Below are 56174 nucleotides of genomic sequence, written 5' to 3' on the forward strand. Positions count from 1 at the left end.
TGCCGGAAGTTGACCACCAGGACGGTCAGCGCAACGGCGGCGAGCGGCGTGGCGGTCGCCATCATGCCCACCAGCAGCAGCTCCAGAGAGCCGGCGAACGCGGCCAGGGACAGGGCGGGAGCGAGCCACCAGGGAAGGCCTCGCAGAAGCCGCGCCATGTAGTTGCGAATATTGCTGACACAGCGGCTCGTGCTGCAATATTCTCTCTGTGGATGCGATAGACAGAGCAATCATCGCCGAGTTGGAGCGGGACGGGCGGCTGACGAACGTCGAGCTCGCCCATCGGGTCGGGCTCACCACCGGGCCGTGCCTGCGGCGCGTCCAGCGACTGGAGGCCGAGGGTGTCATCCGCGGCTACCGGGCCGTCGTCGACCCCGCCGCCGTGGGCCGGTCCTTCGAGGTCCTGGTCGATCTCACTCTCGATGCCCAGGACGCGGAGACGGTCGAGCGCTTCGAGCAGGCCCTGGTCCAGGCCGAGGAGGTCATCGAGCTACGCCGGCTGTTCGGCAGTCCCGATTACTTCGTGCGGGTGGCGGTCGCCGATCTGGCCGCCTACGAGACCTTCCTCAGCCGGCGCGTGATGACCATCCCACGGGTCAGGGGCATCGCCTCGCACTTCACGATGAAGAACGTCAAGCCGGGCCCGTAGGCCTCGAAGCTGGCCGGCGACCCGGCATCGGTGACCTCAGGGCGAGAAGCCGCGGGCGGCGGTCCGCAGCGCCTGGCCGACCGTCGCCTCCAGCAGGCCCGGCTTCTCCACAGCCACCGGGTCGGTGCGTGAGGCGTAGTGCTCCACGGCCGTCCGCAGTGCGACGTTGATCATGGCCGCCTGCACGGTGATGTCCAGGTCAGGACTGGACAGCCCGGCGCGCTCGGCCAGCGCGGCCGCGAACACCGGCTCGGCCTCGCGGTGCGCCTCCAGCCACACCGCGCGTAGTCCCGGCTCGCTGCCGGTCAGGCGTACGAGGTCCAGCAGCGCCACTCGGTCGGGGGCGAGCTCGCCGGCGCTGCGGAGCATGGTGTCGAGCAGCTCCGCCACACCCTGGTCGGGGCGCCATGAGCGCAAGCACTGGGTGGCGACCTCGATCCCCCCGGTCAGCAGGGGCAGGACGCAGCTTTCCTTGCTCGGGAAGTAGCGCCACAACGTGCGGGAGGAGATGCCGGCCGCCGCCGCGATGTCCTCGGCGGAGGTGCCGGCGACGCCGTTGGCGGTGAACAGGCGGACGGCCTCGCGGGCGATCTCCAGACGGGTCGCGGCCTTGCGCCGTTCGGTCAGGGGCGGACGTCCGGTCCGCCCGGTCGGGCGAGCCTGGACCAGCGCCGGTGATTCGCGGGACACGTTTCACAACGCTACCACTTATTGTCAGTCTCTGACTATCTGGCGCAAAGCGCCAAAAAGTCGTACGGTCCTGACCAAGCCTTGGCGGCCGGCGCCGTAGCGCTGGTGAGACCGTCATGGCACACGACCGCGGAGGAGCAGAGCATGAGCAGCAGTGGGCTGCAGGACAGCAGCGTCATCGTCACCGGTGCCGGATCGGGAATCGGGCGGGCCGCCGCCGTCCGCTTCGCCCACGAGGGCGCCAAGGTGGTGGTGGCCGATCTCAACGGCGAGGCCGCCAAGGCGGTCGTGGCGGAGATCCAGGCGGCCGGCGGCACCGCGGTGGCGGTGGCGGGCGACCTGAGCGACCCCGCGGTGGTCGAGGAGGTCGTCACCACCGCGCTGGACACCTTCGGCGGCCTGGACGTGCTGGTCAACAACGCCGGCATCATGGACCGGATGTCGGCCGCCGCCGACGTCTCCGACGCCGAGTGGGAGCGCGTCATCCGGGTCAACCTGACCGCGCCGTTCCTGCTCACCCGCGCCGCGCTGCCGCACATGCTCGCCAAGGGCAAGGGCGCGATCGTCAACACCGCATCCGAGGCGGCCCTGCGCGGCAGCGCGGCCGGCACCGCGTACACCGTCTCCAAGCACGGCGTGGCCGGGCTCACCCGGTCGATCGCGGTCATGTACCGCGACTCCGGCATCCGCGCCAACGCGATCGCTCCCGGGGGCACCAAGACCGGCATCGCCCTCGACGTCGACCCGGCCGCGCACGGCCCGAAAACGCTCGGCGCGTACATGCAGAACGTCGGCCGCATCGCCGAGGCCGACGAACAGGCCGCCGCCATCGTGTTCCTCGCCTCCGACGCCGCCAGCAACATCAACGGCGTCATCCTCGCCGTCGACAACGGCTGGGCCGCGGTCTGATGGGCGCGCCATGGGACCGCGAGGTCGACGTGCTGGTGGTCGGCACCGGCGCGGCCGGCCTGGCCACCGCGGCCGCCGCGGCCGACGCCGGGCAGCGGGTGCTGGTGGTGGAGAGCACGTCGAAGTGGGGCGGGACCACGGCGCTGAGCGGAGGCGGGCTGTGGATGCCGACGAACCCGCTGATGGCCACGTTCGGGCGGGAGGACTCGGTCGACAAGGCGCTGACCTACATGGCCGCGGCCATCGGGGACGCCGGCCCGGCCAGCTCCCCTGAGCGGCGGCGTGCCTTCGTCGAGACCGTTCCGGAGGTGTTCCGGTTCCTGGAGCGACTGGGGGTGCGGTGGGCCGCGGACAAGGATTACCCGGACTACTACCCCGACCGGCCGGGCGGGATGGTGGGCCGGGGCATCGAGGCCGAGCCCTTCGACCTGCGCACGCTGGGTGAGTGGCGCGACACCTCGCGCGCCGGCGAGGCGCTGCCGCCCATACCGTTGAAAACCGATGACGTGTGGCTGCTCGCCCGGGCCTGGTCCACCCCGGATGGATTCGTACGAGGCGCGCGGTTCGTGTTCCGGACGCTGTGGGGCCTGGCGAGAGGCAAGCGGCTGTCGGGCCTGGGGTCGGGGCTCGTGGCGAGCCTCATGTCGATCGTCGTGCGGCAGGGCACCGAGGTTCTGCTCAACGCGCCGCTGACCGAGCTGATCGTGGACGACGGCGAGGTCACCGGTGCGATGGTCGCCGGGCCGGACGGCAGGCCACTGCGGATCCGGGCCCGCGGCGGCGTCACGCTGGCGGCCGGTGGGTTCGCGCACCACGGCGACTGGCGGCAGAAGTATCACGGCGTGCCCGGTTACAGCTCCGCCGCCGACGGCGACCTCGGAGACGCGATCAGGATCGCCGAGTCCATCGGCGCTCAGCTGGCCCTCATGGACGACGCGTGGTGGGGCTCGGCCGTGCCGATGCCGGACGGGACGGCCCAGTTCATGCTCGCCGAGCGGTCGATGCCGTTCGGCATCATCGTGGACGGGCTCGGGGAGCGCTACACCAACGAGTCGGCCAGCTACATCGACTTCGGCCACGCGATGCTGGAGCGGAACAAGACCGTTTCGGCGATCCCGAGCTGGCTGATCGTCGATGCCCGCCATCGGCGCCGCTATCTGTTCACGGCGTTGATGCAGGGCGGCAAGAAGCTGCGTGAGGCCGGCATCGTCCGCTCCGCCGCGACGATCGAGGAGCTGGCCGGCGTGCTCGGCATGGAAGCGGCCCGGCTGCGGGGCACCGTGGACCGGTTCAACGGCTTCGCGCGCCGTGGGGTCGACGAGGACTTCGGCCGCGGCCGCACCGTGTACGACACCTACTACGGTGACCCCAGGGTCAAACCGAATCCCAATCTCGGGCCGCTCGAGAAGGGCCCGTTCACCGCCGTCCAGCTGGTGCCGGGCGACCTCGGCACGAAGGGCGGCCTGCTCACCGACGCCGACGCCCGCGTGCTCGACACCGATGGGCAGCCCATCGCCGGGCTCTACGCCGCCGGCAACACCACCGCATCGGTGATGGGACGCACGTACCCCGGGCCCGGCTCCACCATCGCGCCCGCGGTCATCTTCGGCTATCGCGCCGGCCGCCACGCCGCGGCACGATCTTCGAGCCCAGCGACATGAGCTGCACGCCCGCCCGGTCCATCGCGTAGTAGAGCCGCGGCGGCAGATGGGCGAGCAGCGGAGAGTGCCGCTGGCCGAGCAGGTCGAACACCTGCTCCGGTGGAAGGCCGATGTAGCGCGGAAGGCTCTCGTACCACCGGGCGCTGTAGCGGGCCGCTCTCTGGGTGGGGCGGATCGCGGATCTGCGCTGCCGCTCGAAGCGGGCAAGGGCGCGGTCGAGTTGCGTGTCCTTGTGCAGTGCGTCGACCAGGAAGGCGGCGTCCCCGAGTGCGAGGGCGGTGCCCGCCCCGATGGAGTAGTGCGTGGTGTGCGCGGCGTCTCCGAGCAGGACGAGGTTGCCGCGGTACCACCTCCGGTTGGTCAGGGTGCGGAAGTTCAGCCAGTGCGCGCTGCCGTCCGGCTGGGCCCGGCCGATCAGCGCGTGCCCGTCGAGGATGTCGGCGAAGAGCTTTTCCAGCATGGCCAGGCTGTCGGCCTCGTTTGCCTGGTCGAGCCCGAGCCCCCGCCAGACCTCGGGGAAGCACTCGACGACGCAGGTGCTGTGGTCCTGGCCGAATCCGTAGCCGTAACACCAGATCCAGCCGTGCGCGGTCTCGACGAAGGCGAAGGTGAAGGTGTCGAAGATCTTGGTGGTGCCGAGCCAGGTGTAGAAGTTCTGGCCGACCGCCACCTCGGGGCCGAAGTGGTCGGCGTGGCGCTCGCGCAGCCCGCTGTTGATACCGTCGCCGGCGACAACGAGGTCGGCATCGGCCACCTCCTCCTCACCGGCGATCTCGCGCTCGTACTCGATGCGCACGCCGAGGGAGCGGGCCCGCTCGGCGAGGATGCCGAGCAGGTCGTGCCGGCCGATGCCGAAGCTCACGTCCCCGTGATCGAGTGTCACGGTCACCCGGTCCTGGATGTGCACGCTCCAGCTGTCCCAGCGGACCGAGCCGTCTCTGATGGCGCGCGCGGACTCGGGGTCCGCGCCGTGCAGATCTTCGAGCAGCTCCTCCCAGTAGGTCACGCCCCATCCGTACGTCGACCCGGCCGGGTTGCGCTCATAGACGGTGACGTCGTGGGATGGGTCCACACGCTTCATCAGGACCGAGAAGTACAGATTGGCGGGTCCGCCGCCGACGCAGGCCACTTTCACACGAGCCCCCAGTCTGCGTGACAGAAAGTAGTCAATATGTGACACATAGTAATCCTTCCTGGCTCGGAAGGAAGGCGGGGGATGTCCTCCTGGCAGGTCTTTGTTTCCGGAATGCACAACTTGACCTCGGGGTGACGCGCCGTTCGGCCGGCGCGGAGCGATCACAGGACGCGGGTACGGGCCACGAGGAGCGCGACGTCGTCCTCGGAGCCGGTGTCGCCCACCATGGACCGGATGACCCTGGCGCACACCTTCTCCAGCGGCAGCGCGGCGGCGCGGGCCAGGGCGGCGCCGAGGCGATCGATGCCGGCGTCGATGTCGGCCTCGCGGGTTTCGATCAGGCCGTCCGTGTACAGGGCGATCACGCTGCCCTCGGCGAGTTCGACCTCGAGGGACCGGTAGGAGCCGAGCCCCAGGCCGATCGGGGTGCCGCCGGGCAGGCGGGGGAAGGCGACCTCGCCGGACGGGGCGACGATCGCGGGCGGCGGGTGCCCGGCTCCGGCCATGGCGCAGCGCCCGGTGGCCGGGTCGTAGACCGCGTACAGGCAGGTGGCTCCCGTGGTGTCCAGCGGCAGCCTGCCGGGCCCGGCGTCCTCCTCCTCCAAGCGCACGACCAGGTCGTCGAGATGGGCGAGCAGCTCGTCGGGCGGCAGGCCCATGTACGCGAGGGTGCGTACGGCCGTGCGCAGGCGTCCCATGGTCGCCGCGGCGTTGATGCCGTGCCCCGTCACGTCCCCGACGACCAGCGCGACCCGGCCGTCCCGCAGCGGGATCGCGTCGAACCAGTCGCCGCCGACACCCTCGTGCACGTCGGAGGGCAGGTAGCGCGAGGCCACCTCGACGGCGCCACCGCCGTTCAGGTAGCCCGGAAGCAGGTTGCGCTGCAGGGCGAGGGCGGCGGTGCGCTCGCGGGTGTACTGGCGGGCGTTGTCGAGGCTCAGCGCGGCACGGGCGCCGAGCTCCTCCGCGAGGAGCAGGTCGTCCCTGGTGAACGGCTCCAGATTGTCGTTGCGGACGAACACGGCGATGCCCAGGATGTCGCCGCGGGCCTTCAACGGGACGATGATCAGCGTGTGCATGCCGGTGCGGCGAATGATCCTCGCCCGGTCCGGGTCCTGGTCGAGCCAGGTGCCGGGCGCGGTGTCCAGCACGGGCTCGAAGTGGGCGCGGCCCGAGGACAGGACCTCCGTGAAGGGCGACGACGGGGGCACGAACACGGCCTGCCCGCGCGACCAGAGCGATTCGGGCATCCCCTCGTGGATGGAGGCCACGCCCGCACGGCGGAACACGGGGATGCTCACCTCCGTGGCGGCCAGCCGCTGCAGGGGTTCGGCGTCCGGCAGGACCGATGCGGCGAGGTCGACGGTGACGTAGTCGGCGAGAGCCGGCACCGCCAGGTCCGCCAGCTCCTGGGCGGTCTTGCCGACGTCGAGCGTGCTGCCGATGCGGACGCTGGCCTCGCGGAGCAGAGCCAGCCGATCGCGCGAGCGGCTGTGGCTGATGTCGATGGCCACTGTGCACACGCCGAGCGGCCGGCCGTCCACGCCTTCCAGCCGGAAGAGGGAGGTCGACAACGTGCGATCCTCGAGCTGGTCCGGCGAGCTCCAGCGGGCTTCGCGGTCGAGCTGCGGAACGCCGCTGGAGAGCACCTTGCGCATCGCCTCCTGCGCCGCCTCGGTGTGGAAGCCCGGCAGCGGCTCCGCCAGCGAGCGGCCGAGCTGGTAATGGGGGAACACCGGCCGCAGGCGCTCCGCCGCCGCGTTCAGCCACACGCAGCGCAGGTCGCGGTCCCAGATCGCCACGGCCACCGGGGTACGCGTGAGCAGCGGCTCCAGCCAGGAGGACGCTCGTCCCGAGGCTCCCGCGGTCGTCGGCGTCACCGCGACGAGCCAGGCGGCCTTCTCCTCCGGCGTGATCAGCCGGGAGCCCTCGACGTACACGAGGATCCTGGTGCCGTCGCGGTGGCGGGCCACACCGAATCCGGACCAGTCCTCCTGGCCGTCGTGCGCCGCGTCCCAGTCGCGCTCCGGCGTGAGCAGCAGCGCGCCGGGACGGTTGAGGATGTCGGCCGCGCGGTAGCCGAGAAGCGCCTCCGCGGCCGGCGTCCAGCCGATCACCGTGCCCTCGGTGTCGATCATGATGACCGACGTGCTCTCAGGTGTGGCCATGGCGACATCCATCCTGCTCCGACCAAGCCGTTCCGGCCAGGATAAACACCGCTGACCTGCGGCGATTCTTGACCGGGACTTATCACGGCATAGGCGGGATCACTGTGCCGGCCTTCACGGGCCGCTGAAGCGGCCCAGCAGCTCGTCGGCGGCGGCGAAGCCGGCGACCACGTCGGCGGCCGTGCGTGGCCGGCGTACCAGGCCCACGGCCTGGCCGGCGTAGACGTAGGCGGTGTCGAAGTCGCCGGCGCGGCGGGCGGCCTCCAGCTCGGCCTGTGCCGCGTCGTCGGCGGCCAGCTCCGGCTCCCGGCCGTGCCAGCGGTCGAAGAAGGCGTTACGCAGGGCGCGCCCGCCGAACTCCGGTGGCCAGGCGAGCCGCTGGGCGACGTCGAAGACCCGGCCGTACGCGGTCCCTGTCTCGCCGCTGTCGAGCACCCGCTGCCGGGCCGGCTCCGACAGGGTCGTCTCGGCGCAGCCCAGGAACGCCGTGCCGGCCCAGCCTCCCTCCGCGCCTGCCGCGAGCACGGCGGCCAGCCCGCGGGCCGTGGCGATGCCGCCCGCGGCGAGCACTGGGACGCCGACCGCGTCCAGCACGCTCTGCAGCAGCGGCAGTGTGGCCACGTCGTCGCGGCCGTGACCGCCGCCCTCGCCGCCGCGGGCCACGATCACGTCCACGCCGGCCTGCTCGGCCGCGCGTGCCTCGTCCGTGGTGCCCGCCTGGACCGCGACGGTGATCCCTTCCCGCCGCAACGGCTCGACGTAGCGGGCGAAGTCGCCGTAGCTGACGGAGACCAGGCTGGGACGGGCGGCGAGCACCGCGTCCAGCTGGCCGGGATTGTCCGGCAGCGCCCAGGCCATCAGCCCGATCCCGTACGGCCGGCCGCTCCCGGCGGCGACGGCGGCCTGCTCGGTGATCCATGGGGGCGAGGCCGTGGCCGGCACGCCGAACATGCCGAGCGCGCCGGCGGCGGAGACGGCCGCGGCCAGCCGTCCGTCGCTCACCCCCGCCATCGGGGCGCCGACCAGTGGCACGTCGAGCTGGAACCGTTCGGTCAGCCAGGTGCGTGGCATCGTTTGTCGTCTCCTTCAACACTCAGGTCACGACAATAGGCGTTTCCACCAGCACGTGTACGTCCCAGGCGGCGCCGAAGAGCACGCGCGGCACTGTTGACCAAGCGCTCGTTCAAGAGATATATAGGGAAGCGGATATATGTTGACGGGCCGATGAGCACCTGGAGGCCCAGGTGGGACGTACGCAAGACCAGCGGCGGGCCGAGACGCGGATCCGGCTGATCGACGCGGCCGCCGACCTGTTCGCCCGCAAGGGATTCCACGCCGTTTCCGCCGAGGCGGTGGCCGGCGCCGCCGATCGCACCACGGGCGCGCTGTACGACCACTTCGGCGGCAAGGAAGGCCTGCTGCTGGCCCTGCTGGAGGTGTGGAAGGAGCAGGCCGCGGCCGAGCTGCTGTCCGGGTTCGAGGAGGTCAGCGCGCTCGACGAGCGCCTGGCCGCCATGTTCGGCGTGCTGACCCGCGATCGCAGCGCGCCGTGGCTCCTGCTGGAGATGGAGCTGTGGTTGCACGGCGCCCGCGACCCCGCCATCGGCGAGCCCCTGGCCAGGCGGTACGCCGACGTCCGCGCCCGGCTCGCCGACGGGCTGTCCGACTGGGCCGCGGCGGCCGGGGTGCCGCTGCGCCGCCCGCCGGAGCAGACGGCCGCCGGCGTGCTGGCGATGCTCATCGGCTGCGCCGTGCAACACCGGCTCGACCCGCCGGCGGTCGAGGCCCGCGCCGTGGTGGAGAACCTCCGCGACCTGCTCGGACTGTCGTAGAAGCCCGGAGAAGGAGGGTCAGATGCAGATCGACCTGCTGGAAGACACCTGGGAACGCGAGGTGCCGCATGAGCAGTTCGCCTACTTGCGGCGGAACGCGCCGGTCCACTGGCACGAGGTGCCGGGCGACACCGGATTCTGGGCCGTCACGAGATATCAGGACGTGAAGGCGATCAGCCGGGACGCGCACACGTGGTCCACGGAGCTCGGCACCGCGTTCATCCGTACCCAGACGCCCGAGTTCATCGCCCTGGCGAGCCTGACGCTGCTCAACATGGACCCGCCCAAGCAGACCCGCTACCGGAAACTGGTCAGCGCCGGCTTCACGCCGAGAATGATCGCCCAGCTGAAGGGGAAGATCCAGCGGCGCGCCGAGAAGATCGCCGACGGCGTGCTGGACAAGGGCGGGGAGGTGGAGTTCGTCGGCGACGTGGCCCAGTACCTGCCGCTGCAGATGATCTGCGACCTGGTCGGCGTGCCCGAGCGGGACCACGCCCGGATCTTCGACTGGTCCAACCGCATGGTCGGCTTCCAGGACCCGGATTTCCGCACCACGCCGGAGGACGGCGAGATCGCCTCGGCGGAGGCGTTCGCGTACTGCGACGAGCTGGTCGAGGAGCGGCGCGCGCACCCGCGCGACGACATCCTGACCGCGCTGGTGCAGGCCGAGGTGGACGGCGACCGGCTGACCAGGGACGAGATCGGCATGTTCTTCGTGATCCTGTTCGTGGCCGGGAACGAGACCACCCGCAACCTCATCGCCCACGCCATGAACGCCCTGATCAGCCACCCCGGCAGCTACCGTGAGCTGGCCGCGGGCATCGACGACGAGGAGCTGTGGCGCACGGCCACCGAGGAGTTCCTGCGCTGGGGCTCCTCGATCCACAACTTCCGGCGCACCGCGACCGTGGACACCGAGCTGCACGGACAGCCGATCGCCGCGGGGGAGAAGGTGGTCACCTTCTACGCCTCGGCCAACCACGACGAGGACGTCTTCACCGACCCTCACGTCCTGGACATCCGGCGCAGCCCGAACGACCACGTGACGTTCGGCGGCGGCGGGCCGCACTTCTGCCTGGGCGCCGGGCTGGCCAGGATGCAGATCCGCTGCATGATCAGAGAGCTGCTGCGCCGCTTCCCGTCGGCCGAGCACGCCGGTCCCGTCCAGCGGATGCGCTCGGACTTCATCAACGGCATCAAGCACATGCCGGTCCGGTTCACCGTACGGGAGCGATAATTCGCTGGCCCCGGCATGGCGGACCGCATTACCCTGGCGCGGGTGATCTACGAGCATCCCCTGGCCTACGTGCTCGGCATGGAAGGGCTCGCGTTGCTGCGGTCCTTCACGGGCGAGCACGACCGCGGGTTCGTCGATGCGCGCCTCACCGAGATCCGCAAGCTCCTCGACGACGACACGCTGGCGAACGCCGCCGTGGACGTCGTCCGCGCGGACACCGTCGAGGGCTACCAGATCTGGTCGACAACATATGACGGCCCGAATTCGGCGTTCGACATCGATGAGCCGATCGTCCACGAGATCGTCGACGCGCTGCCGGCCGGCGTCGCCCTGGACGCCGCCTGCGGCACGGGGCGCCTCGCGGCCTACCTGGCCAGTCGCGGACACCAGGTCCTGGGCGTGGACAGCTCGCCCGACATGCTGGCCCGAGCCCGCGAACGCGTGCCGCAGGGCGAGTTCCACCTCGGCGACCTGCGTCTCCTGCCGGTGCCCGACGACGCGGTGGACCTGGTGGCCTGCTCGCTGGCATTGACGCACGTGGCCGAGCTGGACCCGGTGCTGACCGAGTTCGCCCGGGTGCTGCGGCCCGGCGGGCACGTGGTCATCTCGGACATGCATCCCGAAGGTGTGGCACGCGGCATCAGTCCGCCCGTCCGTCTGGCCGACGGACGACCGGCGCGGGTCGCGACATACCGCCATCTGATCGGCGACTACATCCGCGCCGCGCTGGCGGCGGGCCTGCAGGTACGCCGCTGCGAGGAGCCGCTGCTCCACACCGGGGACGAGGCCGTGCCGCCCGCCACCGAGACCCTGGGGCCGTGGCACCTGTGGCCGTGGGCCCTGAGCGACCTGGTGCCCGAGGCGGCGCGGGCGGCCGTCGCCGGGACGCCCTCGATGGTGATCTGGCAGTTCCAGCTAGCCGGCTGACGGCAGCTTGGCCAGCCAGGTCTCGACGTCCGCCGCGATGACCAGGGGCCAGTCCTCCGGCGTGTGGTGCCCGGCGATCTCCTCGTGCTGGACGATCTCGAGTGATGCCACGTTGGCCGCGCACCAGGCGAGGGTCTCGTCCGTCCACATCGTCCCGAGGCCGGGACGGAAGCCGATCAGTAGCTTCGGCACCTCGGCACTGGTCGCCAGCCACCGGTCGAACGCCTCGATCCAGGCCACGACGTCGGCCGGCTCCCCACCCAGCGGCAACGAGCGGGCCCAGCGCAGCTGCGGCAGGCGGCTCTCCCTCGTCGGGTACGGGTTCGTGTACGCGGCCATGTCCTCCTCGGTGAGCAGGGTGGTGACAGTGGTGGGCAGACCCCGCCGGAGGAAGGCGTCGTCGTCGAGGATCATGGACTCTCCCACACCCTCGGTCTTGATCGCCCGGAACAGCTCGCGGCCGCCTTCCGGCAGCTCCTCCCAGCTCATCGGCTTGACGATGGCCTCGGTGAAGGCGATCCCGCGTACCCGGCCCGGGTGGCGGGCGGCCCAGTCGAAGGCCAGCGCGCCGCCCCAGTCGTGGCCGACGAGCACCACGTCGTCGAGGTCGAGGGCGTCGAACCAGGCGTCCAGATAGCGGACGTGGTCGGCGAAGGTGTAGTCGATGGCGGGCTTGCCCGACTCGCCCATGCCGATCAGGTCGGGGGCCAGGCGGCGGCCGTGCCCGACGGCGGGCATGACATTGCGCCACAGGTAGGAGGAGGTCGGGTTGCCGTGCAGGAAGACGATCGGCGCGCCGGTGCCGAGCTCCCGGTAGTGCATGGTGGAGTCGAGCACGTTCTGGAGGGGCATGTCGGATCCGTTCAGGTGTTGAGTGTCATGGTGCGGTCCACCGCGATCTCGATCACGACCCGGCCGGGCGGCGCGGGCGGCGGCGAACCGTAACGTCGGCGGTAGTGCCGGGCGGCCTCGGCCACCCGGCGTGGATCGTCCGACACCGTGGCGGTGCCTTCGAGGGTGATCCAGCGGAACCCGTCGACCTGGCAGAGCGCGGCGCGGCCGTCCCTCGCCAGGTTGCGGGCCTTGCGCGAGGCGGCGACGGTCAGCACACGGGCCGTTCCCGCGTCGCGGTCCCAGGTGAAGCGCACGGCCACGACGTGCAGGGACCCGTCGGGCCGCAGGGTCGTCAGCGTGGCCACCCGGGGCTCGGCCAGAAAGGACTCCACCGAGCCGGCCAGGCTGCTCATGGTGAGGGCTCCGTCGGGCTGCTCATGGTGAGGACTCGAGGCGGGGCGGTCATCGGAAGGCGGCGACGTTGCGGGCGGCCCAGTCGGCGAAGGCACGCGGCACACGGCCCAGGATCCGCTCCACGTCCGGGCTGACCTGCTGCTCTTCAACGGTCGGCGTGCCCAGGATGGCAAGGGTGCCCTCGACGACCGGCTCCGGCATGACCCGCAGCATCTGCTCGCGTGCCTCCTCCCGGCTCTGCTCCACGAACCGCACCTCCTCACCCAGCGCCGCCCCGATCGCCGCGGCACGTTCGCGCGGGCTCACCGCTTGCGGCCCGGTGAGCGTGTACGTACGTCCCGCGTGCCCGCCCTCCCGCAGCACCACGGCCGCGACCTCCGCGATGTCGCCCGGGTCGACGGTCGGCAGCGCGACGTCGCCGAACGGCGCGGCCGCCGTACGGTGGGCGCGGATCGGCTCGGCCCACGCCAGAGCGTTGGAGTCGAAACCGCCCGGCCGCAGGATCGTCCACTCCAGCCCCGACCCGCGAACAGCCTCCTCGAAGGCCACGGGGTGGCCGTACGCCTCCGGCCGGGTCCCGGCGCCCTGCGACGAGAGCAGGACCACCCGCCGGACCCCGCCGGCCGCGGCGGCCTCCAGGACGGCCTGCGGTTCCTGCCCGGCGACGAGCAGGAACAACGCGTCGGCGCCGTCGAAGGCGGCCTTCAACCCGGCCGGCTCGCCCAGGTCGCCCGCGCTGTGGCGGACACCCTCGGGAAGCGGCGCGGGCCGCCGGGAGACCGCGGTCACCTGCTCGCCCGCGGCGGCGAGCAGCCGGACCAGCTCTCCACCGACCTTGCCCGTCGCACCCGTGACAACGATCATCTCTCTACCTCCGCGAAGTAAGTTAGTTGGCTGACTTAGTCCCGAGACCATAGCGAGCGACCGGGGTGCTTGTCTATAGTGAGTCAGGTGACTAACTCAACACGGTCGGGGAAGCGCGACCGCCTGGCCGGCGCCGCCGTGCGGGTGCTGCACGAGCAGGGAGTCGAGAAGACGACCCTCGCCGACATCGCCCGTGCGGCCGACGTCCCGGTGGGCAACGTCTACTACTACTTCAAGACCAAGGACCAGCTCATCGAGGCCGCCATCGCCGCGCACGGCCACCACCTCGAATCGATGATCGCCACCTTGGAAAGACTCCCCACCCCGCAGGAGCGACTCAAGGCCCTCGTGCACGGCTGGGTCGAGCAGCGCGACCTCGCGGCCAAGTACGGCTGCCCCACCGGCACCCTCGCCTCCGAGCTCGACAAACGCGACGACGGCCTCGACCGCGCGATCGCCAAGGTCATGGGAGAGCTGCTCGACTGGATGGAACGGCAGTTCGCCGCCATGGGGCGCAAGGACGCACGCGAGCTGGCGGTCGCCCTGATGGCGGCCTACCAGGGCATCTCCCTGCTGACCAACACCTTCCGCGACCCGGCCCTCATGGAGATGGAGGGCCGCCGCCTCGAACGCTGGATCGACTCCTTGGCCTGACCGCGCTTGCGCTGTGGGTGAAGACGTTCCGCCGTGGGCGATGAGGGGGTGCGACAGGCGCCGGCGGGCGGCATGGTGATCCCACAGATCGCTGACGGAGAGGTGGTGCGTGGACGATGACCATCGCGCAGGTGCTGGGACCGGGGGAGTGGCTGGGCGCGGAGATCCGTGACAGCGACGCCTGGCGGGTCACGCTCGACGAGGGACATCGGCAGGAAGTGCTGGCCGCCGTACACGCGGCGCCGGGCGAGATCACCCGCGAGAGCTTCCCGCTGCCGACGCTCGGCCCCGTCCTGCGGGGCGCGCGCGAGGAGCTCGTGGACGGCCGCGGGTTCGTGCTGATCCAGGGGGTGCCGACCGAAGGAATGAGCGAGCGGCAGTGCGAGATCGCCGCGCTCGGCCTCGCGTGCCACGTCGGCGGCATCGTCCCGCAGGGCCCGGACCAAGCACCCCTCATGCACGTACGAGACACGGGCGCCGACCCGGTGCAGGCGCGGACCAGGAGCTACGAGCACAGCGGGAGGCTCGGCTACCACAGCGACCCCACCGACATCGTGGCGCTCCTGTGCGTGCGGCCGGCCAAAGCCGGGGGCCTCAGCGCCATCGTCAGCTCCGTGGCGGTGCACAACGAGATGGTGCGGACCCGTCCGGGCCTGGCGGAGCTGCTCTACCTGCCGTGGTGGCACGACCGGCGCACCGGCGACGGCCCCGACAGCTTCTTCACCAAGCCGATCTGCGTTCCCCGCGCGGGCGGCCGGTTGTCCGTCTCGTACGGACCCGACTACCTGCGCTCGGCCCAGCGCGGCGCCCACGTGCCACCGTTCACCCACGCGCAGGAGGAGGCGATGGACCTCCTCGACCGGCTGACCAACGACCCACGTTTCGCCCTCACCATGGATCTACGGGCCGGCGACATGCAGTTTCTCAACAACCATGTCGTCCTGCACAGCCGCACGGCCTACGAGGACCACCCGGAGCCGGAGCGCCGCCGCCACCTGCTGCGCCTGTGGCTCACCATCGACGCGCCCCGGCTCGAGACGACGGCGTAGTCGGTCCTGCCGCGCTCGTTAAGGGAGGTGCAGGAGCGGGCGGCGCCCCCAGGTGGCCCAGCGCCAGAGCCATTCGAGCGGTCCCTGCCGGTATCGCCGCAGCCAGAGCGTGGACCACAGCCACTGGACGGCGAGGATGCCGCCGGCGATCATCAGCACCGTCGTGGCGGGCCACTCCGCCGGCGGGCCGTCCATGAGACGGGCCACCGCCCGGACGAGGAGCGTGGCGGTCAGGTAGTTGGTGAGCGCCATCCGTCCCAGCGGCGCGAAGGCGGCTTGCAGCACCGGCCGCAACGGGGTTCTGAGCAGGGCCGCCAGCCCGCAGAAGTACGCGCCTGCCAGCAGGAGCCCGGACACGGTGAACGAGAGAGTGTTGCCCGTGCTGATCTGCGCCCACAGGAAAGGCGCCGCCGCGGCTGCGAAGGCCAGGCACGACACGGCGGGGCCCCACGTGGCCCGCTCGATCCGGCCGATCACGCCGTACCTGGTCAGCGCCGAGCCGAGCAGGAACAGACCGGGCACCAGCGAGTAGTGCCCGCCCTGGACGATCAGCGACGTCGCGATCAGCGCGGCGGCCAGCCCGGCCACGGCCCAGCGCGGCAGCCAGGTCGACGGCAGCAGGACCACCAGTCCCACCAGGGCGTAGACGGTCAGGATGTCGCCCCACCACAGCAGGAACATGTGGGCCAGGCCGATGGCGAGCAGCACCAGGAGCCGGCGCAGCAGGAGCAGGCGGGGCCGGGGGACGCGCTGCCCGGCGGAGTCGAGCAGCAGCGAGAATCCGACGCCGAAGAGGAGGGAGAAGATCGGAAAGAAGCGCTGGTGGACGAGCATGCCCAGCCAGTCGCTCTTCCCGCCCGCCGGCGCGGCCGCCACGGCGGCGTTCCCGACGTTGGCGATCGGCACGACGTTGGCGATCAGGACGCCGCACAGGGCGAACCCCCGGATGGCGTCGAGCGCGGCGATCCGCGGCCGCCCGGAAACCGGTCCGGGTGTGGGGTCCTCCGGGCGGCGTGGGTATCCGATGGCGCCCTGCGCAAGGCCGGGATGGCCCGCCTGGCCCTCGGCGTGAGTGGGATGGAGGGGAGGGCCGCCGGGGTGCGGTGGCGGGGGGAGGTCTTCTCGTGGCATGGGGCCTCATCCTGCGGATCCCGGCACCGCGGCGGTACGGGTCGAAAGCAGGGTTCCCGGCGGCCGAGACCATACTTTCGGCCGGTTCACCGGAAGGGCGGCGACCTCCTACCCTGATCGGCGTGATGGACCGGGATCAACTGCGCGTCCACCCAGACGGAGCCGTGCTCGGCGGCGTGTTCGCCGTGTTGCTGGCCTTCACCGCCTGCCGGATCGCGGACACCTGGGGCGGCGGCTACTGGCAGTTCGGCTGCGCCGCAGGGGCGGTGGTGTGCGGGCTGGCCTTGGTGCGCCGGCGCCGCAGGGCGTCGGCGGCGGCCGGCGGCCTGGCGGTCGCAACCGGCGCCATCTTGGTCTCCTGGTACGCCGATCTTCCCGCCGAGCCCGGCCCCGCCATGGCGCTCGCCCTGTCCGTGCTGGTCGGCTCGGCGGTCAGCACGCTGCCCGCCGTCGCGGCCGGCGCGATCGCGGCCGGAGGGCTCGCGGTGGCGGCCGGCAGCCTGCTCACCTCTGGCGTGCCCGCCTCCGCCCTGCCGCCCGTGACGATGCTCAACGCCGGCGGATGGATCGCCGGAGTCACGATCGGCCTGTCCTCGCGGCTGCTGGCCGCCCGCAACCGGACCATCGCCGGCAACGTACGCCGCCACGAGCGCCTCCAGCTCGCCCGGGAGCTGCACGACGTTGTCGCCCACCACGTCACCGGCATCGTCCTGCAGGCCCAGGCCGCCCAGGTCCTCGCCCGCAAGCAGCCCGGACGCCTGGACAGCTCCCTGACCGGCATCGAAACCGCCGGTACCGATGCTCTGGCCGCCACGCGCCGCCTCGTCACGCTGCTGCGTGAGGCCGGCGACTCGCCCACGCCCCACTCCGAGGGCCTGGCCGACCTGGCCGCCCGGTTCGACGGCCCCGCCATACGCCTCCGGTTGCCCGAGGACGAGCCGGACTGGCCGCCCGAAGTGACCAGCACCGTCTACCGCGTCGTCCAGGAGTCGCTGACCAACGTATCCCGCCACGCCTGGCAGGCCCGCTCCGTCCACGTCACGGTGGCCCGCAACGGCGACGCCGTCACCGTCGAGGTCTCCGACGACGGCGCGCCGGTCCCGGCCAGGCACCAGAACCGCCGCGGCGCATACGGCCTGCTCGGCATGCGCGAACGCCTGGAGGCCCTGGGCGGCACGCTGCACGCAGGACCCCGCCCGGGCAACGGCTGGACCGTCCTGGCCACCCTGCCCCTGCCCGGCAGGCGGGAGCACCGATGACGATCAGCGTCCTGCTGGCCGACGACCAGGCCATGGTCCGCGCCAGCTTGCGTGTCATCCTGGAGGACCAGCCCGACATCAGCGTCGTCGCCGAGGCCGCCGACGGCGACCAGGCCATCGCTCTGGCCCGGCGGCTGCGCCCCGACGTGTGCCTGGTGGACGTCCAGATGCCGCACACGGACGGCATCGAGGTCACCCGCGCCCTGGCCGGGCCCGGCGTGCCCGCGCCGCTGCGCGTGGTGGTGGTGACCACGTTCGACCTCGACGAGTACGTCTACGGCGCGCTCCGCGGCGGCGCGGTCGGCTTCGTGTTGAAGGACGCGGGCCCGGCCCTGCTCGTGGAGGCTGTGCGAGCGGCGAACGCCGGCGACGCGTTGATCTCGCCGTCGATCACGCTGCGGCTGCTGCGCCACGTGAGGGCAGGCGGGACGCCGCCCGCCCGCCGGCCCGCGCAGCCGCTGTCGGAGCGGGAGATCGAGGTGGTCCGGGCGATCGCCAGGGGCCGCACCAACCAGGAGATCGCCGCCGAGCTGTTCATCTCGCTCAGCACCGTCAAAGGCCACGTCTCCGCCATCCAGCTCAAGCTCGGCGTACGCAACCGCGTCGGAATCGCTTCCTGGGCGTGGGAGAGCCGCTTGATGGGCGACGGGTAAAACTCCACTCTCTCCTGCCGCCCCGGCGCGCTACGGTGAGGGCACACGGCGATCAGAGGAGGGGACGGTGCGGACCAGGCTGCCCGTCGCGTTGCTCCTCCTGCTGTCCTGGTTCCTGCCTGCGACCACCCCCGCCAAGCCGGCCCAGCAGCACGTCCCGGTCGCGCACGTGGTGGCGGCCTGGCGGGCGCAGGAGCAGCCGGGGCTCGGCCAGGAGCCGTATCGCCACACCACGATGCAGGTCCGGCACGGCCTGCTCGGCCTGGTGGGTCCGGCCGGACCCACCGTGCTCCCGTCAGGCCTGCCGTATCCGGCGTACGCGTGGGCCGCTGTCGTCGCGCGCTCAGGCACGGACGCTCCGGCCGGCCGCCGGCCCGTTGCGGCGCCGGCGCGCGGGCCTCCCTCCACAGGGTTCTGAGATTCCCTTTTCTGCACATCTGAGCCTGTGGAGGCTTCATGTACCGTGCGCCTGTTTGGCGTGCGGTGGCGGCGCTTGTCGTCATCGCGATCTCATTAGCTCTTGCTCTCACCACCGCTCCGCGCCTGGGCCTGGACCTGCGCGGCGGCACCCAACTCGTGTTCGAGGCGAAGAACTCGCCGACCGTCAAGGCCGACGCGGCGGCCACCGACCGCGCACTCGACGTGCTCCGCCAGCGGGCGGACGCACTCGGCGTGGTCGATCCCACCCTGGTCCGCTCCGGCGAGAAGCGGATCATCGTCGAGCTGCCCGGCGTACTCGACCCGCGCCAGGCGGCCGAGGTGATCGGCCGGACCGCGCAGCTGGCTTTCCATCCTGTCCTCGGCGCCGGCGATCCTTCAGGGGTACGCGACGAGAACGGCGATCTGCTCACGCTCGGTCCCGCGGCCATCACCGGCGACGGCGTGGCCGATGCGGTCGAGCAGAGCGATCCCCAGCGTGGTCCCGGCTGGTGGGTGACCATCGATTTCCGCGACGCCAACGCCTGGCAGCGGCTGACCGGGGCGGCGGCGTGCGAGCCGCAGGGCGATCCCAAGCGCAGGATCGCCATCGTGCTCGACGCGGAGATCATCTCCTCGCCGCCGCTGGATCCGTCGATCCCGTGCCGTACCGGCATCCCGGGCGCCCGCGCGGACATCACCGGGTCGTTCACCCACGAGGAGGCCCGCGATCTGGCCGTGCTCATCAAGGGCGGGGCGCTGCCCGTCCCGCTGGCCCTGGTGGAGCAGCGTACGGTCGGACCGACGCTCGGCGCGGAGGCCATCGACGCCAGTGCCAAGGCGGCGGTGGCCGGGCTACTGGTGACCGCCGTGTTCATCGTGGCGGTCTACCGGGTGTCCGGGCTGCTCGCGGCGGTGGCGCTGGCCTGCTACGGGCTGATCTCGTACGCGGCGCTGGTGGCGATGGGGGCGACGTTCACGCTGCCGGGGCTGGCCGGGTTCGTGCTGGCGATCGGCATGGCCATCGACGCCAACGTGCTGGTTTTCGAGCGGGCCAGGGAGGAGCACGACTCCCGGCGCGGGCTGAGGCGGGCCTTGGACCTGGGGTTCAAGAACGCGTGGAGCGCGATCGCCGACTCCAACGTCACCACCCTGATCGCGGCCGGGCTGCTGTTCTGGCTGGCCTCGGGACCGGTCAAGGGCTTCGGCGTGACGCTGGCGATCGGCGTGCTCGCCTCGCTGATCTCCGCCATGCTGATCACCCGTGTGCTCGTCCAGGGTGTCATCGGCAGGATCGGGCCGCGCGCGTCCGGGCTGGCCGCGCAGGGCGTGGTCAGGACCTGGCTGGCGCGCAGGAAGCCGCGGCTCATGGCCGCCAGGAGGGTGTGGCTGGCGATCGCCGGCGGGCTGGCGGTGGTGGCCGTGGCCGGGTTGCTGGTTCGCGGGCTGAACGTCGGCGTGGAGTTCACCGGCGGGCGGCTCGTGGAGTTCGCCACGTCCAAGCCGGTCCCCGCAGACGTCGCCGGGCAGGCGGTGACGCGGGCCGGGGTCACCTCGGCGGTGGTGCAGTCCACGGACGACGGTGTCACGGTACGGGCGGCGCGGCTCGGGCTGGAGGAGGCGGCCCGGATCGAGCACGCGCTGGAGCCGCACGGCGGCGAGGTGAGCAAGACGCGCGAGGAGTTCATCGGGCCCAGCCTGGGCGAGGAGCTGCGGCGTAACGCCCTCGTCGCGCTCGGGGTGGCCGTGGCCATGCAGCTGGTGTATCTGGCGGTCCGGTTCCGGTGGACGTTCGGGGCGGCGGCGGTGCTGGCACTGCTGGTGGACGTGACCGTCGTGGTCGGGTTGTTCGCATGGCTGGGCAAGCCGATCGACGGGATCTTCGTGGCGGCGATGCTGACGATTGTCGGGTATTCGGTCAACGACAAGGTCGTGGTGTTCGACCGGGTGCGGGAGTTGTGGACCTCCCAGCGGGGGTTGGTGGCGGCGGTCGACGGGGCGATCGTGCAGACGTTGCCGCGGACGGTCAACACCGGGCTGGGCGCGTTGTTCATCCTGATGGCGTTGATGGTCTTCGGCGGGGACTCGCTGCGGGACTTCGCCATGTCGCTGGTGGCCGGGATCGTCATGGGGACGCTGTCGTCGGCGTTCGTGGCCGGTCCGGCGGCCGTCGTGCTGGCCCGGTTCGACCGCCGTCCACCCGCTCCGCCGGCCAGGCGCACCGCGCCACGCGACCGTACGGGCACCGGGGCGGTGGTCTGATCCACGGGGCATAGCGCGTCGCCCACCCTTGGGCCCTGGCCGCGCTGTGTGTGCCACCTTCCGTGCCCCCGCCCGCGCCTCCTGAGGAGTCGCGGAGCAGGGGCGCGGGGGGTTGGCCGAGGCTGGCGCGCCGGCGGACGCCTGCCGCGGGTCGGGCAGCGCGACGATCCGGGCCGGAGTTCTCCTTCAGGCGGCCGCGTAGATGAGCGCGCCCGCGCGTTCGAAGGGAACGACCTTGCCGTTGAGGATCACTTTGGCGGCATTGGGCGCCGCGATCGCGATGGCCTTGGCCGGGTCGGTGCTCGCGGTCAGCCCGCTGCCGTCGATGTGTACGGTGCCGTCCCCGCCGAAGGTCACGGCCAGGTCCGTGACCGCGGCCGGCGCCTTGACCAGGGTCGCGCCGGCACGTTCGACCGACGAGCCGTCCACCATCACGATCGACCCGGCGTCGGCGTAGAGCAGCTTGCCGTCGAAGACGTAGGACCCGAACGCGCGCGGCGTCTTCGACGTCCAGGACTTGTAGTAGACCCCTGCGCCGCCGTTCAAGCTGAGGGCTGTCGCCTGGTACGACGGGATGGTGCCCACGGGGAGACGTTCCACCGTCACGGACGTGTCGGCCGCGCCCTTCGACGGCACCAGGAGGGTGTCGAAGGTTTTCTGGCCGGTTGCGCCCGTCTTGACGTAGGAGACGTACTTCGCGTTCTCCATCGAGTAGAACCGCGGTGCGTAGTAGCCGTCGCGCAGGGTGGAGGCGACCTCGGCCGGGTCGGCGGGGACGATCGTCAGGTTCGCACCCGTCGCGAAGGCGGTGGTCGTGGCCTCCGTCCCGGAGCGGATCGAGGGCTTGGCGTCCGAGGCGAAGTGCCAGTTCTGCTCGTAGCGGTGCGTGGCGGCGGTGTCCACCGGCTTGAGCCGGTCGGAGACCACCCACAGGCCCGAGTGCAGCGACAGGACGGATCGCTCGTGGCGAACACCGGCGGAGCTCTCAGTGTTCGCGCCGATCAGGTCGAAGGCGGGGTTGGTGATCAGATGCGAGATCCCGCCCGCCGCCGTCGAGACCTGCGGCTTGTCGTCGATCTCGATCGTGTTGTGCGCCTCCGTGGTTTTCCGCAGCCATTCCGCGTGCGCGTCCGTGCTGTAGGTGAAGGTGCCCATGTCGGGCAGGAGTGGCCGACCGTATGCATAAGCGGTGATCGCCAGCTCGTCCGGATGGCTGTGGTTGCCGCGGTCGGCGTTGATCCGGAGGTGGGAGTCGTCGGCGGTCCAGCCGGAGCGGGAGACCGCGACCCGGGTGTCCGGGTAGAGGACGGATGTGTGCGCCGGCTTCTCGCCCGACGTGCCGGAGGTGCCGACGTAGAGGAGTTCGGGGTCGTTGAGCAGCTGGCCCAGCTTCCTGAGAGTGCTGCGCAGGTCGAGGGAGTCGCTGTCGCCGTAGGCCGGGCCGTACCCGCTGGGATAGCTCTGGTCCATGAGGAAGCGGGCCAACTGTCGCAGCTTGGCGGTCGCGGTGAACGCGATGCCGTTGCGCTGCATGTAGGCGACGACGTCCACGTACTGGCTGAGGTAGCCCCGCAGGTAGGCGTCCGTGGACTCCTTGTAGCCGCCGTCGGCGTAGGTCGAGTCGTTGAGCTGGGTCGACAGAAAGTTGGCGGCGTTGGTCCGCCACGCCGACGCCGCGCGGAACTCCGGGAAGTAGATGGAGTTGTGCAGCAGCGTGATCTTCTGCGACTGCATCTTGTTCGGCGTGGCGTTGACGTTCTCCTGCAGGTACAGGCCCGCCCGGTTCATCGTCTTGAGGATCGCGACGTTGGCGTCAGCGGTCAGCGACGGGCTCTTGCGCAGAATCTCGTAGGCCGCGATCCAGTTGTGCAGGCGCCGCGCGGCGTGCAGGTTGCCCGGATAGGAACCGGCGCCCTGATCGGCGTCGTAGGCGTCGGCGTCCTTGATGAAGTCGGTCATCAGGCCGATGAGCGTGCGGGCGTACTGCTCGTTGCCCGTCTTCTGGTACTCCAGGGCCAGCGGGCCGGCGAAGAAGAAGCGGGGCAGCTGGTAGAGAAACTCGTCGTCGGCGATGCGATACCCCTTGTCGACACCGCCGGGGAGCTTCCAGTCGAAGCCGCCGGGGTCGCCCTCCCACGAGAACGTGTTCTGGATAGTGTTGGACCAGGTGCGGATGGCCTCGTCGAAGGTCGCGGCGTTGCCGTACAGCATGATGTCCTTCGCGGTGTCGGCCGTGCCGGTCAGCGTCAGCTCCGCTTTCTTCACGCCGGTGACGCCGTCGAGGTCGAACCGCAGGTACGCCTTGCGCGTCTCGTCGGTGAACGGCCCGGTGCCCTGGTCGCTGACCTGCATGTAGTACTTGGTGCCGTACACGCCGGCCGGGTGGGCCGCCCAGATGTAGGTGTCGTGCGTGGGGTGAAGGGTCTTCACCGACCCATCGGCCAGGGTCAGGCGGAGGGTGGGCTTGCCCGACCCCTTGCTCCTGCTGTTGATGAGGGCGATGACCGCGTCCTTGTAGCGGCTCATCAGGAAGAATCCGGGCTTGCCGCTGGTGATGCTGCTCGTGACGTCTGCCGTGACCGTCTTTTCCCCCGGGCCGAAGGTCAGCGTCTTGATGTAGGCCTCGCCCGATCCCAGCGTCCATATGTGGCTGGCGGTCAGCTCGAGTGCGCCCGGCCAGGTGGTGTGCGAGAAGCTGCCCGCCTCGATGCCCGGGCGCGCGCGATAGTAATCCAGCAGCCGCTGCTTGGCCAGCGCGTAGTCGCCCGCCATCACCGCGCTCTCCACGGGCTTGAGGCCCGCGTGCGCGTAGTTCAGTCGCGGCCCCACCGTCCAGGCTCCGGCGCTCCACCTGCCGAAGAAGCCCGCATCGGACAACGCCGCCGCGGCGGCCGGAGGGGCCGGCACCAGGAACGCGGCGAACAGAATAAGGACGGCGAGCCGCCGCCACGAGGGATACATGCACGCCAAAGTAGGGGTTCCCGGTATGTCCGCGGTATGTCGGGCGCAGGAGGCCGCCTTCAGCGGCCGGCGATGTGCCGGACCACCTGCCGGATCACCTCCGCCTGGGCGGGGGCGAGCCCGTCGAGGAACGGCTCCATCGTCTCGGCGTCCCACTCGGGTCCGATCGGCGCACCGTTGGTCATCAGGTGCCGCAGGCTGTACTCGGCGAGCTCCGCCGCAAGCGGCGCGATCCGCGGGTCGTCGGGCTCGGCGCCGGCCAGCTCGTCGAGCCTGCGGTAGAACTCGTGGCCGCGCGCCGTCAGCTCGGGATCGGCGGCGAGCGCGTCGAGCATCGTGAAGGCGCGTTTCCGCTCGGGCGCCGCCGCCACGGTGTCCATCAGCACCAGCAGCTCGCGATCCCAGGCCGCCGCCTGCGAGGAGGGCAGGTCGACCGCCTTCAGGAACGCCAGCAGATCGGGCGAGGCGGTGTCCTGCGGGCCCAGCGTCCCGGCCTCGGCCCGCTGGAGCACCTGGGCCAGGCGCCGCCGCCGGTCCCGGATCTCCTGCTCCTGCCTGGCCAGGTCGGCGTCGATCTCGGCGAGGATCTCGGGCAGCTCCCTGGACCGGTCCTCGGCGATGACGTCGCGCGCCTCGTCCAGGCTCAGCCCGAGCGCGACGAGGCGGCGGACGCGGGCCAGGGCGATGGCGTCGCGCATGCCGTACTCGCGGTAGCCGTTGGCCAGGCGGGGCGGCTCGGGCAGGACGCCCTGGTGGTGGTAGTAACGCACCGTCCGGGTGGACACTCCGAGCAGCGCGGCGAGCTCTCCGATCCGCATGTCACCAGTAAAGACGTTGACGTCGCGTCACGGTCAAACCGGGGGTCTCATGGCCTGGAGGAAGAGGTCGACGAGCGCGTCGGCGTATTCGGGGGTCAGCGGGCCGGAGCGGAGCAGCCAGCGCTGGGAGAGAGGGGCGTACAGCAGCTCCAGCGCCAGGTCGAGGTCGGCGTCCGCGCGGATCTGCCCGGCCCGCTGCGCGCTGCGCAGCCGGGCCTTCTTGGCCTCGTCGACCGGGCCGGCCAGCTTCTCGCGGTATTGGGCGGCGAGGCCGGGATCGTTGATGATCTCGGTGTTGAGCGCCCGGATGGGCGCTTCGAACGCCGGATCGGCGAACTCGGCCACCGTCGCGCGCATCACGACCTTGAGATCTGCCTCGAGGTCGCCCGTGTCGGGCAGCGCCACGCTCTCCTCGGGGCCCACCTCGCTCAGCGCCAGGAACGAGTCGAAGATCACCGCCCCCTTGGAGGGCCACCATCGGTAGATGGTCTGCTTGCCCACACCGGCCCGTGCGGCGATGGCCTCGATCGACAGCTTGGCGTATCCCACCTCGGAGACCAGCTCGCGGGCGGCGGTGAGGATGGCCTGCCGGGATCGCTCGTTGCGGCGGGCGGGGTCGGGCTGCTTGGGCATGCCCGGCATCCTACCACACTGACGAGACGATACGTTGCGTCACGTGTCGCCGGCGACCCGCCGGGCGCGCGGGTCGCCGGCGGCTGTGTGGTCAGGACGTTCTGCTGAGCTTGCCGTGCGGATCGAGCACGTACTTGCGGGCAGCCCCCTCATCGAATTCGTGGTATCCCCGCGGCGCCTGGTCGAGCGGGAGCGGGGTGGCGTTGACCGCCTTCGCGATCTGCACTCGGTCGTGCAGGATCGCCATCATGAGCTGGCGGTTGTACCGCATGACGGGGCACTGGCCGGTGACGAAACTGTGCGACTTCGCCCAGCCGAGGCCTATCCGGATGGACAGCGACCCCTGCTTGGCGGCCTCGTCCGCCGCACCGGGATCGCCCGTCACGTACAGGCCTGGGATGCCGAGCGCGCCACCTGCCCTGGTGACGTCCATGAGCGAGTTGAGCACGGTGGCGGGACGCTCCACCTCCGACTCGTGGCCGTGACCGCGCGCCTCGAAGCCGACCGCGTCGACGGCGCAGTCCACCTCCGGTTCGCCGAGAATGTGCAGGATCTGGTCCTTCGGCTCGCCCAGGGCGACGTTGATGGTCTCGCAGCCGAAGCTGTGCGCCTGGTCGAGGCGCTCCTTGTTCAGGTCCGCGACGATGACCACGGCGGCTCCGAGCAGGAACGCCGAGGCGGCCGCGGCCAGCCCGACCGGGCCGGCGCCGGCGATGTAGACGCTCGAGCCCGGCTGCACTCCCGCGCTCACACAGCCGTGGAACCCGGTCGGGAAGATGTCCGCGAGCATGGCCAGGTCGAGGATCTTCTCCATCGCCCGGTCCTTGTCGGGAAACTTCAGCAGGTTCCAGTCGGCGTAGGGAACAAGGACGTACTCGGCCTGCCCGCCGACCCAGCCGCCCATGTCGACGTAGCCGTACGCCGAGCCGGGACGGTCCGGGTTGACGTTCTCGCAGACTCCGGTCTTGCCCTCCTTGCAGTTGCGGCAGCGGCCGCAGGCGATGTTGAACGGCACGGACACGAGGTCGCCGGTCTTGACGAACTCCACATCGGGACCGGTCTCGACGACCTCACCGGTGATCTCATGACCGAGGACCAGCCCCGGGGGCGCCGTGGTGCGGCCGCGGACCATGTGCTGGTCGCTGCCGCAGATGTTCGTCGCGACCGTTTTGAGTATCGCGGCGTGCGGCAGCTTGCGGCCGACGTTGGCCGGGTTCACGCCCGGGCCGTCTTTGAGCTCGAATTCGGGATAGTCGGTCTCGCGTACCTCGACCTTGCCTGGGCCTTCATATGTGACTCCCCTGTTGCCAGGCATGGTGATCTCTCCCTTGCTCGGAAGTGGCGGACGTACGATCGGTCACGGGCTCATGGATCACCTCCTCCCGCCGGGACGCCAGCGCCAGCGGGCGTGTCCCACGCGGTCCCTGATCTGGTCGTCCTGCGGCGCACGGGCCCCGGGAACCTGACCGGCGAGCTCCTGCCGGACGGCCTCGGCCTGCGGCTCCCTGGCACCCGTGATCTCCCCGGATGCCCCTTGCGCGGCCGTCTCGGGCAGTTCGCGGGCCGGGCGGGCGACCACGTCGTACACGACGACCGCCAGCACCGCGCCGATGATCGGCCCGGCGAGGTAGACGCCGATCTGCGCCCAGGGCGTGTCGCCGCCGAACAAGCTGTTGGCCAGGTATGGGCCGAAGGTTCGAGCCGGGTTGACCGAGCCGTTCGTCGACGGGCCCAGCACGAAGATCTCGCCCGCCACCGCCAGTCCGATCATCAGCCCGGCCCAGCCGGCCGGCGCCCGGCGGTCGACCGCCATCGCCATGATCGTGAGCAGCAGCAGGAACGTGCCGAGCGCTTCGAGCAAGATTCCCTGTGCATAGTTCACACCCACGCCGAGCTGGGTCAGCCCGACACCGCCCGGATCGATCGCGCGCCGGCCGAATCCGCCCACGATGAGCAGCGCCCCGGCGAACGCGCCGACGAGCTGGGCAACGATGTAGAACGGCACCTCGGCCCACGGGAACCGGCGCCCCGCGGCCAGAGCGATGGTCACCGCGGGATTGATGTGGGCTCCCGACGTGTTGCCGAACGCGTAGATGACGATCGCGACGACCACGGCGAACGACAGCGCGATGAAGCCGAGCCCGGCGTAGGTCAGCTGACCGTCGCCGAAGACCAGGGCCGCCACGACCGAGCCGGCGCCGAAGAGGACGAGCAACATCGTTCCGATGGCTTCCGCGACAAGCCGCCGCGGCAGGTCACCAACCATCGCGAACCCCCGATGACGGTGGTTTCCTCCCAATATTCGAATATAACCCGGTGACTGCGACGGCTCCCGGGGCAGGGCGGCAAAAGCCGGGTCACGGCACGGTGTCGTGACCGCAAGGCACCGAGCCGACAATAAATAAGTGGCATTCGCGGCATACCGGGGCTACCGTGGTTCACGTCGAACGCAGGAATGTCAGGAAGGCCAGGCCATGTGCTACGCAGCCGGTGCACTGGAGCGGGAACGGCGTCTGTGCCGCCGAGCCGCGGTGTTCGGCTGCGCGCTTATCGGGCCGGCCTCGGGATAATCCTCGCGGGGGAGGATCCAAAGGCCGCCAGGGACACCTCCGGGCGGCCTTTCTCTTTATCTTCGGGCTGATGGTGAAAAGGCATCATACCTGCCTTGCAAGCAGGAATTCGGGTTTCGAGATCCCGTCGGTCCACGCCAGGAATATAAGCGTCCGTAGCCCAACGGCAGAGGCACCGGTCTCAGGTACCGGACGGTGCGGGTTCGAATCCCGCCGGACGTACGCATGCGCGCCCCGTTGGTCCAGCGGTCAGGACGCCCGGCTTTCAACCGGGAAATCGCCGGTTCGAGTCCGGTACGGGGTACGACGAGCTTGACAGTTTTCGCGGTAGATCGTGTAATAGCGGTCGCGTCGCGTGACGCCGGCCGGGTGGACGGCGGTGGCATGGAGGCGCCGAATCAAGGGGGATGACACCGTGACTACCTTCATCGGTCGTGCCTGAGCACGCAGCCCCCGCGCGTCGTTCCATGCCTTCGGCGGTGTAGTCGACCCGTCGTTCCCTTCGGCATTCCGCGCGGGTTTTCGTTGTCATCGACACATCCCCGCCTGGAGTAAACACGCATGCCCATTGACTTCAACCAGCAGATCATCGACGAGTTCCGCGCCAATCAGGGCCGGGTCGGCGGCCCCTTCGAGGGAGCCAGGCTGCTCCTGCTGACGACCGTCGGCGCGAAGACCGGCGCACGCCGTACGACCCCGCTCGGCTACCTGCCCGATGGCGAGCGCATCCTCATCATCGCGTCGGCCGGCGGCGCGCCCGCGCACCCGGCCTGGTACCACAACCTGCGCGCCAACCCGCAGGTCACCGTGGAAGACGGCAGCTTCACCTACCAGGCCAAAGCGGTCGTCCTGGAAGGCGAGGAACGGGATCGCCTGTTCGCCCGCGCGGTCGAGCAAGAGCCGGGTTGGGGCACGTACCAGACCGGTTCCGGCCGGATCCTGCCGGTGGTCGCGCTCGTCCCGATCGACCACGGGCCGCCGGCCGGGCGCATGGGCGACGCCCTCAAGAAGATTCACGACGCTTTCCGCAAGGAATTGGCCGTGCTCCGCAAGGAGGTCGGCTCCTCGGGGCCCCGTCTGACGGCGCAGTTGCGGGTCAACTGCCTGACCATGTGCCAAGGTCTGCACGGGCACCATTCGCGCGAGGACGGTTTCATGTTCCCCGCGCTGGAGGGGCGCCACCCGGAGCTGGCCGCGGTGTTCGAGCGGCTGCGGGCCGAGCATCTGGTCGTCCAGCGACTCCTCGAACAACTCCAGGAGCTGCTCGCGGCCGACGACGTCGCTCCCGAGGAGCTGTCGCGCGAGGTCAGCCGGCTCACCGCGGAGCTCGAGGCGCACCTGGATTACGAGGAGGAGCAGCTCGTGCCGCTGCTCAACGGCGCGTAGGTTCCGGGAATCACGCAAGCCGGTGTCCCGTATTTGGGATATATTCCCGGATATGAGACAGGCGGAGGAGCTGGATACCCGGCTGGCCGAACGGCTGGCGGAGCTACGCGTGGAGCGCGGCTGGTCGCTGGATGAGCTGGCCCGCCGCGCCGCGATCAGCCGCTCGACCCTGTCGCGCCTGGAGCGCGGCGAGATCAGCCCGACCGCTGCGCTGCTCAACAAGCTCTGCGCGGTGTATGAGCAGACGATGTCGCGGCTGCTGGCCGAGGTCGAGTCCGAGCCGCCGCAGCTGCTGCGGGGCGAGGCCCAGCCGGTGTGGCGGGACGAGGAGTCGGGCTTCGTCCGCAGGTCGGTATCGCCGCCGCACCCCGGCCTGCGAGGCGAGGTCGTCGAAGGCGTCCTGCGGCCGGGCGCGGACATCGTCTACGACGCACCCCCGGTTCCCGGGCTCGAGCAGCATATCTGGGCGCTGGAGGGCACGGTGGAGATCACCGCGAACGGCAGCGCGCACACGCTCGCACCCGGCGACTGCCTGCGCTTCCGGCTCTGGGGAGCCTCTCGCTTCCGCTGCCCGGGACCGGACCCGGCGCGTTATGCGCTGCTCATCGTCCTGCCGTGAACCGTCACACGCTGCTTGCCGTGAAAGCGGAGGGATCTCCTATGCACACCATCGACCGCCTGTCCGCCGAGGAGTTCGACGCCGGCCTGAAGGACCTGGCCGATCTCCTGGTCGACGCCGTGGACGACGGCGCCTCTGTGGGCTTCCTGGCGCCGTTCGATCATGAGGCGGCCGCTGCCTGGTGGCGGGCGCAGGCCCCGGCCGTGGCCGACGGGCGCCTCCTGGTGTGGGTCTGCCGCGACGGCGGCGGCATCAACGCCACCGTCAGCCTGGCCCTGGTCGCCAAGCCCAATGCCCGCCACCGCGGCGAGATCGTCAAGCTCATGGTGCACCGCGAGGCCCGCGGCCAGGGTCTGTCGCGTGCCCTGCTGGCCACGGCCGAGCAGGCCGCCCTGGAGGCAGGGGTTGACCTGCTGCTCCTGGACACCGAGACCGGCAGCACCGCCGAGCACGTCTACCTCACCGGCGGCTGGACACGGTACGGGATCGTCCCCGAGTACGCCGGATCCCCTGACGGAACGCTGCGGGACTGCAGCTTCTTCTACAAGCGGCTCACCCCAGGCTCTGCGTGAGCGCGTCGAGGTCGGCCAGACGCTGGGCAGGTGACAGGCGCGCGGCCGTGGCGACGAGCAGCAGCTCGGTGACGGCGATCTCGTGTGCCAGCGGCGCGATCGGCCCGGCCGCCTCGCGCGGCAGGCTGACCAGCACCTCCGCCTGTGGGGCCAGCGGCGAGCCCCAGGCGTCGGTGACGAGCAGCAGCCGCGCGCCCCGGTCACGGGCGGCCTGCACGAACCGGGCGGTGGCGGGGGAGTAACGACGGAAGTCGTAGGCCGCGACCACGTCAGAGGGCCCCAGGTCCAGCAGGGTACGGGCGCGGGCCTGCGGCGGCCCGGGCACCCGGTGGGCGCCGGAGCGCAGACTGGCGAGCTGGCGGATCAAGTATTCGGCGGCCAGCTCGCTGAGCGGCCCGCCCAGCGCCCACACCGTGCGGGCCTCGGCCACCAGCGCCGCCGCGGCCATGAGCAGGGGCTCGGAGAGGGTCGCAAGCGTGCCGTCCAGTCCAGAGCGCAGGTCGTCGGCGGCCCGCCGCAGCTCGGACGGCCCGGTCTCGCCGGGTGCGGCCGCCTCAGAGCCGGGCGTGCTCTCGCGGGTGGCGCTCTTGGCGGCCCCCGGCGCGGTGACGAATTCCAGCAGCCGCGACCGGTCCCGCGCCCCGTCTCTGACGGCGGCTTGGAACTCGGCGAACCCGGTGTATCCGAGCCGGTCGAACAGCCGCGAGGCCGTCGGCGGGCTGACCCCCGCACGCTCGGCCAGCGCCCGCAGCGAGCCGAGCGCCGCGAACGGGTAGTCGTCGAGCAGCACCCGCACGATCGCACGTTCGCCGGGCGGCAACTCGGAGTAGACGGCGCTGAGGCGGCTCGCCACCGGATCGTTCTCCATGATGACACATGTTACATGAGTCCCCATATATGCGCCTTAACGAAACAAATGTTACGGTGCGGACATGACTACCTGGCATGGTTTGATCGACAGCCGTTACCGGCGCTGGCTGCCCGTCACCGACGACACCCCGGCCGTCTCGCTGAACGAGGGCAACACCCCGCTGCTGCGCTCGGCGTACCTGTCCTCGCTCACCGGCTGCGAGGTGTGGCTGAAGGTCGAAGGCGCCAACCCGACCGGATCGTTCAAGGACCGCGGCATGACCGTGGCCATCAGCAGGGCGGCCGAGCGCGGCGCCGAGACCGTCATCTGCGCCTCGACTGGCAACACCAGCGCCTCTGCCGCCGCGTACGCCGCCCGCGCCGGCCTGTCCGCGGCCGTGCTCGTCCCCAAGGGCCGGATCGCGCTGGGCAAGCTGAGCCAGGCCGTACGCTACGGCGCCCGCATCGTGGAGATCGACGGCACCTTCGACGACTGCCTGCGGGTCGCCCGCGAGCTGGCCGGCCACCACCCGGTCGCGTTGGTCAACTCCGTCGGCAACGAGCTGCGCCTGGCCGGGCAGCGGACCGTCGCCTACGAGGTCGTGGACGCCCTGGGCGACGCGCCCGACGTGCACTGCCTGCCCGTGGGCAACGGCGGCAACATCACCGCGACCTGGGGCGGCTACCGCGTCTACCAGCAGGCAGGCGTGGCGACCCGGCTGCCGCGCATGTGGGGTTTCCAGGCGGCGGGCGCGGCGCCGCTGGTCCACGGCGCGCCCGTCGCCGACCCGCGGACCGAGGCGAGCGCGATCCGCGTCGGCAACCCCGCCACGTGGGACGGCGCCGTCGCCGCGCGCGAGGAGTCCGGCGGGCTGATCGCCGCGGTGAGCGACGAGCAGATCTTCGCGGCGTACCGGGAGCTGGCCCGCCGCGACGGCGTCTTCGTCGAGCCGGCCTCGGCGGCCGGGGTGGCGGGGCTGCTCGACCAGCACGCGCGTGGCCTGCTGGAGCCGGGCCTGCGCGTGGTGATCACGCTCAGCGGCAACGGCCTGAAGGACCTCGACGCCTCCCTGCGTGACGGCTACACCACGACCGAGACCTCCGCCGTCACCGCGGACGTGGCCCGCGCTCTGCGCCTGGCTTCCTGACCTACCTGCAAAGTCACTCGCCGGACTCCCGGTCCCCGCGTGACCAGTTACCACTCTGCCCGGTACCCGTGTGGCCGTGTGACCACGAGGGAGAACCACGCGGAGACGTCCGAAGCTCAAGCGCAAGGCATGGCGCTGTTGCGCTGTACGGCATGCGACTGGCGACGTCACGAGATGTGGGACGCCAAGCATCCCAGCGCCGCATGATTGACAACTTCCGATCATGAGCGAGCCCCCGTCGAACGCCCACGACGGGGGCCCTCGCCGGTCGGTGGACCCTCAGCCGCGACCGGACGCTCATTCGCCCATCTGCCGTCGCCGGTAGGCGATCTTGGCTTGCAGGGCTTTCCAGACCAGCCGCTCCCACGAGTACGACCGGAGCACGCGGCCGGACGGCTCGTGGATCGTGCTCCACATGCCGGAGCTGTCACGCTCGGGGGTCCGGCACTCGGGGATAGCGTCGATCGCGTACCACGGGATCATGACCTCCGCCCCCACAAGTGCAAGATCCGCTTGGCGATGGCCGCGAGTTCCAACCCCCGGAAACTTCCCGCCTCGAAGGTCTCGCCGGAGAGCCGATGCCAGCCGTGCCACCGGCCGTCATCGCCGAGCCGGACATCGCACTCCGGCACAAGATCGTCATGCCACGTCTGATCTTGATCCATCGCACCCTCGCCTTCCTTGTCATGTGGTCAAGGGTAGGGATAGCGCGCTAGGTTCGCTAGGTGTTGCGCTATCGCCTGACAGGCCAGAGACACCTACCTTGCCAACGTGGCAAAGATCGAAACCGAACCGCCCGCATGGCGTCAGGTCTACGCGGAGATCAGTAAGCGGATCCGCACCGGCAAGATCCCGGTAGGCGAGAAGATCCCGTCACTGGTCCAGCTCACGGCGGAGTTCGGCATCGCGTCGGCCACCGGCATGAAGGTCATGCGAGCCCTTCGGGAGAGCGGCTTGATCCGCACCGTCCCCGGACGGGGGTCGTTCGTCGCCGATCCCGAACATTGGGAGCCAGAAGGGTCCGCCTAGCGCACCTAGCGCGCTCTGTACGCCACGCTGATGGCCTGTCGGGGGCTGTCTCGGCGCCCCCCCGATGCCCACAGACGGCCTCCCGGCGGGCCTCAGACCGACACACATGCTTCCGAATGCCCGGGCTACTGGGCCCTCTGTTCGGCCGTCCTGCACCCACGGGCCGACGCCTGTTTTTCCGGATGATCGACGGCCAGCGGGGCACAGAGCGCCTGAGACCATCCCCGGTGGTTGCCCCTCGCGACCATGATCCAGGCCGCCCGCGACCCTCCGACCGACCCATCATTCTCAGAGATCATCCGCAGTCCGGCGGGCATGGCAGGACCCCGCCGGGCTGGTCTCGACGGAGGTCCTTGGATCCGGTCAGGGATCGAAGCAGCTCAACACGGCCATGCCTCGCCGTGGGAGTTGGCAATTTCTGCGCATTCAGCCCAGAGGGTCTTCCACACACTGAAGTCACGTGTCGCTCACGTCTGCGGTCCGCCAGACATAGGTGCGCCGCCAGCCAATTTCGAAAACGCCAATTACCACTTTGAGCCTGTTTGAGAAGATATATCGGCCCTCACTGGGCGAACGTTACAGCCTTTGACGTGCAGATTCTGGTGACTTTTCTCACGTTGCTGATTGATCTTGCTCAATGTAAACCTTATTTGCCATTCCAAACACGCGGCAGATTGAGAGTGTTAGTGAACAAGTTAGTCAGCACGGCGAGGCGTGAACGGCCGCCTCGCCGACACCTGGCGCTGGCCACGGTGCTCACGGTGGCAGCATCGCTGCTGGTGGCAGGGGTAACTACGACCGCTCAGGCCGATCCGGAGCCGACCGAAACGGCCACTCCATCGGTAACGATTTTTCCTCGTCCCCAGGATCCGGATGCGCCGCTCAGAACAGCGCTCGAGATCGCCAAGAGGTTAAATGGGCCTGTCCCCGTAGAGGAGGTCTAAACCGAGACGTCTCGAACCTGGGCCTACCCGGACGGGCATTTGACGCTGCAGTCGTACGCAGGACCGTCACAGCTCAAACAGCCCGACGGCTCATGGGCGTGGATCGACACGACGTTGGTCGAGCAAAACGGCGTCCTCAAACCGAAACTGGCCAAGGCTAACATAGCCTTCTCCCTGGGCGGTGAGCAGCCGTTCGCCTCGATGGAGCGGGACAACGGACAGAAGTTCGCGCTGTCCTGGTCGAAGGACCTGCCCAGGCCTGAGGTCGACGGCAGTGTCGCCCGTTACGTCGATGCCGCGGGCTCCGGTGCCGATCTTGTGGTGACGGCCCTTCCGACCGGGTTCCGGCATGATGTGGTGCTTCGCGAGCGCCCTACCGGTCCGGTGGAGTTGCGGATCCCGGTCACCACCAAGGGCCTGACGCTGGCGGAAGGCAAGAAGGGCAAAGGCCTCGTACTCACCGACGCCAAGGGCAAGCAGGTGGCCTCGGCCGCCGAACCGGTGGCCGTTGATGCCGGCCCCAGCCCGGCCGAGACCAACGCCGGAAAGGTGACGCCGCCGCGTACCGGCAAGATCGACACCCAGGTGGTGACCGAGAACGGCCGGCAGATGCTGGTATTGAAGCCGGATGCGGCGTTCCTGAACGACCCGGCCACCCGCTACCCGCTGACCGTGGACCCGACCACGACGCTGCCGCTGCTCAGCGACCAAACCGTGAGCAAACAACGCCACCGTGGACACCTCACCGGCTTCGACCAAGCTGCTGACCAGCAACGAAAAGACCTACAGCGACGGCACCCGTACCTACGCCAACGCGCTGCTCAAGTTCGACACCTCCGTGCTGAGCGGCCGGGCGGTGGGCAACGCCCGGCTGGAGATGTACGCGGAGCAGGATGTCGGCTGCCGCTGGTACGGGCCGGGCGGCGTCGAGGTCAAACGCATCACCTCCGCCTGGCCGTCGGGCACCGTGACCTGGAACAACAAGCCGTCGGCAACCGGGTTCGGCTCCTCCATCCAGATCTGCCCCAGCGGGCCGGCGATCGATGACAACGGCAACTGGATCCCCCGCACGATCACCTGGGACGTCACCGCGATGGCCAACGCGTGGGCGTCCGGTGCGCAAAGCGAAGGCATCCAGGTCTCGGCCTACACCGACTTCGACCACCAGCCCACCCAGGGCAACGGGTTCTGGATCTACTACCATTCCGCCGAGCGTGTCGGTGGCAACCCGCCGAAACTGACGGTGTCGTACTGGCTGCCGCCCGAGATCCCCACCGTCACCGCCGAATCCATCGACTCCCTGGTGGGCAACGACGCCATCGCCCGCAGTCAGAGCGTGAAGGTCGGCTTCAAATCCGCGGTGCCCGAGGCGACGCACCTGGACTACACCGTCACGGTCAACGACTCCACCATGACCCCGCCGCCCGCCTTCCCCACCGGCCATGTGGCGCACTGGAAGTTCGACGAGGCCGCGGGAGCGGCAGCCGCGGCGGACGCCGGCGGCAACGGCCACAACGCCACCTACTCCGGCACCAGGCACAAGCCGGTTACTGGCAAGCTCGGCTCGGGCATTCAACTGAATGACATGACCGGCAGCAGCGGTGCACCCGACAGCTACGCGACCACCACCGGACCGGTACTCAATCAGAGCTCCAGTTTCTCCATCAGCACCTGGGTCAAGCTGAACAACAGCGACGCCATCCAGAACCTGGTCAGCCAGGACGGCAACCCCTTCGGGCTCAGCATCTACTACCTGGGCAACAGCTGGCAGAAATGGCGGCTGCAGGTCTCCGGCAGCGGCGGCCCCACCGGCTACGGAACCTGGGTCGACTCCCAGAAGCTGGTCAAGGCCGACACCTGGACTCACCTGGTCGGCATGTACGACGCCGCCGCCGGAAAGATCCGGCTCTACGTCGACGGCGCCCTGTCCGCCGAGACCGACTTCCAGCACACCGGCACCCTCACCAGCGGCCCGTTCCGCATCGGCAGCAGCCAGTGGGGCTCGGCAGCGCAGTACCTGCAAGGCTCGGTGGACGACATGCGCGTCTACCAGCGCGCCCTGACGGTCAAGGAGATCAAGGACCTGTACGGCGAGGTGGCCGCCACCAGCTACAACGCCAAACCCTCCGGACAGGCCATCGAGCAGACCTTCCAACTGGACAACCCGGCCAGCCTCAAGTTCGTCGTCAAGGCCTGCCGCAGCGGCATCACCCCGCCCTCCTGCAACGAGAGCCCCGCCTACCGGCTGACCTCCGACGCACCCATGCTGCCCACCGACACCGAAACCGGCATGGCCGACCCCACCCAGCCGATCTTGAGTGGCATGGTCAACCGGCCTTCGGGTGGCGCAGTGACCGCCAAGTACTACCTGTACGACAACAACGGCACACCCGTCGGCGCCGCCCCCCTCGGTGTCCGCACCGTCAACGGCGGCGAACGCGCCTCCTTCCAAATCCCCGCCAACACCGTGCAACCCGGCAGCACCTACACATGGCAAATGGCCGCCTGCGTCGGACCGGTCAGCTCCGCACCCGACCCCACCCCCACACCGAGCACAAGCCCAACCCCCACACCGACACCGACACCGACACCGAGCCCAACCCTCACCCGGTACGAAGCAGAAGCAGCCACCTCCACCTCCGGCTTCACCGTCATGCTCCGGCCACCAGCCGGCACCTCCGGCAGCGCCCGCAGCAGCAGCACCATCAACAGCCACCTCACCTGGCAGATCCCAGCCACCACCACAGGCACAGCCACGCTACGCATCCGCTACGTCAGCACAGCCGGCGGCGCCAGGCTCAACGCCAGCACAACCCCAGCCACCTGTCAATCCCCTCAAACCGTGGAGACGGTTCTATGCCACAGCGGCCCTCAGCAGGCCCGTTGACGCTTGCCGCTTCTCGATCATCTGATGCTCGAATGTGACAGGCGGCAGCCCGTCGTTGGCACTGTGCCTGCGCTTGACGTTGTAGAAGTCTGCGATCCAGGTCGCAATCTTCAGCCGGGCCTCCGCCCGGGTGCGGAAGCGGTGCCGGTATACGAACTCGACCTTCAGCGTGCTGTTGAGCGACTCGGCGGCTCCGTTGTCGAGCGCGCACCCGACCCGGCCCATGGACTGCACCACTCTGTGCTTCCGGCATTCGGCCTGGTAGCGGGCAGCGGTGTACTCCGATCCACGATCCGAGTGGAAGATCACCCCGTCCACGTCACCACCGCGCGTGACCACGGCCATCTGCAGTGAGGCGACCGTCAGCGCCGCGTCATGGTGCTCGGACATGGCGTAGCCGAGCAGCCGGCGGGAGAACAGGTCCTCAACCGAGGCCAAGTACAGCGGCCCCTCATCGGTGCGGATCATCGTGACGTCGCCGACCCACAGCACGTCCGCAGCGACCGCGGTGAACTTCCGCCGCACCAGATCCGGCGCGGCCGGCCGCTTGCCCTGACGGGTCAGCGAGCGCGGCTTCTTCGGCCTCCGCCCGGCCAAGCCGAGTTCGGCCATCCGCTTGGCCACGGTGTTCTCCGACAGCTTCCAGCCCTCGGACCTCAGGTCCTGGGTGATGCGCGGCGACCCGTAGGTGCCACCGGAGGCGGCGAAGTGCCGGTTGATCTCCTCGTCCAGATGGACGCGCCGCTCTTCCCGAGCTGTTGGCCTCCGGTTCTTCCATTTGTAGAACCACGAGGGCGATACTCCCAGCGCACGGAAACAGATCGTGTGGGGGACACCAAACTCGGCCCTTTGGGACTCGATGAACTCCACCACAGTTATCGGTTCAGCGAGTCCTTGACCCATAGGACCACGGATCGTTTGAGGACATCACGCTCGTCCTCCAACTCGGCGCGCTCCCTCTCCCAGGCGGCCTTGTCCTTGGCGTGCTGCTTGACCAGCTCGGCTTTCTCCCGCCGCAGTCGCGCCAGTTCCTCCTGCTCGGACTCCTTCAGCTTGCCGCCTCCATTGCCGTCGCGCCCGACCTGCCCTGTTGAGTGCCGGTCCATCTGCACCCAGTTGTACAGCGTGTACTCGTTGATACCCAGATCCCGCGCTATGTGCGCGACGGGTTTGCCGGTCTCCTTGACGATCCTCACCGCCCCAGCCCGGAACTCCGGATCAAAGCGACGCCTCGTGGTTCCTGCCACGACCAAACCTCTCTTGGTTCGGTCTCCACGCTACGAGGGGAAGCCCACACCTCCAACCCGGTAACCCTCGCCCAGGCCACCACCTGGACCGACGCCACCACCACCGTCAACCTCGCCCAAGGCGACAACCCACTCAAGATCACACTCACCCAGGCCAGCGGCACACTCGGCATCGACTACATCGAGATCACCGCACAAACGGCAGGTGCGGCGGCACAGCGTGCCGAGACGAACTCGGTGCAGACAGCGGACTCTGGCCCAGAAGTCTGCACATCCAAGGCCGCCGCAGTCTCGTTCACCACCCCCGGTACACCGCCGCCGGATCAGCTGGAGGACGTCCGGCACCTGACGCTGGGCAAGGACAACTTCGTCATCAAGACTGCCAAAACCGACCCCACAGCCTGCAACGGCACACCGTGCACAGTGGAGGACACGTCCGCCATGCGGATCGGCGGCACTGGCGCCGACAAGACCGCCACCGTGGTGGGCTTCAAGCTGAACGAACTCCCCGACGGAGCGGCCGTCTCCGAAGGAATCCTGAAACTTGGCACCCCCACCTGCCCTGCAGGGGCTTGCCCGGCGGACGCGGTCATCACCGCCACACCGCTCAAGAGCCCGGTCACCGGGGACAGCAAGGGCTCGGACCTGGCGACTGACGCCGACACCTCCACCACGCCGTACTCCCTCCCGCTCGGCGATCCGAGGGCCGACATCGCTGGCAGCGAGTACCAATGGCTGCTGCTCACCTCCAACACCGAGGAGGTCCTAACCTTCGGGGAGGCGACCGCTGCCGAACAACCCTCGCTGGCGGTTACCTACCTACCTGCCGGACCGCCCGGCAAGGTGCTCAACCTTTCCGCCGCCGGGGGCGACGCCAGCGCCATGGCCAGTTGGGGCCTGCCCGAGTCAAACGGCAGCGTGGCGCTGCTGGACGGTTATGACGTCGAGGTGGTCGACGACGGGGGAACCGTCGTGAAGACCCTGGAGGTCAAGGACCCGTACGCGGCCATCTCCGGGCTGGCCAACAACGTGACCTACACCATCAGGGTGCGCGCCAAGACCGCCTACGGGCACAGCGAGTGGGAAGCCGCCACGGCCACGACCAAGCCCGTCCCACCCCCAGCAAGCAGCGAAACCTCCTGTGTCCTGGAGGCTTCTCCGGGCGTCGCCGCGACGGCGAGCACGGAGTCAGGCAGGCAGGCTTACATCGACCGGGTCAAGCACTATTTCCAGGCGCAGGACGCCGTGCTTGAGGGTCGCGCCGCGACAATCTGGGATGCCCCCGGCGTCACCCCCGACGCGTCCAATACAGCGAAGCTGTCCCTGCTCAATGCCGCCTTGGTCGCAGATAGGGAAAGGCTCGAAGCCGCTGGAGTAGTGCGATCCAACTCCGCGGTGACGCTCGACGATGTCGTGGTGCAGACAGAAAATAACGGCGCGGTCCAAGTGACAGCTAAGGTGACCTGGACCTGGGAAGAAACGCCAGAAGAACAAACGACCGGGTCTGCCTCGGGTTCCGCCAGAGCAACCGCCGGAACTACTGGCCAAGTTGAGCCCAGCGAGCCCTCGATCTCGATCTTCGTCTTCGATTGGTGCGGTGGCCTGACGATCATTGACGTCACCGGGGACGCGGGCGAGGATTCGACGGACTTTCTTGACCCTTGCGGCGGGCTCATTCCTGGAGATTCGGTTCGTGCCGCGGCCGCGGCTGAGGACGGCACGGAAATTATCTGCACGGGCGCCAATCACGCGGACAGACCCGAATCTTCGGTACCCGGAAAATACGAAACCTTCTCCTGTCATTGCGTATGGTCGGAGTTCAATGCCCGTGAGGGCAGCACTTGTACCATGAAGATGGCTACTCGCCCAGTGTGGGTCATGAAAGGCATCAAGGTATACGCAGGCGGATCCCTCGGCTGGACAATTAATCGACAGTCGAGCCCGTTCTACAGGGAATGGCTGAACATCCATACCTTTCACGCCTACGCCAAGGTGGTCACCGAATCGACGCTCGACGTGGAAAAGCTGCTCACGCGGGATCCTGCCTTCAAAGCGAGGTTCCGGTATGTCCTCAAGAACCTGCAATTGCAGCCCGAGTCCACTGCGTGGTTCACAGCGATCGGCGCTAGCGTCTCGTACGATGTCACAGGAGGCAGCATTTCACCGGGTGCGAGCGACAATGCCATGACGAGTAAAGAAGAAATGGGACCCAAGGGGCGGCGCTTCTGGCGCGATCCGGGGGGAACCGGCGAGAACAGCTTCACCGCTGAATGTACGTCTGCTCTCCTAGTATGCAGTTTCAGAGACGCGAGATTGCGCGTCGTCGGCATATTGCATCTCGATAAGTACGTCACAGGTCCCCTTAAATCCAGCGGATCGACTCCGTGGAAGGTGGTAGGGCCCGCCCCAATAGTTCCATAAGGGGCTGGCCAGCGTGGCTCGCGGTAAATGGCGAGCCACGCTAAAATCAGTCGAGACGGCTCGCAATATCCGCGAGCCGTCCCGACTGGATTTGTTAACGTCCCATGGCGTTACAGTAAGACTTCCGGGCTGGGTGCCGGATGACCGTAGCGTCCGGGCGGTTGACAACGCCCCGAGCGCAATTCGGCCCGGGATGGGGTGAGGACGATAGCGGGCCAGGAATCATTCCCCAGTCGCACGGCGCCTTCGACCTTGTCCAACGCAGGTGCGTAACCATAGCATCACCTTCCGTCGCGAGACTTGGGAGACCAGGATCGCCGCAGCGCTCCAGGCGGCCCGTTGCGGGGAGATATGGTTCGCTCGCAGATGACCGACCGGAAAGTTGTGGGATACCTCCATGTCTGAAGAGTGCCGTTCTGGTGTGGGATCGACCCCATGAAGAATGCAGGCAAGAAGCGCCGGTTCCCCACGGGAGACCTAGCGAGAGTGGCCGTGTTCGCCGCGTTGATCGCGGTGTTCGGACTGGCGGGTTCGGTCAGCCCCTTTGGCAACCTGGTCCCGATCACGCTGCAGACGCTCGGCGTGATGTTGGCAGGTGCGATCCTTGGCACGTGGCGGGGCGCGCTGGCCGTCGCGGTACTGCTCATCCTGGTCGCGGCGGGCCTGCCACTGCTGGCAGGCGGGCGCGGCGGGCTGGCGTTCTTCGCCGGGCCGTCGGCCGGGTGGCTCATCGGCTGGATACCCGGGGCCGCGGTGACCGGCTGGCTCGTTGAGCGCGGCGGGCGCAACCCGGGGATCATCCGGCTCGTGGTGGCGTGCCTGGTGGGCGGCGTCGGGGTGGTGTACCTGTTCGGCATTCCCGTGCAGACTCTGATCACGGGGGTGTCGCTGCGCACGACGGCGCTGGCCTCCACCGTGTTCCTACCCGGCGACCTGATCAAGGCGGTGCTGGCATCGGTGGTGGCCAGGGGAGCGCAGCGGGCCTATCCGCTCGCAGTGCCCGCCGTGTACCGCGAGCGGCTGCACGCCACGTGGGGGCGTTGACCCGTACATGCCGGTAGCAGAACACGTCAGGCGGCACGCCGCCGCCCGCCCCGACATGGTGGCAGTGCGCGGGCCGCACGGCGAGCTCACCTACGGCGAACTCGCGCACGACATCAGCGGCGCCGCCCGGCACCTGCTCGGCAGAGGCGTGCGCGCCGGGTCGCTCGTCGCGATCGGGGTGGCCGATCCGGTCGCCTTGCTGGTGGCCGTGCTGGCCGCGGACCTGGCCGGCGCGACGCCGCTGGTGGGCGATCACGCCTGGGACCGGCGGCGGTGGGCGCGGATGACCGGCACGACCACGGTGGACCTCCTGGTCGACGCGCCACTGCCGGACGAGCCTGGCCCCGCCGTCGAGCACGTGGCGGCGCCCGGCGACCTGGCGTGGGCGTGTTTCAGCTCGGGCAGCACGGGCCGCCCGCGTGCCGTCGTCCGCACGCGGGCCTCGTGGACGGCGTCGTTCCCGCACCTCGGCGAGCTGGCCGGGATGGCGCCCGACGACGTCGTGCTGGTCCCCGGTCCGCTGTCGTCCTCCCTGTACGCCTTCGCGGCCGTGCACGCCCTGGCCACCGGCGCGACGGCCGTCGTGCCCGGCCGCTGGCCCGCAGGATCGCTGCCCGCCCACCTCGACCAGGCCACGGTCGTGCACCTGGTGCCGCACCTGCTGCCTGCCGTACTCGCCCGGCCAGGCGCGCTGCGTACGGTCGTGGCCGGCGGCGCGGCGCTCGACCCCCGGGGGCGAGCGGCGGCGGCGCGGGCCGGGGTGCGGATCGTGTCGTATTACGGGGCCACCGAGCTCTCGTTCGTCGCGGCCGACGCCGACGGGGGTGGGTTGCGTCCCTTTCCTGGCGTCGAGATCGAGGTCAGGACCGCTCCCGGGAGCGCACTGGGGGAGGTGTGGGCCCGTTCGCCCTGGCTGGCCGAGGGTTACCTGGGCGAGGCGGCGGGTCCCCTGCGGCGCGACGGTGACGGTTGGATGACCGTGGGCGACGTGGCGCACCCGTACCGGGCAGGAGAGGTATTGCGGCTGCGCGGGCGTGGCGACGGCGCGATCCAGACCGGCGGCGCCACCGTCGTGCCCGAAGACGTCGAGGAGGTGCTGAGGAAGGTGCCCGGCGTGGGGGACATCGTGGTGATCGGCTCGCCCCACCCGTCACTGGGCTCGATCGTCACGGCCATCCTGGAGGCCGACGGGGACGCGCCGCCGCCACGGGCGCTGCTGGAGGCGGTGGCCAGGAGCGGGCTGGACGTGGCGCAACGGCCGCGCCGCTGGTACGCGGTGCCGAGCCTGCCGCGCACCCAGGCGGGCAAGCCCGCGCGTGCCCTGGTCGCGGCCCGCATGGCCGCCGGCGACCCCGACCTGCGGCGGCTGACCTGACGTGGCCGGCACCTCCACCGGCGCACCGGCAGGCGGCGACGAGCCGGTCATCGTGGCCGCTCGGCGCACGCCCATCGGCACGGCCGGGCACGCGTACAAGGACCTGACCGTGGACCGGCTCGCAGCGCACGTGATCGAGGCCGTGGCCCGCGACGTCGCCGGCCGGCAGGTGGATGACGTGGTGCTGGGCAACTGCATGGGTCCGGGCGGCAACGTGGCCAGGGTGGCGGCGCTGGCGGCCGGGCTGGGGCACGCCGTCCCCGGCGTCACCGTGGACCGCCAGTGCGGCAGCGGGCTGGCCGCGATCCTGCTGGCCGGGCAGGCCGTACGCACCGGGGAGGTGGACCTGGTGATCGCGGGCGGAGCGGAGAGCGGCTCGACCGCGCCGCTGCGTACCCACCGGGGGGCCGCCGAGCCGTACGCCCGCGCGCCGTTCACGCCCGCCGGCCACCCCGACCCCGACATGGGGCCGGCCGCCGAGGCACTGGCCGCGGCACGCGGGATCACCCGCGAGCGCCAGGACGCCTATGCCTGCCGCAGCCACGCGGCCGCGCTGGCCGCCTGCGAGGCGGGCCGGTTCGCCGAGGAGATCGTCCCGGTCGGCGGGCGGGCCGATGATCAGCGGCCGCGACCGCTGCGGCCGTCGTCGCTGGCCCGGCTGCCGGCGGCGTTCGTGGCGGGCGGTACAGTGACGGCCGGTAATTCCTCCCCGATCAGTGACGGCGCCGCGGCCGTGGCCATCGTGCCCGAGCGGTCGCGCGCGGGCCTGCCGGGGATGCGGCTGGTGGCCGGGTCTGTCGTCGGGTGCGATCCCGAGCTGCCCGGCTGGGGGCCGGTGCCCGCGGTACGCCGGGTGCTGGAGCGTTCGGGGGTGGACGTGGCGCGGGTCGCCGCGGTGGAGATCGTGGAGGCGTTCGCGGCGCAGGTGCTGGCCGTCACCGACGCGTTGGGGCTGGACCCGCTGGGCGCCGACGGCGAGCGGGTCTGCCCCGACGGCGGTGCGCTGGCGCTGGGCCATCCGTGGGGCGCCAGCGGCGCGGTCGTGGTGACCAGGCTGTTCACCCGGCTCGTCCGCGCCGGCGCCCCGCCGGGGACGCTTGGCGTGGCCGCGGCGGCGGTCGGCGGCGGCCTCGGCGTGGCCGCCCTGTTCGAAGTGGTGGTATGAGCGTGATCGAGTTCGCCGGCGTGCCTGTGCGCCTCGGCCCGGGTGGTGGCGTGAGGTGATCGAGTTCACTGACGTGCACGTGCGCCTCGGGCTGCGGGACGTGCTGTGCGGCATCACCGCCTCCCTGCCCGAGCGGCGCGTCGGCGTGGTCGGCGCCAACGGCTCGGGAAAGAGCACGCTGGCCCGCCTGATCAACGGCCTGGCGCTGCCGACGTCGGGCAGCGTCACCGTGCTCGGCCTGGACACCCGCCGGCACGCCGCGAAGATCAGGCGCGGGGTGGGTTTCCTGTTCACCGACCCGGACGCGCAGATCGTCATGCCGACGGTGGCCGAGGACGTGGCCTTCTCGCTGCGCCGCAAAGGCCTGCCCCGCGCGGAGGTCGAGCGGCGCGTGGCGGACGTCCTGGCCAGGTACGGCCTGGCCGGCCACGCCGACCACCCCGCGCACCACCTGTCCGGCGGGCAGAAGCAGCTGCTCGCGCTGTGCTCGGTGATGGTGCTGGAGCCGGAGGTCCTGGTCATGGACGAGCCGACCACGTTGCTGGACCTGCGCCACTCCCGTCAGGTCGCCACCCTGCTGCGGGAGCTGCCCCAGCAGGTCGTGGTGGTCAGCCACGACCTGCCGCTGCTGGCCGATTTCGACCGGGTGCTGGTGCTGGACCAGGGCCGCGTCGTCGCCGACGGCACGCCCGGCGAGGCCATCGCCCACTACCGCAAGATCATGTCGTGAACGGGCTCACCGGCGCGTACGTCCCCGGTGCCTCCCCGCTGCACCGGCTGCCCGCCGGCGCCAAACTGGCCGGGCTGGCGCTCGCCTGCCCGGTGTTGGTGCTGCTGCGCACGCCGCTCGCCCTGGCGGGCGCCGCCGCCGTCGTGGCCGGGCTGTACGCGGTGTCGCGGGTGGGCGTGGCGGCGGCCTGGGCGCAGGTACGCCCGGTGCGCTGGTTCGCGGTGGCGCTGTTCGGCATGCAGTGGATCTTCGTGGACCTTTCGGGCGCGGCCACCACGACCCTGCGCGTGGTGCTCGCGGTCGCGCTGGCCGGTCTGGTCACGATCACCACCCGCACGTCGGCCATGATGGCCGCGCTGGAACGGTGCCTGGCGCCGGCCAGGTTCGCCGGGCTGGATCCATTCCGGCTGTCGTTGCTGCTGTCGCTGACCGTGCGCAGCGTGCCTGTCATGGCCGGGCTGGCCACCCGCGTGCGGGAGGCCCAGCGGGCCAGGGGCGTCGAGCGCAGCCTGCGGGCCTTCGCGGTGCCGATGGTGGTCAGCGCGTTGCGGCATGCCGACGCGCTCGGCGAGGCGCTCAGCGCCCGAGGTCTGGATGACTGACCTCCTATCCCAGGCTTGACTTATATAAGCAGTCGCTGAAAGACTGGTGCGGTGCACGCATTCGACGTTCTCGGCGACCCTGTCCGGCGCCGGATCCTCGAGCTGCTGGCCGACGGCGAGCAGAGCTCCGGTGAGCTCACCGCCGTCATCCAGCGCGAGTTCGGGATCTCCCAGCCGGCCGTCTCCCAGCACCTGCGGGTGCTGCGCGACAACGGGTTCGCCAGCGTGCGGGCCCAGGGCACGCGGCGCCTCTACGCCGTCGAGCCAGGGCCGCTTCAGGAGATCGACGCGTGGCTGGAGCTCTTCCGCGGCTTCTGGACGCAGCGCCTGGACGCGCTGACCACGGAGCTGGCTCGCGGCAAGCGCGAACGCCGCATGACAGGCGAGACGAAGGACACCTGATGGACTTGCTTGACGAGATCACCCGGGCGCATCGCGAACTGCTCGACGGCGAGCGCAAGGTCATCACCTTGCGACGGCGTTATGACGCCGACGTCGAGGACGTGTGGGATGCCTGCACCAACGCCGAGCGCCTGAGCCGCTGGTTCCTGCCCGTGACCGGGGACCTGCAGCTGGGCGGGAAATACCAGTTCGAGGGCAACGCGGGCGGCGAGATCCTGCGGTGCGAGCCGCCCCGCCTGCTGAAGGTCAGCTGGCTGTTCGGCGACAATCCCGGCTTCTCGGAGGTGGAGGTGCGCCTGTCCGCCGAGGACGGCGGCACCCTGTTCGAGCTGCGCCACACCGCCGAGGTTCCGCCCGAGTTCTGGGCGATGGGTGGTCCCGGTTCGGTGGGGGTGGGCTGGGATCTCGGGCTGCTGGGCCTGAGCCTGCACCTGGCGGGCCTGCCGCAGTTCGACGAGAACACCTTCCACCTGACCGACGAGGGCCGGCGCGTCATCATCGAGAGCAGCCAGGCGTGGGGCCGGGCCTACGAAGCCGCGGGCGGCGCTCCGGACCAGGTCGCCGCCGCCGTCGCCAGCACCACCGCCTTCTACGCCCCCGAAGGGGAGTCGTCGTGAGTTGACGCGTTCCCCTGAAAGCCGGAGATTCTGGCCAGTGCCCCCGTGGTCATGCGGCGGCACTTCAGCATCGCCGACCGGATCATCGATGGCTGCGCCGCCGTCGACGCTCTCAGGCACGCACTGCACGTCGTCCGGCAGGAGCAGAGATACGGCGCGACGGATGCGGAAAGGCCCTGGCTGTGGCTGGCGTTCCGGGTGACACCCGAGCCTCTCGCACCGGAGCTGTGGGACGACGTGGAGTGGCACCTCGGCAACGTCTTCGCCAAGCTCGGAGTCAGCTCCCGCAGACACCTCCGCTCAGTGCTGTCACCGCCGAAACCGGGAACGCCACGGCGTGGCCAGCAGCGGACGACCCATCGCGTTTGAGTGCGCCGCTACGAGGGCGTTTCGTTGCGCTGTTCGGTGCCTTGGCTGCTGTGCGCCGACAGAAAGACCGCACCGGGCGCGTAGGACTACGTTCTGGCCATTATTCTTCCGGCGTGATCTCCGCGTTTCTCGACACCGCCGAGGTTGTGTCCGGGCTGCTGCACTCGCCGGCGCTGACCGAACGCTGGGAGCGGCCAAGCGCGCTGGCCGAGTTCCGGGTCAGCGGCCTGGCCGGGCATCTGGCCCGAGCGGTCTTCAACGTCGAGCGCTGGGTCGCCGAGCCGCCGCAGGCAGACGGGACACCTATCGATGCTGTCGCATACTTCCTGGCCGGCGCCGGGCCGGCGCCGGATCTGGGCGATACGGTGCCGCGTCGAATCCGCGAGGTGGGCGAGCAGGAGGCAGTCGGCGGACCTGCCGTCTTGGCGGAGGAGTTCGACGCCGCCCGCGCCCGGCTCACGGCATTGCTGCCGCCCCTGCCGCTCGACCGGCCTGTCGGCGTGTTCGCCCATGTACTCCCACTCGACCAGTGCCTGCTGACCCGGCTCGTGGAACTCGTTGTCCACCTCGACGACCTGGCCGTCAGCATGAAGGTACCCACGCCGCCGGTGTCCACCGAGGCCACGGACGCGGTCACCGCCTGCCTGACTCGCATCGCCGTGGCCCGTCACGGTTTCCTGCCGGTGATACGCACCCTGTCTCGCCGCGAACGCGCCACTGATCCGATCGCAGCGTTCTGAAGCCCTGTGCTCCCGGAACTCCGGCGCGGAACAAAACACGGTGGCGGCTCGGCGCAGCTTTGAGATTCAAGAGGCGTCAGAGAGCCACCCACCTTCCGAGCCGGATCTGTCGCACCCATAGGGGTCCCCGTAGCAAACGGCGAAAATCCAACGGATTAAGGTCTGATCTGCGGGTTCTCGCGTCCCACGGTTCTTGTTGATCATCTCCGCTACGGGGACCGAGAGAAGCACGTGAAGCGCTAGTCGAAGACGCGGTCGACGACGGCAGCTTGCTCGGCTGTGCCGGCGCGGAAATACCGAGCCGAGGTGTCGAGGGACGCGTGGCCGAGAGGCCTTGGACCTGAGCGACGTCGGCACCGCCTTCGCGGAGCCTGGGCGTCGATCTGCTCCAGCACGCGCCGCACGTCGACTCATCGGGTGGTTGCCAGTGCCCGCTCAGTGGGTCACGCCGGACTCCCCGGGCGGCCATGACCTGGGCGGGTGCATCGGCGATCCACTCGTCGATCGTGGCGAACGATCGCGATCCGGCCAGCACGGCCACCGAGACGAGGGCCAAGAGCGAGGCCAGCGTGTGGCGGACACCGCGCGGGCCGCGAGGATCGGGGATGCGCTGGAAGCGTTCCAGCAGAACTGAGGCAGTCGGCGGCCGAGGCGGCCATCGGCGCCTGTTCGACAAGGTGGCAGAGGACATCGCTGAACGGCGATGCTGACGGAGCAGGCACAGTCTTCTCAGGTGATCATCTGGCGTAGCCGGGCCCCTGCTCCGTCAGCAGCTATCGCGATGCCTTGCCACCAACTGGCCTGCTGATGCAGCGTGTGCGTACTGTGACGAGCCCGGCCGACGATCCGTGCAGTTTCGTAGGGCGTCAGTGGAGGACGCGGTGGAGGGCGTTGGCGAGCTGAGCCCCAGGGTCGGCCGTAGCGCCCTCGGTGCGCCAGGCCACGTAGCCGTCCGGACGGACCAGGACCGCGGCGGCGTCGCCGTAGCGCGCCCGCCAGGCGTCCTCGAGGTCGATCAGGTCCGCGCCGACGCGGTACGCGCGCAGCCCCTCGACCTTGTCCGCTGCTCTCGCCCAGGCCTCGCCGCTTGCGGGCCCGCACAGCAGGACGAAGGAGTCGTGGAACAGGTCGTGCACGCCGATCCGACGCCCGTCCAGGTCGAGCCATAGGTGCGGGGCTCGGACCCCGGGCTGAGCGGGCTGCTCCACGGTGTCGCCGAACACCGTCTCGTGCTCCGCCCCAAGCGTCGCCGTGGAGCGGTATCGCTGGCCCAGGATGCACAGGATCGCGTCCATCGGATCATGCTCGGGAGGGGAGCCCAGCCTAGCCGCCTGGCTGCGTACGGTCAGGTCGGCCAGTTCCAGCGCGACGGGACGACGCTCGGCCTCGTAGGTGTCGAGCAGTGCGTCGGAGGCTCGGCCCGCGAGCACGGCGGCGAGCTTCCACGCCAGGTTGTGCGCGTCCTGTACCGCGGAGTTCGCGCCCATGGCGCCTGCGGGCGGCCACACGTGGGCGGCGTCGCCGACGAGGAACACACGGCCGTCGCGGAACCGGTCGGCGACGGCCACCGCCTCCGTCCACGCCGCCTTGCTGACGATCTCCACCGGCACGTCGCGCCCGATGAGGGCCTTGGCCGCAGCGGCGCAGCGCTCGTCGGAGAAATCGGCGGGTGACTCCTCGGCGGGGTCGTAGCTCAGGGCCACACCCCAGTGATTCGGCAGGGCATGGGAAATGAACCCGCCTGAGGCTGCGGTGCCGGGGCCGCCGATGATCCAGAACAGTGCTCGCTTGGTGATGATGTCGGACAGATCGGCGCGGATGACGAAGGAGATGTTGTCGCGCAGGCGACGGAAGCCGCCGCGGGGGATGCCGAGCCATTCCCTGATCGTGCCGCTGTAGCCGTCGGCGGCGATCACGTAGCGGGCTCTGAACGTGTGCCGCTCTCCGGTGGCGCGGTCCTCCGCTTCTACCGTGACGCCGTCGGCATCGGGGGCGACAGCGGTGCACTGGGTGTTGAACAGCAGCTCAGCGCCGCGGTCGCGAGCGGCCGCAGCCAGGATCGGCTCGACCGAGCTCTGGTCGGCCATGCAGAACTCGGCCGCTGTCAGCTCGGGCAGCGCCCTGGGGAAATCCCCGGCGATGATCCACTGCCACTCGTCTGCGAGCGTGGTACAGCGGGCCACGCCGCCTTCCTCCGCGAAGGGGCGGCCCGCCTCCGTGACGGCCTGCTCCAGGCCGAGCGGCCGGTAGATCTCCATGGTGCGCTGGTTGATGCCGCGGGCACGGCCCAGGATCGACGCGCCTGGGTGGCGATCCACCAGCACACACCGCACGCCCTGGTGCGCCAGGAGCAGGGCGGAGGCCAGGCCGGCGTAGCCTCCGCCGACGATCAGAACGGGTGTCTCTTTCAGAGTCGTCATGGCGGCATAGTTGCATTGCAACTAGTCTCAGGTCAACTAGTTTCTGTGAGGCTAGAATCAGGCGCGTGGCTCTCGATCGCGGCTCGCCGCTCGCTCTGACCGTCCTGGCCCTGCTGCTGTCCCAGCCGCTGCATCCGTACGGCATCCAGCGGCTGCTCCGGCAATGGGGCAAGGATCAGGTCGTCAACGTGGGACAGCGAGCCGGGCTCTACCGCACCATCGACCGGCTGGTCGCGGAAGGCCTGGTCAAGGTCCGCGAGACCGGGCGCGACCAGCAGTACCCCGAGCGGACCACGTACGAGATCACCGAAAAGGGCCGGGCGACGCTGCACAAATGGCTGGACGACATGCTCAGCACGCCGAAGCAGGAGTTCCCGCAGTTCCCCGCAGCCCTGTCGAGCGCGCTGATGCTCCTCCCCGGCGAGCTGAGCGACGCCCTCACCCGGCGCGAGCAGGCGCTCACCGAGACACTGGCGAGGCTCGACGCGAGCGTGGCGGCCGGTGCCGGGCTGCCGCGCATCACAATCCTGGAGATCGAATATCTGCGTGCGGTGACCGCTGCGGAGGCGCAGTGGGTCCGCGCGGTCGTCGACGACCTCTGCGCGGGACGCCTGACCTGGTCGCACGAGGAACTGGCCGCGCTCGCCGCCGTGCGTGACCGGTCAGGCGGGACCTCCATCCGTTAGGGATCGGCGACTCCGCCCGGCTACCGGAGCCTGGCCACCGTCAATGCCTGATCTGATCCATCAGCCGATCGAGGTGTTCATGATCGTCTTGGATTGACCTGGCGCCCGGGCGGCGTAAGACGTGCGTATCTCATCGACGGCCGGCTCCGTGAAGACGACCCTCTAGCTGATCAAGCTCCCCGCTCGGAGACGACCATGTCGTACGTCATCGAAAGTTGCGCATGGTCGCCGTGAACATATCACCGCGCAAGGCTTGCTCGACGACGGCGATGGAGCGGGCCAGGCGGACCAGACGAGGACCCTCCTCGCGATAGACATCGAGCACCGCCTCGACAGCATGAGGAGGGAGATGGGCCTTGAGATCTACAGCTGCGCTTCGGTATCCCGCTCTTGCTGCTTCGACGGATGCATTCACGTGGTGGATAGCCATCCTCGCCAGGGCGATCGGATGGCGTTTCAAAACTTCGGAGGCCCTGTAGTCGGGGGGCACGGCGTCGAGCAGCCAGGCCACGGCCGTGGTCTCCCAGTCGGGGACGCTGGGTGGGCGGACCTCGGGCGGCCACTCCGGCGGGAGATACATGCGCCAATCGTACTTAGGTTCGATTAATGAGGGGAGGGCGCTCCCGGCCAACGCGCCCGCGCGTGGCGCCTGCCAGGCCGGCCCGTTTACGATCATCAGAAGCCCCCACCGACGATTGCCTGGAGGCCGCGGTGTCAGACGGCCTACGTGAAAGAAGAGATCATCATCCTCTGACCTGCTGGAAGGGTTCGACAACCCCAGATAACACCTTCTGAGCGCCTGAGTCGGCGGATGTGCGCTTGAGTTAGCGAGCTCCGCGCATACGAGGAGCGAGGAGAGGCTGCTTCGGCCCGGCTCGAACTGCTGTCCTCGCTGGCGAGAGGGATGTTAGGCCGTCTACACGCTTGATCCAGATCTGCCGTATGTCTGTGCCGCCGATACTGCTGGGCCAAAATGGCCCGCATGCCTACCATGCCCGAAGATCACGTTAAGACCGCAAACCCCTCCCCGCTCAACCCCTATGACATGATCGCCGAGGGGTACGCGGCCGAGAACGAGACGAGCCTCCCGAACGCGTACTACGAGCGGCCCGCGATGCTCGAGCTCGCCGGGGACGTGACCGGCCGGCGAATCCTCGACGCCGGCTGCGGCTCGGGTCCCTTGTTCTCCGCGCTGCGCGATCGAGGTGCCATCGTGACCGGTATCGACGCGAGTGCCGGGATGCTGGAGCTGGCCCGACGGCGGCTGGGTGCCGACGCAGATCTACGGGTCGCCGACCTGGCCAGCCCGCTGCCCTTCCCTGACGGCTCATTCGACGACGTCATCGCGTCCCTGGTGCTGCACTACCTGGAAGACTGGGGACCGACACTGGCCGAGCTGCGACGCGTGCTGAGACCTGGCGGCCGGCTCCTCGTCTCGGTCGACCATCCTTTCGTGATCCCCCTTATGCGTGCCATGGCCGGGGAGAAGCCCACCTATTTCGGCGCCCGTAACCGGACCGAAGAATGGACCATGGGTGGGCAGACTGCCCAGATGAGCTTCTGGGACCGGCCGCTGCACGCGATGACCGAGGCCTTCACCGCGGCTGGATTTCGCATCAGCGTTATCAGCGAGCCGCCGTTTGTGCCTGAAGCCCGCGAACTGTTCCCCGAGGAGTTCCGCGAGATCACCGGCACGAGGTTTCTGAGCTTCCTGTTCTTCGTTCTAGAAGTCGGCTGACGGCGCCTCGTAACGATCAATTGCGATGACTGAGCGTTTCAGCGGGCGACTCCCGCCAGCTCCAGCTCGTCCAGAACGCGCCCGTAGCATCAAGACCTTTCTCTGCCCCAACCGCTTCGGCTGATCCCGGCCATCTCCTGCAGCCCATTCTCAAAGGCGTACGCCACCCTCGCTCGCTCCCTCCCGGCGTACGGGCTTCCTCCCAGCACGCCAGCTGAGATCCGCCCGGTCCTGCCCCTGTCCGTAGGACCGGGCCGCCCCCCGGCCTGGGCGCCGGAGCCGGCGTGCCGGCGGTCAGAAGCGGTGGTCCAGGGCCGCGCCCTTGCGGGAGACTGCGGCCAGGTCCTTGGCCTTGGCGGCCTTCCTGAGCACCCGGATGCCGCGGTCAAGGAAGGCGGCGTCGGCAGTGCTCAGGGTGTGCCGGACGCGGTCGCGGATGAGCCCGAGGACGACGATGTCGCCGAGCACGCCGCCCATGTTCTTGTCGGCGGCGTCCACGGTGACCTGCCGCGCCCACATTCCCAGCTTGGCCCGGTCGACCGCGGGCACCGACTGGTGGAGCAGGCGCAGGTCCAGCTCATCCTGCGCGAGCCGGAGCGCCGCCTGGTGCGCCAGGCGGGGCTTACGCTTGGCAACAGCCTTGCCGAGCAGCGCGATGTCGGCCTCGGTCTGCTTCTGCAGTACGGCTGGCACCCCGGGAACGGCCGTGAAGGCCCTGCGGAGCGCGCCGAGCGAGGCGCCACCCCAGTCATTGCCGTACACGGCGCGAAGGGTCTTCTTCACCGCCGCCATGTAAGCCGGGTCGGGCTTGCCCTCGCGATGGTCGGTGGGCACGGCAAGGGAGGCGATCTCGATGTCCTTCCTGTCGGTGGACTCGGTGGAGTATTCGCCGTAGCCTCGCTTGAACACCTTGATCTCGCGCTTCCGATCGGTGTGGAGCTCGGAGACCTTCAGGGTCTCTCCCACCGACAGGACGGTGACCTCCTCGAACGCGATCCCGGGAGCGTTCTCGGTCCGGTAGACGTCGCCAACCTTCGGATTCCCCGGCATGATCATCGCGATGGGGGCGCCGTCGCGGCCGGCCCGCCAGGTGCCCTCGTGGGTGTGGACGACGCCGTCCTTGAAGTCCGACACATCCTCGCCGAAGTACCAGACGGCGCCCTCGTCGTCCTGCGCGAACCAGTCGACGGCGATCTCCTCGATCCGCCCGTCGCTGTAGGCGATGTACTGCAGGGCGACGCACGGCACCCCCCGGACCACCTTGGGCTTGGAGAGCAGGGTGAACTCGGTCCTGAACGGCTTGCCGCCCACGTGGCCGCCGTAGATGACCTGGGACACCTTGGCACTGGGATGCAGCGGGTTGTCGACGTTCAGGGGGTTGGTGAAGACCGGCGTGTCGAGGTCGACTCGTTTCTCGTCCGGTGCGATGGGCAGGCAGGTGCCGTTGTCGGCCTTGACGCACTCCGGCGGGGAGAGCGTGGCGCGGGCGGCCGTGCTCGCCGGGCCCGCCGTGGCGAGCGTGGCGCTACATGCGACGGCAAGGGCCGCGGTGATTCCGATGATTCGTCTCATATTCCTACGGTGCGAGGGGTGACCTGAACACAGGCTGAACCACGGTCACCAGTGCCCCGCCCAGCTCGCCGACACCGATCGAGACCGTCCCGCCATGGGCGCGGACCAGCTCGGCGACGATGGCGAGCCCCAGCCCGCTCCCCCCATGGTCACGCGATCTGGCGTCGTCGAGCCGGACGAAACGCTCGAAGACCCGTCGGCGCTCCGCCGGAGGGATCCCGCCTCCGTCGTCCTCGTCGCCGCCCAGCGTGAAGGCCATCTGTGAGCGGGCGTGGCGGGCCGCGTTGTCGGCGAGGTTCCGCAGCATCCGCTGCAGCGCGGCGGCGTCGCCGTACACCTGTCCGGCGCAGACCCCGGCGGTGCTCACGGTCAGCGTGGTCGCCGTGCGCAGCCGGCGCGCCTCCGCGAAGACCATGTCGTCCAGATCGACGGGGGTGCGCACCAGGGGCAGCCGCTCGTCGGCGCGGGCGAGCAGCAGCAGGTCCTCGACGAGGTTCTGCAGGCGGAGAGTTTCGGCGTGCACGGTGGCGGCCAGCTCGGCGTCACCCGCGGCGACCGGATAAGAGAGGGCGACCTCGGCGTGCTGCCGGATGGCGGCGACCGGCGAGCGCAACTCGTGGGCGGCGTCGGAGATGAAGCGGCGCTGCGCCGCCTGCGCGGATTCGAGACGGTCGAGCATGCCGTTGAGCGTCACGGCCAGCCGGGCGATCTCGTCGGAGCCGGTCGGCTGCGGCACCCGGTGGTCCAATCGGGCCGCGGTGATCGAGTCCGCCTCGCGCCGCATCGCGTCGACCGGGGCCAGCGCCCGGCCCACCACCCGCCAGGTGGCCAGGGCGATGAGCGCGAGAAGGACGGGCAGGCCGACGATCAGCAAGTGGGTGATGATCTGGGTCGCTTCCAGCACCTCGACGGGCGCGACTCCGACGACCACCGTGAACCGGCCGTCCGGGGTGGCGACCGCGGCGGCCACGAACGGGTCCACCGCCTCGTCGTCCAGCGGCGAGAGGCCGGTAGTGGACTCCCCGGGCCGCAGCGGGAAGAGCGCCGGCCGCCCGGCGACGTTGGAACTGGCCGCCACCACCTTCCCGCGCTCGTCGAGGACCTGGATAAGCTCCTCGTCGGGAACGGTGACCTCCAGCCCCGGCGGTCCGCGTCCCCACGACTTCGCGATCTCTGTCGCCCGCTGGGTGGCGTCGTCGATCACCTCGCTGGTCATGGTGGCGCGGAAGACCACCACCAGCAGCATCCCGAAGAGGGCCAGCGCCAGCGCCACCAGCACGACGGTGGCGAGGGTGGAGCGCAACCTGATCATCGGGCGGTCAGCCGGTATCCGGAGCCGCGCACGGTCTCTATCAGGTCGCGCCGCCCCAGCTTGGTACGGAGCCGCCGGACGTAGACCTCGACGATGTTGGGGTCGCCCTCGAAGTGGTAGTCCCAGACGTGATCGAGAATCTCCAGCTTCGAGACGATCTCCCCGCTCCGGCGGAGCAGGAACTCTAGGAGGGCCAGTTCGCGGGCGGTGAGTTCGAGAACGGCCTCGCCCAGCCAGGCCCGGCCCGCCGCCGGGTCGAGCCTGACCGGTCCCGCCACCAGCACGCAGGGGCGGGCCGGGGCCCCGCGGCGCAGCAGCGCCCGCAACCGGGCCACCAGCACCGCGTGCGAGAAGGGCTTGGTGACGTAGTCGTCGGCCCCCAGGTTGAGACCGGCGACCTCGTCCGGCTCGGCATCGCGTGCGGTCAGCATGAGGATCGGCGTCCAGACGCGCTCCGCGCGCAAGGTCGCGCAGATCTGCTGCCCGCTCACGCCGGGCAGCATGAGGTCGAGGACGATCGCGTCGTACGGCTGCTCGCGGGCCAGCCAGAGCCCGTCCGTGCCGTTGAGCGCG

At 70.0% G+C, this 56174-nt stretch carries 55 protein-coding genes and 3 tRNA genes (2 of these 58 cut by a window edge); 34 read left to right on the top strand and 24 right to left on the bottom strand.

The features are described from left to right. Window positions 1-158: the beginning of an AzlC family ABC transporter permease gene (locus OHA25_RS37845; protein ID WP_327581716.1), read on the bottom strand. Its footprint begins 340 nt before the window's first position; only the first 158 of its 498 coding nucleotides appear in the window; the start codon lies at window positions 156-158; the stop codon falls past the left edge of the window. Between the two features lie 50 nt (window positions 159-208). Here OHA25_RS37845 and OHA25_RS37850 point away from each other — a divergent pair, with 50 nt between their 5' ends. Beyond that, on the top strand, window positions 209-649 hold the full coding sequence (locus OHA25_RS37850; protein WP_327581717.1) for an Lrp/AsnC family transcriptional regulator: 441 nt from the start codon (window positions 209-211) through the stop codon (window positions 647-649). Between the two features lie 36 nt (window positions 650-685). On the opposite strand, the gene OHA25_RS37855 is transcribed toward OHA25_RS37850, so the two are convergent. Continuing rightward, the gene (locus tag OHA25_RS37855) at window positions 686-1339 is read right to left on the bottom strand and encodes a TetR/AcrR family transcriptional regulator (protein WP_327581718.1); all 654 of its coding nucleotides are present in this window, start codon (window positions 1337-1339) and stop codon (window positions 686-688) included. Window positions 1340-1483: 144 nt separating this feature from the next. Between OHA25_RS37855 and OHA25_RS37860 the strand changes: the two genes are divergently transcribed. Both OHA25_RS37860 and OHA25_RS37865 read left to right on the top strand, forming a co-directional pair. Continuing rightward, on the top strand, window positions 1484-2248 hold the full coding sequence (locus OHA25_RS37860; protein WP_327581719.1) for an SDR family NAD(P)-dependent oxidoreductase: 765 nt from the start codon (window positions 1484-1486) through the stop codon (window positions 2246-2248). Next, complete coding sequence (locus OHA25_RS37865) at window positions 2248-3909, top strand: FAD-binding protein (RefSeq protein WP_327581720.1); 1662 nt, start codon at window positions 2248-2250, stop codon at window positions 3907-3909. The genes OHA25_RS37860 and OHA25_RS37865 overlap by 1 nt, the downstream gene beginning before the upstream one ends. Here OHA25_RS37865 and OHA25_RS37870 read toward each other — a convergent pair. The 3 genes from OHA25_RS37870 to OHA25_RS37880 all read right to left on the bottom strand — a co-directional run bounded on the left by OHA25_RS37870 (window position 3848) and on the right by OHA25_RS37880 (window position 8283). Next, window positions 3848-4990: an FAD-dependent monooxygenase gene (locus OHA25_RS37870; RefSeq protein WP_327591097.1), complete on the bottom strand. Its 1143-nt coding sequence runs from the start codon at window positions 4988-4990 to the stop codon at window positions 3848-3850. The two genes, OHA25_RS37865 and OHA25_RS37870, sit on opposite strands and share 62 nt — an antisense overlap. A 215-nt stretch (window positions 4991-5205) precedes the next feature. Further along, window positions 5206-7212, bottom strand: a complete 2007-nt coding sequence (locus OHA25_RS37875; RefSeq protein WP_327581721.1) for a SpoIIE family protein phosphatase — start codon at window positions 7210-7212, stop codon at window positions 5206-5208. Window positions 7213-7326: 114 nt separating this feature from the next. After that, complete coding sequence (locus OHA25_RS37880; RefSeq protein WP_327581722.1) at window positions 7327-8283, bottom strand: NAD(P)H-dependent flavin oxidoreductase; 957 nt, start codon at window positions 8281-8283, stop codon at window positions 7327-7329. A gap of 173 nt (window positions 8284-8456) precedes the next feature. On the opposite strand from OHA25_RS37880, the gene OHA25_RS37885 reads away from it, so the two are divergent. From OHA25_RS37885 to OHA25_RS37895, 3 genes are read left to right on the top strand one after another with little or no spacing between them, the layout of a single operon-like run. Further along, window positions 8457-9044 (top strand): TetR/AcrR family transcriptional regulator, encoded by a 588-nt coding sequence (locus OHA25_RS37885; RefSeq protein ID WP_327581723.1) that lies wholly within the window; start codon window positions 8457-8459, stop codon window positions 9042-9044. 22 nt (window positions 9045-9066) lie between these two features. Further along, window positions 9067-10281 (top strand): cytochrome P450, encoded by a 1215-nt coding sequence (locus OHA25_RS37890; RefSeq protein ID WP_305918588.1) that lies wholly within the window; start codon window positions 9067-9069, stop codon window positions 10279-10281. Window positions 10282-10296: 15 nt separating this feature from the next. Continuing rightward, the gene (locus OHA25_RS37895) at window positions 10297-11208 is read left to right on the top strand and encodes a class I SAM-dependent methyltransferase (protein WP_327581724.1); all 912 of its coding nucleotides are present in this window, start codon (window positions 10297-10299) and stop codon (window positions 11206-11208) included. Here OHA25_RS37895 and OHA25_RS37900 read toward each other — a convergent pair. The 3 genes from OHA25_RS37900 to OHA25_RS37910 are packed head-to-tail and all read right to left on the bottom strand — an operon-like array spanning window position 11197 to window position 13320. After that, window positions 11197-12060, bottom strand: coding sequence for a haloalkane dehalogenase (locus tag OHA25_RS37900; protein ID WP_327581725.1), 864 nt, complete (start codon window positions 12058-12060; stop codon window positions 11197-11199). The genes OHA25_RS37895 and OHA25_RS37900 overlap by 12 nt on opposite strands. An 11-nt stretch (window positions 12061-12071) precedes the next feature. Continuing rightward, on the bottom strand, window positions 12072-12455 hold the full coding sequence (locus tag OHA25_RS37905) for a pyridoxamine 5'-phosphate oxidase family protein (protein WP_327581726.1): 384 nt from the start codon (window positions 12453-12455) through the stop codon (window positions 12072-12074). Between the two features lie 49 nt (window positions 12456-12504). Further along, window positions 12505-13320 (bottom strand): NAD(P)H-binding protein, encoded by an 816-nt coding sequence (locus OHA25_RS37910; protein ID WP_327581727.1) that lies wholly within the window; start codon window positions 13318-13320, stop codon window positions 12505-12507. 87 nt (window positions 13321-13407) lie between these two features. Here OHA25_RS37910 and OHA25_RS37915 point away from each other — a divergent pair, with 87 nt between their 5' ends. Together OHA25_RS37915 and OHA25_RS37920 are read left to right on the top strand one after the other, a co-directional pair. Then, window positions 13408-13974, top strand: coding sequence for a TetR/AcrR family transcriptional regulator (locus OHA25_RS37915; protein ID WP_327581728.1), 567 nt, complete (start codon window positions 13408-13410; stop codon window positions 13972-13974). 116 nt (window positions 13975-14090) lie between these two features. Continuing rightward, on the top strand, window positions 14091-15023 hold the full coding sequence (locus OHA25_RS37920; RefSeq protein ID WP_327581729.1) for a TauD/TfdA family dioxygenase: 933 nt from the start codon (window positions 14091-14093) through the stop codon (window positions 15021-15023). An 18-nt stretch (window positions 15024-15041) separates the two neighbouring features. Here OHA25_RS37920 and OHA25_RS37925 read toward each other — a convergent pair whose 3' ends face one another. Next, window positions 15042-16154 (bottom strand): DUF418 domain-containing protein, encoded by a 1113-nt coding sequence (locus OHA25_RS37925; protein ID WP_327581730.1) that lies wholly within the window; start codon window positions 16152-16154, stop codon window positions 15042-15044. A gap of 125 nt (window positions 16155-16279) precedes the next feature. Here OHA25_RS37925 and OHA25_RS37930 point away from each other — a divergent pair, with 125 nt between their 5' ends. The 4 genes from OHA25_RS37930 to secD all read left to right on the top strand — a co-directional run bounded on the left by OHA25_RS37930 (window position 16280) and on the right by secD (window position 20745). Continuing rightward, window positions 16280-17413, top strand: coding sequence for a sensor histidine kinase (locus OHA25_RS37930; RefSeq protein WP_327591098.1), 1134 nt, complete (start codon window positions 16280-16282; stop codon window positions 17411-17413). Beyond that, on the top strand, window positions 17410-18066 hold the full coding sequence (locus OHA25_RS37935; protein WP_327581731.1) for a response regulator transcription factor: 657 nt from the start codon (window positions 17410-17412) through the stop codon (window positions 18064-18066). The genes OHA25_RS37930 and OHA25_RS37935 overlap by 4 nt, the downstream gene beginning before the upstream one ends. A 67-nt stretch (window positions 18067-18133) precedes the next feature. Next, entirely contained in the window at window positions 18134-18484 is a 351-nt protein-coding gene (locus OHA25_RS37940) for a hypothetical protein (protein ID WP_327581732.1), read from the top strand. Between the two features lie 38 nt (window positions 18485-18522). Beyond that, window positions 18523-20745: a protein translocase subunit SecD gene (gene secD, locus OHA25_RS37945; protein WP_327581733.1), complete on the top strand. Its 2223-nt coding sequence runs from the start codon at window positions 18523-18525 to the stop codon at window positions 20743-20745. Between the two features lie 186 nt (window positions 20746-20931). Here the strand turns inward: secD and OHA25_RS37950 are convergent, their stop codons facing one another. The 5 genes from OHA25_RS37950 to OHA25_RS37970 form a co-directional block, all read right to left on the bottom strand. Continuing rightward, window positions 20932-23706, bottom strand: coding sequence for a heparinase II/III family protein (locus OHA25_RS37950; protein WP_327581734.1), 2775 nt, complete (start codon window positions 23704-23706; stop codon window positions 20932-20934). A gap of 59 nt (window positions 23707-23765) precedes the next feature. Next, window positions 23766-24524, bottom strand: coding sequence for a MerR family transcriptional regulator (locus OHA25_RS37955; protein WP_327581735.1), 759 nt, complete (start codon window positions 24522-24524; stop codon window positions 23766-23768). Window positions 24525-24557: 33 nt separating this feature from the next. After that, window positions 24558-25157 (bottom strand): TetR/AcrR family transcriptional regulator, encoded by a 600-nt coding sequence (locus OHA25_RS37960; RefSeq protein ID WP_327581736.1) that lies wholly within the window; start codon window positions 25155-25157, stop codon window positions 24558-24560. A gap of 91 nt (window positions 25158-25248) precedes the next feature. After that, window positions 25249-26472 carry a formaldehyde dehydrogenase, glutathione-independent gene (fdhA, locus tag OHA25_RS37965; RefSeq protein ID WP_327581737.1) on the bottom strand — a complete coding sequence of 408 codons (1224 nt, stop codon included), beginning with the start codon at window positions 26470-26472 and terminating at the stop codon, window positions 25249-25251. A 57-nt stretch (window positions 26473-26529) separates the two neighbouring features. Beyond that, window positions 26530-27423, bottom strand: a complete 894-nt coding sequence (locus tag OHA25_RS37970; protein ID WP_327581738.1) for an MIP/aquaporin family protein — start codon at window positions 27421-27423, stop codon at window positions 26530-26532. A gap of 368 nt (window positions 27424-27791) precedes the next feature. Here OHA25_RS37970 and OHA25_RS37975 point away from each other — a divergent pair. The 6 genes from OHA25_RS37975 to OHA25_RS38000 all read left to right on the top strand — a co-directional run bounded on the left by OHA25_RS37975 (window position 27792) and on the right by OHA25_RS38000 (window position 30304). Further along, window positions 27792-27862: transfer RNA gene (locus OHA25_RS37975), tRNA-Ala, on the top strand. Between the two features lie 14 nt (window positions 27863-27876). Beyond that, a tRNA-Leu gene (locus OHA25_RS37980) sits at window positions 27877-27949 on the top strand. Window positions 27950-27958: 9 nt separating this feature from the next. Then, window positions 27959-28031 (top strand) — tRNA-Glu (locus OHA25_RS37985). Window positions 28032-28288: 257 nt separating this feature from the next. Next, a complete protein-coding gene (locus tag OHA25_RS37990; RefSeq protein WP_327581739.1) occupies window positions 28289-29113 on the top strand; it encodes a nitroreductase/quinone reductase family protein in 825 nt (274 codons plus the stop codon). 52 nt (window positions 29114-29165) lie between these two features. Continuing rightward, window positions 29166-29732, top strand: a complete 567-nt coding sequence (locus OHA25_RS37995) for a helix-turn-helix domain-containing protein (RefSeq protein ID WP_327581740.1) — start codon at window positions 29166-29168, stop codon at window positions 29730-29732. A gap of 41 nt (window positions 29733-29773) precedes the next feature. Continuing rightward, entirely contained in the window at window positions 29774-30304 is a 531-nt protein-coding gene (locus OHA25_RS38000) for a GNAT family N-acetyltransferase (protein ID WP_327581741.1), read from the top strand. On the opposite strand, the gene OHA25_RS38005 is transcribed toward OHA25_RS38000, so the two are convergent. Then, window positions 30285-31172, bottom strand: coding sequence for a MurR/RpiR family transcriptional regulator (locus tag OHA25_RS38005; protein ID WP_327581742.1), 888 nt, complete (start codon window positions 31170-31172; stop codon window positions 30285-30287). The two genes, OHA25_RS38000 and OHA25_RS38005, sit on opposite strands and share 20 nt — an antisense overlap. A 64-nt stretch (window positions 31173-31236) precedes the next feature. On the opposite strand from OHA25_RS38005, the gene thrC reads away from it, so the two are divergent. Then, a complete protein-coding gene (gene thrC / locus OHA25_RS38010) occupies window positions 31237-32301 on the top strand; it encodes a threonine synthase (RefSeq protein WP_327581743.1) in 1065 nt (354 codons plus the stop codon). 297 nt (window positions 32302-32598) lie between these two features. On the opposite strand, the gene OHA25_RS38015 is transcribed toward thrC, so the two are convergent. Further along, window positions 32599-32784 carry a hypothetical protein gene (locus OHA25_RS38015; RefSeq protein WP_327581744.1) on the bottom strand — a complete coding sequence of 62 codons (186 nt, stop codon included), beginning with the start codon at window positions 32782-32784 and terminating at the stop codon, window positions 32599-32601. A gap of 288 nt (window positions 32785-33072) precedes the next feature. On the opposite strand from OHA25_RS38015, the gene OHA25_RS38020 reads away from it, so the two are divergent. The 3 genes from OHA25_RS38020 (at window position 33073) to OHA25_RS38030 (ending at window position 37161) form a co-directional block, all read left to right on the top strand. Continuing rightward, window positions 33073-33330 (top strand): winged helix-turn-helix domain-containing protein, encoded by a 258-nt coding sequence (locus OHA25_RS38020; protein ID WP_327581745.1) that lies wholly within the window; start codon window positions 33073-33075, stop codon window positions 33328-33330. Between the two features lie 590 nt (window positions 33331-33920). Then, entirely contained in the window at window positions 33921-34274 is a 354-nt protein-coding gene (locus OHA25_RS38025; protein WP_327581746.1) for a hypothetical protein, read from the top strand. 733 nt (window positions 34275-35007) lie between these two features. Continuing rightward, a complete protein-coding gene (locus tag OHA25_RS38030; protein WP_327581747.1) occupies window positions 35008-37161 on the top strand; it encodes a LamG-like jellyroll fold domain-containing protein in 2154 nt (717 codons plus the stop codon). Here OHA25_RS38030 and OHA25_RS38035 read toward each other — a convergent pair. After that, a complete protein-coding gene (locus OHA25_RS38035) occupies window positions 37129-38031 on the bottom strand; it encodes an IS3 family transposase (protein WP_327581748.1) in 903 nt (300 codons plus the stop codon). The two genes, OHA25_RS38030 and OHA25_RS38035, sit on opposite strands and share 33 nt — an antisense overlap. Window positions 38032-38036: 5 nt before the next feature. Continuing rightward, the gene (locus OHA25_RS38040; protein WP_327581749.1) at window positions 38037-38357 is read right to left on the bottom strand and encodes a transposase; all 321 of its coding nucleotides are present in this window, start codon (window positions 38355-38357) and stop codon (window positions 38037-38039) included. Between OHA25_RS38040 and OHA25_RS38045 the strand changes: the two genes are divergently transcribed. From OHA25_RS38045 to OHA25_RS38090, 10 genes are all read left to right on the top strand, one after another. After that, window positions 38319-40829 (top strand): fibronectin type III domain-containing protein, encoded by a 2511-nt coding sequence (locus tag OHA25_RS38045; RefSeq protein ID WP_327581750.1) that lies wholly within the window; start codon window positions 38319-38321, stop codon window positions 40827-40829. The genes OHA25_RS38040 and OHA25_RS38045 overlap by 39 nt on opposite strands. Window positions 40830-41264: 435 nt before the next feature. After that, window positions 41265-41873, top strand: coding sequence for a biotin transporter BioY (locus tag OHA25_RS38050; protein WP_327581751.1), 609 nt, complete (start codon window positions 41265-41267; stop codon window positions 41871-41873). 7 nt (window positions 41874-41880) lie between these two features. Further along, entirely contained in the window at window positions 41881-43248 is a 1368-nt protein-coding gene (locus OHA25_RS38055; protein ID WP_327581752.1) for a class I adenylate-forming enzyme family protein, read from the top strand. Between the two features lies 1 nt (window position 43249). Beyond that, on the top strand, window positions 43250-44413 hold the full coding sequence (locus tag OHA25_RS38060; RefSeq protein WP_327581753.1) for a thiolase family protein: 1164 nt from the start codon (window positions 43250-43252) through the stop codon (window positions 44411-44413). Between the two features lie 55 nt (window positions 44414-44468). Beyond that, window positions 44469-45143 (top strand): energy-coupling factor ABC transporter ATP-binding protein, encoded by a 675-nt coding sequence (locus OHA25_RS38065; protein ID WP_327581754.1) that lies wholly within the window; start codon window positions 44469-44471, stop codon window positions 45141-45143. Next, window positions 45140-45745: an energy-coupling factor transporter transmembrane component T family protein gene (locus tag OHA25_RS38070; RefSeq protein WP_327581755.1), complete on the top strand. Its 606-nt coding sequence runs from the start codon at window positions 45140-45142 to the stop codon at window positions 45743-45745. Before OHA25_RS38065 ends, OHA25_RS38070 begins: the two co-directional genes overlap by 4 nt. Before the next feature lie 51 nt (window positions 45746-45796). Beyond that, complete coding sequence (locus tag OHA25_RS38075; protein ID WP_305918622.1) at window positions 45797-46147, top strand: ArsR/SmtB family transcription factor; 351 nt, start codon at window positions 45797-45799, stop codon at window positions 46145-46147. Next, a complete protein-coding gene (locus OHA25_RS38080; protein WP_327581756.1) occupies window positions 46147-46764 on the top strand; it encodes an SRPBCC family protein in 618 nt (205 codons plus the stop codon). The genes OHA25_RS38075 and OHA25_RS38080 overlap by 1 nt, the downstream gene beginning before the upstream one ends. Window positions 46765-46815: 51 nt before the next feature. Continuing rightward, complete coding sequence (locus OHA25_RS38085) at window positions 46816-47133, top strand: hypothetical protein (RefSeq protein WP_327581757.1); 318 nt, start codon at window positions 46816-46818, stop codon at window positions 47131-47133. A gap of 113 nt (window positions 47134-47246) precedes the next feature. Next, window positions 47247-47873 (top strand): maleylpyruvate isomerase N-terminal domain-containing protein, encoded by a 627-nt coding sequence (locus OHA25_RS38090; protein ID WP_327581758.1) that lies wholly within the window; start codon window positions 47247-47249, stop codon window positions 47871-47873. 76 nt (window positions 47874-47949) lie between these two features. Here OHA25_RS38090 and OHA25_RS61575 read toward each other — a convergent pair whose 3' ends face one another. After that, complete coding sequence (locus tag OHA25_RS61575; protein WP_442941936.1) at window positions 47950-48564, bottom strand: transposase family protein; 615 nt, start codon at window positions 48562-48564, stop codon at window positions 47950-47952. Window positions 48565-48739: 175 nt separating this feature from the next. After that, on the bottom strand, window positions 48740-50293 hold the full coding sequence (locus OHA25_RS38095) for an FAD-dependent monooxygenase (protein WP_327581759.1): 1554 nt from the start codon (window positions 50291-50293) through the stop codon (window positions 48740-48742). Window positions 50294-50358: 65 nt separating this feature from the next. On the opposite strand from OHA25_RS38095, the gene OHA25_RS38100 reads away from it, so the two are divergent. Beyond that, a complete protein-coding gene (locus OHA25_RS38100) occupies window positions 50359-50979 on the top strand; it encodes a PadR family transcriptional regulator (RefSeq protein ID WP_327581760.1) in 621 nt (206 codons plus the stop codon). Between the two features lie 205 nt (window positions 50980-51184). Here OHA25_RS38100 and OHA25_RS38105 read toward each other — a convergent pair whose 3' ends face one another. Further along, window positions 51185-51559: a hypothetical protein gene (locus OHA25_RS38105; protein ID WP_327581761.1), complete on the bottom strand. Its 375-nt coding sequence runs from the start codon at window positions 51557-51559 to the stop codon at window positions 51185-51187. 402 nt (window positions 51560-51961) lie between these two features. Between OHA25_RS38105 and OHA25_RS38110 the strand changes: the two genes are divergently transcribed. Continuing rightward, window positions 51962-52717 (top strand): class I SAM-dependent methyltransferase, encoded by a 756-nt coding sequence (locus tag OHA25_RS38110; protein WP_327581762.1) that lies wholly within the window; start codon window positions 51962-51964, stop codon window positions 52715-52717. A gap of 294 nt (window positions 52718-53011) precedes the next feature. Here the strand turns inward: OHA25_RS38110 and OHA25_RS38115 are convergent, their stop codons facing one another. The 3 genes in view from OHA25_RS38115 to OHA25_RS38125 are tightly spaced (at most 4 nt apart) and all read right to left on the bottom strand, a layout consistent with a single transcriptional unit that may run on beyond the window. Beyond that, window positions 53012-54289 carry a hypothetical protein gene (locus tag OHA25_RS38115; protein WP_327581763.1) on the bottom strand — a complete coding sequence of 426 codons (1278 nt, stop codon included), beginning with the start codon at window positions 54287-54289 and terminating at the stop codon, window positions 53012-53014. A 4-nt stretch (window positions 54290-54293) separates the two neighbouring features. Continuing rightward, window positions 54294-55601 (bottom strand): ATP-binding protein, encoded by a 1308-nt coding sequence (locus OHA25_RS38120; protein WP_327581764.1) that lies wholly within the window; start codon window positions 55599-55601, stop codon window positions 54294-54296. After that, window positions 55598-56174, bottom strand: the 3' portion of a protein-coding gene (locus OHA25_RS38125; protein WP_327581765.1) for a response regulator transcription factor. It continues 86 nt past the right edge of the window; 577 of the gene's 663 nt are visible here — the last part of the coding sequence; the start codon falls outside the window, past its right edge; the stop codon is at window positions 55598-55600. Before OHA25_RS38125 ends, OHA25_RS38120 begins: the two co-directional genes overlap by 4 nt.

The sequence above is a fragment of the Nonomuraea sp. NBC_00507 genome (assembly GCF_036013525.1).
In the GTDB taxonomy this organism is placed as follows: domain Bacteria; phylum Actinomycetota; class Actinomycetes; order Streptosporangiales; family Streptosporangiaceae; genus Nonomuraea.

Bases quoted from the DNA above. Each gene is read 5' to 3' on its own strand.
- OHA25_RS37860 (WP_327581719.1), top strand. From the start codon at position 1,484: ATGAGCAGCAGTGGGCTGCAGGACAGCAGCGTCATCGTCACCGGTGCC.
- OHA25_RS37865 (WP_327581720.1), top strand. From the start codon at position 2,248: ATGGGCGCGCCATGGGACCGCGAGGTCGACGTGCTGGTGGTCGGCACC.
- OHA25_RS37870 (WP_327591097.1), bottom strand. From the start codon at position 4,990: ATGAAGCGTGTGGACCCATCCCACGACGTCACCGTCTATGAGCGCAAC.
- OHA25_RS37875 (WP_327581721.1), bottom strand. From the start codon at position 7,212: ATGGCCACACCTGAGAGCACGTCGGTCATCATGATCGACACCGAGGGC.
- OHA25_RS37880 (WP_327581722.1), bottom strand. From the start codon at position 8,283: ATGCCACGCACCTGGCTGACCGAACGGTTCCAGCTCGACGTGCCACTG.
- OHA25_RS37890 (WP_305918588.1), top strand. From the start codon at position 9,067: ATGCAGATCGACCTGCTGGAAGACACCTGGGAACGCGAGGTGCCGCAT.
- OHA25_RS37895 (WP_327581724.1), top strand. From the start codon at position 10,297: ATGGCGGACCGCATTACCCTGGCGCGGGTGATCTACGAGCATCCCCTG.
- OHA25_RS37900 (WP_327581725.1), bottom strand. From the start codon at position 12,060: ATGCCCCTCCAGAACGTGCTCGACTCCACCATGCACTACCGGGAGCTC.
- OHA25_RS37905 (WP_327581726.1), bottom strand. From the start codon at position 12,455: ATGAGCAGCCTGGCCGGCTCGGTGGAGTCCTTTCTGGCCGAGCCCCGG.
- OHA25_RS37910 (WP_327581727.1), bottom strand. From the start codon at position 13,320: ATGATCGTTGTCACGGGTGCGACGGGCAAGGTCGGTGGAGAGCTGGTC.
- OHA25_RS37920 (WP_327581729.1), top strand. From the start codon at position 14,091: ATGACCATCGCGCAGGTGCTGGGACCGGGGGAGTGGCTGGGCGCGGAG.
- OHA25_RS37925 (WP_327581730.1), bottom strand. From the start codon at position 16,154: ATGCCACGAGAAGACCTCCCCCCGCCACCGCACCCCGGCGGCCCTCCC.
- OHA25_RS37930 (WP_327591098.1), top strand. From the start codon at position 16,280: ATGGACCGGGATCAACTGCGCGTCCACCCAGACGGAGCCGTGCTCGGC.
- OHA25_RS37935 (WP_327581731.1), top strand. From the start codon at position 17,410: ATGACGATCAGCGTCCTGCTGGCCGACGACCAGGCCATGGTCCGCGCC.
- secD (WP_327581733.1), top strand. From the start codon at position 18,523: ATGTACCGTGCGCCTGTTTGGCGTGCGGTGGCGGCGCTTGTCGTCATC.
- OHA25_RS37950 (WP_327581734.1), bottom strand. From the start codon at position 23,706: ATGTATCCCTCGTGGCGGCGGCTCGCCGTCCTTATTCTGTTCGCCGCG.
- OHA25_RS37955 (WP_327581735.1), bottom strand. From the start codon at position 24,524: ATGCGGATCGGAGAGCTCGCCGCGCTGCTCGGAGTGTCCACCCGGACG.
- OHA25_RS37960 (WP_327581736.1), bottom strand. From the start codon at position 25,157: ATGCCCAAGCAGCCCGACCCCGCCCGCCGCAACGAGCGATCCCGGCAG.
- fdhA (WP_327581737.1), bottom strand. From the start codon at position 26,472: ATGCCTGGCAACAGGGGAGTCACATATGAAGGCCCAGGCAAGGTCGAG.
- OHA25_RS37970 (WP_327581738.1), bottom strand. From the start codon at position 27,423: ATGGTTGGTGACCTGCCGCGGCGGCTTGTCGCGGAAGCCATCGGAACG.
- OHA25_RS37990 (WP_327581739.1), top strand. From the start codon at position 28,289: ATGCCCATTGACTTCAACCAGCAGATCATCGACGAGTTCCGCGCCAAT.
- OHA25_RS37995 (WP_327581740.1), top strand. From the start codon at position 29,166: ATGAGACAGGCGGAGGAGCTGGATACCCGGCTGGCCGAACGGCTGGCG.
- OHA25_RS38000 (WP_327581741.1), top strand. From the start codon at position 29,774: ATGCACACCATCGACCGCCTGTCCGCCGAGGAGTTCGACGCCGGCCTG.
- OHA25_RS38005 (WP_327581742.1), bottom strand. From the start codon at position 31,172: ATGGAGAACGATCCGGTGGCGAGCCGCCTCAGCGCCGTCTACTCCGAG.
- thrC (WP_327581743.1), top strand. From the start codon at position 31,237: ATGACTACCTGGCATGGTTTGATCGACAGCCGTTACCGGCGCTGGCTG.
- OHA25_RS38015 (WP_327581744.1), bottom strand. From the start codon at position 32,784: ATGATCCCGTGGTACGCGATCGACGCTATCCCCGAGTGCCGGACCCCC.
- OHA25_RS38050 (WP_327581751.1), top strand. From the start codon at position 41,265: ATGAAGAATGCAGGCAAGAAGCGCCGGTTCCCCACGGGAGACCTAGCG.
- OHA25_RS38055 (WP_327581752.1), top strand. From the start codon at position 41,881: ATGCCGGTAGCAGAACACGTCAGGCGGCACGCCGCCGCCCGCCCCGAC.
- OHA25_RS38080 (WP_327581756.1), top strand. From the start codon at position 46,147: ATGGACTTGCTTGACGAGATCACCCGGGCGCATCGCGAACTGCTCGAC.
- OHA25_RS38085 (WP_327581757.1), top strand. From the start codon at position 46,816: ATGCGGCGGCACTTCAGCATCGCCGACCGGATCATCGATGGCTGCGCC.
- OHA25_RS61575 (WP_442941936.1), bottom strand. From the start codon at position 48,564: ATGTCCTCTGCCACCTTGTCGAACAGGCGCCGATGGCCGCCTCGGCCG.
- OHA25_RS38095 (WP_327581759.1), bottom strand. From the start codon at position 50,293: ATGACGACTCTGAAAGAGACACCCGTTCTGATCGTCGGCGGAGGCTAC.
- OHA25_RS38105 (WP_327581761.1), bottom strand. From the start codon at position 51,559: ATGTATCTCCCGCCGGAGTGGCCGCCCGAGGTCCGCCCACCCAGCGTC.
- OHA25_RS38110 (WP_327581762.1), top strand. From the start codon at position 51,962: ATGCCTACCATGCCCGAAGATCACGTTAAGACCGCAAACCCCTCCCCG.
- OHA25_RS38115 (WP_327581763.1), bottom strand. From the start codon at position 54,289: ATGAGACGAATCATCGGAATCACCGCGGCCCTTGCCGTCGCATGTAGC.
- OHA25_RS38120 (WP_327581764.1), bottom strand. From the start codon at position 55,601: ATGATCAGGTTGCGCTCCACCCTCGCCACCGTCGTGCTGGTGGCGCTG.